This is a genomic window from Goodfellowiella coeruleoviolacea (assembly GCF_024171785.1).
In the GTDB taxonomy this organism is placed as follows: domain Bacteria; phylum Actinomycetota; class Actinomycetes; order Mycobacteriales; family Pseudonocardiaceae; genus Goodfellowiella; species Goodfellowiella coeruleoviolacea.
In genome coordinates this window covers 1-57,671 of the sequence record NZ_JAMTCK010000009.1, presented here as the reverse complement: position 1 = coordinate 57,671, position 57,671 = coordinate 1, and the positions used below count along the sequence as shown (strand labels likewise).

Genomic DNA, 57,671 nt, shown 5'->3' with positions numbered 1-57,671 from the left:
GCCGCGCGCGGCCAGCACGCCGGCCAGCCGGTCGGCACGGGCGACGAGCTGGGCCCTGGTCACCGCGTCCGTCCCGCACACGACCGCGGTGGTGTCCGGGTGTGCCAGCGCCCGTGCGTCGACCAGGTCGACGACGGTGTCCGGTGCGACATCGTCCCGGGTGTCGTTCCACCCCCGGATCAGCTCGCGTTCGGCGTCGGTCAGCACCTCCAGGTCCCGCACCGGCACCGACGGCGACGCGACCACCGCACGCAGCACCCGCGTGAACCGGGCCGCAACGGCTTCGACGAACCCGGCGGGGAAACAACCGCCGCCGTGGTCGAAGCGGAAGGTCAGCCGCTCGCCGGGCAGCACGACCAGGCACAGCGGGTAGTGGTGGGCGTTGCCGCCGGACACGCCGGTGATCACGACGCCGTCCGAGGCACTGGCGGTTGCCGTGTCCACCGGGTAGTTCTCGAACATCACGACCGTGTCGAAGAGCCGGTCCACCCCGCAGGCGCGCTGGATCTCGGCGAGCCCGACGTGCTGGTGCGGTAACAGCTCCGCCTGCTCGGCCTGCAGCCGGGACACGAGCCGCGCGAACGGTTCCGCTCCATCCACACCGGACACCCGGACCGGCGCGGTGTTGATGAACAGGCCGACCATCGACGCCACACCGGGCAGCTCGGGCGGCCTGCCGGACACGGTGCCGCCGAACACCACGTCCGGGCGCCCGAGCAGCCTGCCGAGCACCACGCCCCACACCGCCTGAACCACGGAGTTCAGGGTGACGCCCAGTTCTCGCGCCACGGCGACGACCGAGGCGGTCTCGTCCTCGTCGAGCACCACGACCTGCTCGCCACGAGGGCCGGTCGCGGGCGTGGTGGCCAGCACCGAGCCGGTTCCGGCGTCGGCGAGCGCACGCCGCCAGGCGTCGAGCGCGGCCGCCCGGTCCTGTGTGGACAACCACTCGAGGAACATCCGGTACGGCGCGACGGGTGGCAGCCGCGCGGTCGGGTCCAGGTACAGGTCGAACAGCTCCCGCATCAGGATCGGCATCGACCAGCCGTCCAGCAGGAGGTGGTGGTTGGTGACCACGAACCGGTGTTCGCCGACGCCGGTGGTCAGGAGCGCGAAGCGGATCAGCGGCGGCCGGGCGGTGTCGAAGCCGCGTTCGCGGTCGGCACGCAGCCAGTCGTCCACCTCGGCGGCGGCGAGCGACCGCACGTCCAGTTCGAGGTCGGTGCCCGCCGGGACGACCTGCACGTGCTCGCCGTCGTCGCGGGCCCACACGAAGGCGCGGAGCACGGCGTGCCTGCGCAGCAACGCGATGAGCGCCGACTCCAGCCGTGCCGCGTCGACGGTGCCGCGGAGGCCGAACACGACCTGCACGGTGTAGTCGTTGCCCGGGCCCGCGTCGTAGAGGGTGTGGAACAGCATGCCCTGCTGCAGCGGGGAGAGCGGCAGGACGTCCTCGATCTCCGGCGCGGTCATCGGGCCGCCCCCAGACCGGCACGCAGCCGGTCGAGTTCGCCCGCCCCGAGGGTGACCAGGTGGTCCGGCCGGGCGCCGGGGGCCGTGTCGGCGAGCCGGGACAGCGCGCTGACCCACGACTCGGCCAGTGCGCGGACCTCGTCGGTGGTGAACACGCCCTCGGGCCAGGTCCAGTCCGCCCGCAGCTCGTCGTCGCGGGCCACCACGTTGAGTTCCAGTGCGTGGGACATCACCCGGGTGCCGGCGTGCTTCAGCGCGTCGCTCTCCGGTGCGGCGGACCAGCCCGGCGGTTCGGCGCCGCCCGTGACGAGTCTGCCGAGGTAGTTGAACCGGACCGGCGGCGCGGGCAGGTCGGCCAGCTCGGCGGCGGACTCCGGGTCGAGATGGCGCAGCACGCCGTACCCGATCCCGTTGCCTGGCACCGAGTTCGTCCGCGTCCGCACGGCCGTGACCACCGGCGCGGGGTCGCCGCCGGCGAGCACCGCCGCCGCGCCGGCGAGGTCCAGCCGGACCGGGAAGACGCTGGTGAACCAGCCGACCGTGCGGGACACGTCGGCGCCGGGCACCGCGTCCTCCTCCCGGCCGTGGCCCTCGACGTCCACGACGAGCGCGGTGCCGTCGTGCCGGTGGGCGACGGCCGAGGCGAGCGCGGCGAGCAGCAGGTCCTGCGTGCTCGCCGACCACGCCGCGGCGGCCGGGCCGAGCAGCGCAGCGGACGGCGCGGCGGGCACGGTGACCGACAGCGACCCGGAGTCGGCGGTCGTGTCTCGTGCGGGGTCGGCTGCCCGGCTGCCGAGGGACAACCCGGTCTCGGCGAGCGTGTCCCGCCAGTGCGGCAGCTCGCTGCGCCGGTCCGACTCGGCCAGCGCCCGTGCCCAGTGCCGGAAGGACGTGCCGACCGGGGCGAGGCGGACCTCCGGATCGGCCCACAGTTCGGCGAGGTCACCGAGGAGGATCCGCCACGAGACGCCGTCGACGACGAGGTGGTGCAGGACCATCAGCAGCCTGCCCGGCCGGTCCGGACCGGCGGTGAACGCCACGACCCGGACCATCACCCCCATCTCCGGGTCCAGTTCGGCCCAGGCCTTGCGGGTCTCGGCGACGATCACGTCGGTGAGCGCCGTGTCGGCCATGCCGGTCACGTCGACGCGGCGCACGCAGCGCCGCGCGTCGACCGCACCGGGCGCGCCGATCCGCAGCCCCGCGCCACGCAGCCGCGACCGCAGCACGTCGTGGTGGTCGAGCAGTCGCTGCACGACGGTGACGAGGCGGGCCTCGGCCAGGTCGCCGTCCGTGCGCAGCAGCATCGACTGGCCGACGTGACCGAGCGAGTCCAGGTCGTGCAGCCAGCGCATGACCGGCGTCAGCGGCAGGTCCCCGACCGGCTCCGCTCCCCCGGCCACGGTGGTGTCCACAGTGGACAAGACGGTCGCGATGCCCGCGACCGTCTTGTGCCGGAACACGTCGCGCGGGCCGAACACGAGGCCGGCCGCCCGGGCCCGGCTCACCAGCTGGATGGACAGGATGCTGTCCCCACCGAGCGCGAAGAAGTCGTCGTCGGGACCCACCTCGGGCAGGCGAAGCACCTCGGCCACGAGGTCGCAGAGCACGGTCTCGGCAGCGGTCCTCGGTGCGCCGCCGCTCGCGCGTTCCGGTGCGGGCAGCGCGTTCCGGTCGAGCTTCCCGTTGGCGGTCAACGGGATCTGCTCGATCACCAGCACGGCCGACGGCACCAGGTACGCGGGCAGGATCCCCGCCAGGTGGTCCGACAGCGCGCCGGGATCGGCCTCCCCGGCCGGGACCACGTAGGACACCAGCCGGTCCGCGCGGACCACGGTGACCGCCTGCCGCACCGAGTCGTGCCGGGTCAGCGCCGCGCTCACCTCGCCGGGCTCGACGCGGAACCCGCGCAGCTTCACCTGGTCGTCGGTCCGGCCGAGGAACACGAGCGTGCCGCCGGCGGTCCACCGGACCAGGTCACCGGTGCGGTACATCCGGCCGGGCGTGAACGGGTCCGCGACGAACCGCTCCGCCGTCGCGTCCGGCCGGCCGAGGTAACCGCGGGCCAGGCCGGCTCCGGCGACGTACAGCTCACCGGGGACACCCGGTGGCACCGGGTTCAGCTCGCGGTCGAGCACGTACACCCTGGTGTTCGTGATCGGACCGCCGATGGGCGGCACACCGTCGCCGGACAGCGGGCCGCTCGTGGTCGCGCACACCGTGGTCTCGGTGGGTCCGTAGGCGTTGACGAACCGGCGGCCCGGCGACCAGTCCGCCACCACTGCCGGCGGGCACGCCTCGCCCGCCACCACGAGTGTCGCGAGCGTGGGCAGCGGCCTGCCCGCGTCCGACGCGGCGAGCGCGACCGGCGGCAGGGTCGCGTGCGTGACGCGAGCCCCCGCGATCAGGTCGAGCAGTTGGTCCCCCGGCGCGACCGGTTCGGCGGGCACGACGAGCGTGGCGCCCGTCAGCAACGCCATGCACACCTCCCACACCGACGCGTCGAAGCCGGGCGACGCGAACTGCAGCACCCGGGCGTCCGGTCCGACGGCGAGGCGTTCGCGCTGCGCGTGCACGAGGCTGGCGAGGCCGCCGTGGGTGACGACGACCCCCTTCGGCGTGCCGGTCGAGCCCGACGTGAAGATGAGGTAGGCCGCGTTGGCGGGGGCCGGGCCGGGCAGGTCACCGTGCGCCTGCGTGGTGTGGTCCGGGTGCACGACCGGGATGTCGTGCGCGGGCAGCCGCGCTGCCCGGTCGGTCACCACCACGGCGGGCTGGGCCGCGTCGAGGACGAACGCCAGCCGCCCGGCGGGCAGGTCGATGTCGATCGGGACGTACACCCCGCCCGCCTTGGTCACGGCGAGGAGCGCGACGACCCAGTCCGCCGAGCGCGGCAGGGCGACCGCGACGGCACGCTCCGGCCCCACGCCGCGCTGTCGCAGCACCGCCGCGAGCCGGGTGGCGCGCTCGTCGAGTTCGGCGTAGGTGAGCCGGTCGCCGCCGCATTCGACCGCGACCGCGGCGGGCCGCGCGGCGACCTGCCCGGCGAACAGCGACGGCAGGGTGTCCGCTGGCACATCGGCCTCGGTGTCGTTGTAGCCCACGGTGATCCGTGCGCGTTCGGCGTCGTCGAGCACGCTCACCGCGCGCAGCGGTGCGGCCGGCGCGTCGGCGACCGCGCGCAGCAGCCGCACGTACCGGTCGGCGATCGCCACCACGGTCGCGTGGTCGAACAGGTCGGTGCGGTACTCGAAGAAGCACTCCACGCCGTCGTGGTCCTCCGCGAGGCTCAGCGTGAGGTCGAACTTCGCCACGGCACCGAACCGCGTCTCGTTGGCGATGGCCACACCCGGCAGGCTCACCGCGGCCTGCGGGTTGTTGTGGAACGTGATCATCACCTGGAACAGCGGGTGGTGCGCGGCCGACCGCTCCGGGTTGAGCACCTCGACCAGGTGCTCGAACGGGAGGTCGGCGTTGGCGTGCGCGGCGAGGTCGGTGTCGCGGACGCGGTCGACCAGCTCGGCGAACGTCGGGTCCCCCGACAGGTCGGTGCGCAGCACGACCGTGTTGACGAAGAACCCGACCAGGTCGTCGAGCGCGCCGTCGGTGCGGCCGGCGACGGGTGAGCCGAGCGGGATGTCGGTGCCCGCGCCGAGCTTGCCGAGCAGCGCGGCGAGACCGGCCTGCACGACCATGAACAGCGTCGCCCGCCGCTCGCGGGCCAGGCCGGTGAGGGCCCGGTGCAGGTCGGCGTCCAGCCGGAACGGGACCGTGCCGCCCCCGGAGCTGGCGACCGGGGGCCGTGGCCGGTCGGTCGGCAGCTCCAGCCGGGCCGGCAGCCCGGCGAGCGTGTCCCGCCAATACTCGACCTGTGCGGAGAACGCGCTGTCCGGGTCGTCCTCCGCGCCGAGCACCGCCCGCTGCCAGAGCGTGTAGTCCACGTACCGCACCGGCAGCGGTGTCCACTGTGGAGCGTGTCCGGCCAGGCGGGCGCGGTAGGCGTGGGAGAGGTCTCGGCCGAGCGGCGCCATGGACCAGCCGTCGGCGCCGATGTGGTGGAACACCAGCACCAGCACGTGCTCGTCGGGGCCGGTGGTGAGCAGCGCCGCCCGCAGCGGTGGCTCGGTCGCCAGGTCGAATCCGGCGCCCACCAGGTCGTCGACGACCCGGGGCAGGTCCGCCGCGCCGACCTGGCGGACCAGCAGCTCGACACCCGCGTCCGCCGGGTCGAGCACGACCTGGCGGGGATCGCCGCCGGTCTCGGGGAAGACGGTGCGCAGCGGCTCGTGCCTGGCGACGACGTCGGCCAGCGCCGCTCGCGCGGCCGGCACGTCGACCGGGCCGGTCAGCCGCAGCACCACCGGCATGGTGTAGGTCGCGCTCGATCCTTCCAGGTGCGCGAGGAACCACAGCCCGCGCTGGCCGAACGAGAGGGGTACGACCTCCGGCCGCGCCCGGGGCGTCAACGCGGGTCGGGCGCCGCCCGTGGCGGTCGCCACCGCGCGGAGCAGGCCGGCGGGCGTCGGTTCCTCGAAGATCGCCCGGATCGGCAGGTCGACGTCCAGTGTGGACCGGACCTGGCTGGTGAGCCGGATCGCCAGCAGCGAATGCCCGCCCAGCGCGAAGAAGTCGTCGTCTGGCCCGACCTCCGGGACGCCGAGCAGGTCCGCGAACAGGCCGCGCAGGATCTCCTCGCGCGGGTCCGCGGCGCTCCTCGTCGCGGGCGCGGGCGCCGGCGGTGTCGGCGCCGGCAGCGCGGCGCGGTCGAGCTTTCCGTGTGGGGTCAGCGGAAGCGCGGGCAGCGGGACGATCGCCGACGGCACCAGGTGCTCCGGCAGCGCCGCCGCGAGCACACCGGGCAGGTCGCCGACATCGCCGTCGGCGACCACGTACGCCACCAGGCGCTGGTCGCCGGGCTCGTCCGCACGCACGACGACGGCCGCATCGGTCACGCCGGGACTCCGCAGCAGCACCGAGGTGATCTCCCCCGGCTCGATCCGGTGACCACGCAGCTTGACCTGGTCGTCGGCGCGGCCCGCGTACTGGAGCTGCCCGTCGTCGGTCCACGTCGCGAGGTCGCCGGTGCGGTACATCCGTTCACCCGGGTCACCGAACGGGGCGGCCACGAACCGGGTCGCGGTGAGCGCCGGCCGCCGCCAGTAGCCCCTGGCGAGCGCGACGCCCGCCACGTACAGCTCGCCCGTGACACCGGGTGGCACCGGGCGGAGCCGCTCGTCCAGCACGTACGCCCTGGTGTTGGCGAACGGCCTGCCGACCGGCACCGGACCGCCGGGAAGCACCGACCCCGGTTCGACGCGGAAGTCCGCGCAGTTGACCGTGGCCTCGGTCGGGCCGTACGCGTTGACCACCAGCACGTTCGGGTGGCGGTCCCGCCACTCGCGCAACGCCTCCGCGTGCAGTGCCTCGCCGCCGACGACGAGCGTGCCGGTCGGTGACGCCCCGGCGGGCAGCGCGTTCAGCAGCGGCAGGTGGCTCGGGGTGACCTTCATGAACGTGACGCCGTCGACCGCCTCGTCGAGCGGGGCGATGCGGACCGTCCCGCCCGCGGTCAACGGCGCCCACAGCGCGGTGACCGTGAGGTCGAACGAGAACGACGAGTGCACGAGCGCCGTGCCCGCGATCCCGGGGTAGGCCTCGCGGGTGCGCAGCAGGTACGCGCCGACGGACGAGTGCGGCACCACCACGCCCTTCGGCCTGCCGGTCGATCCGGAGGTGTAGATCACGTACGCGGCGGAGCAGGGCCGCGGTGTCACGCCGGGGTCGGTTCCCGGCAGCTCGGCCGGGTCCTCGACGTGGTCGAGCACCAGCACCGGATCGGCGTCCGCGAGCAGGAACGCGATCCGCTCGGCCGGGTACGCCGGATCCACGGGCAGGTAGGCGGCGCCGGTCTTGGCGACCGCGAGCAACGCGACCACGAGCGCAGCCGAGCGCGGCAGCACGACGGCGACCGTCCGCTCGGGACCCGCGCCGTCCGCGATCAACCGGTGGGCGAGGCGGTTCGCCCGTGCGTCCAGCTCGGCGTAGGTCAGCGACTCCACCCCGTCCGTCACCGCGAGCGCGTCGGGCGTGCGCGCCGCCTGGGCGGTGACGAGCCCCGGCAACGTGGCGTGCTCGCGGGGCGCCGTGGTGGTCCACGCGGTGAGCACCTGCCCGCGTTCGTCGTCGGTCATCAGGTCGACCGCGCCGATGCGGGTCTGCGGTGCGGCGGTGACCGCGTCGAGCAGCCGGACCAGCCAGCAGGCGAGCCGTTCCGCCGCCGCGCGGGTGAACCGGTCCGTGCGGTACTCCAGCGAACCCCGCAGCCCGCCGCCGTCCTCGGTGCAGCGGAACAGCAGGTCGAACTTGGCCGCCGCCAGGCCGACGGGCACGGCGGTCACGGACACGCCCGGCAGGTCGGCCCCGGTCACGGCGTGCTGGTCCACGTTGTTGAACACCAGGCGCACCTGGAACAACGGGTGCACACCGGGCAGTCTGCGCGGGTTCACCGCCTGCACCAGCCGCTCGAACGGGACGTCGGCGTTCGCGTACGCGTCGAGGTCCACGGCCCGGACCCGGGCGAGCAGGTCGGTGAACGACGGGTCACCGCCGGTGTCGGTGCGCAGCACCAGGCTGCTCACGAAGTAGCCGACCAGATCGGCCACGGCGTCGTCGGTCCGCCCGGTCACCGGGACGCCGATCGGGATGTCGGTGCCCGCGCCCGCCCTGGTCAGCACGGCGGCGACGGCGGCGTGCACGACCATGAACGCGCTGGCCGACGCGGAGCGGGCCACCGCACGGATCCGGTCGTACAGCTCGGCGGGCACGGTGAACCCGACCGCGTCACCGTCGCGTGCGGTACCCGGCCGGTCCGCGCCGAGCGGCAACCGATCCGGCAGACCGTCCAGTGTGGACTTCCAGTGCGCCAGACGCCGGCTGATCGCGCTGTCCGGGTCGTCCTCGCTGCCGAGGACCTCGTGCTGCCACAGCGCGTGGTCGGCGTATCCGACGGGCAGCGGCGCGAGGTCCGGGCGCTCCCCCACCACCCGCGCGGCGTACGCGGTGGTGAGGTCGCGGGCGAGCACCGGCATCGACCAGCCGTCGGCGGCGACGTGGTGGACCACGAGCAGCAGGACGTGCTCGGTGTCGCCGAGCGAGAACAGGGTGGCGCGCAGCGGGCACTCGGCCGCCAGGTCGAACCCGTGGTGCACGGCCTCGGCCAGCACGCCGTCGAGCGCGTCCTCGGTGGTGCGCACGCGCGCCAGGTCCGGCCGGTGCGCGCCCAGCACCACCTGGTGCGGTCCCCGCTCGTCCTCAGCGAGCAGCGTCCGCAGTGGTTCGTGCCTGGCCACCAGGTCGGCGAGCGCGGCCTTGAGCGCGGGCACGTCGACGGCGCCGGACAGCCGCAGCGCCACCGGCATGTTGTACGTCGGGTTCGGGCCGTCCAGCCGGTGCAGGAACCACAGCCCGCGCTGCGCGTACGACATGGGCAGCCGGGCGGGCCTCGGCCGGGCGGTCAGCGCGGGCCGGGCGGTGCCGGTCCCCGCCGCGACCGCGGCGGCGAGCGCGGCGGGTGTCGGGGTGTCGAAGACCGCGCGGATCGGCAGGTCGCTGCCCAGTGCGGCGCGGACGCCGCTGACCAGGCGGGTGGCCAGCAGCGAATGCCCGCCCAGCGCGAAGAAGTCGTCGTGCACGCCGACCGAGGGCAGCCCGAGGACGTCGGCGAACAGCTCGCACAGGATCTCCTCGTGCGGCGAGCGCGGCGCGCGACCGGGCGCCGCGGTGTGGCGGGGTGCGGGCAGCGCGGCGCGGTCGACCTTGCCGTTGACGGTCAGTGGCAGCTCGTCGAGCACCACGAACGCCGACGGCACCATGTGCGGGGGCACCAGGCGGCCCAGCTCCGCCCGCAGCGCGGCCGCTTCGACGGGCCGCGCCGCGACCACGTACGCGACCAGCCGCGGGTCGTCCGCCCGGTCGGTGCGCAGCACCACCTCGGCGGCGGTGACGTGATCGACGTCGAGCAGCGCGGCGCGGACCTCGCCCGGTTCGATCCGGAAGCCACGCAGCTGCACCTGGTCGTCGGCGCGGCCGACGTACTCCCACTCGCCGTCCCGGGTCCAGCGGACGACGTCGCCGGTGCGGTACATCCGCCCGCCCGTGAACGGGTCCGCGACGAACCGCTCCGCCGTCAGCCCCGGCCTGCCCGCGTACCCCCGGGCCACCCCGGCCCCGGCGACGTACAGCTCGCCCGCCACACCCGGCGGCACGGGCCGCAGGCGGTCGTCGAGGACGTACCCGCGCCACCCGGCGAGCGGGCGGCCGACGAGGCTGCGGTGCTCGCCGGCGACCTCGTCCAGCCGCCGCAGGGTGACGTGGACGGTGGTCTCGGTGATGCCGTACATGTTGACCAGTTCCGGCGCGGCCGGGTGCCGGTCGCGCCAGTCCACCAGCGAGGACGGGTCGAGTGCCTCGCCGCCGAACACCACGAGCCGCAGCGCGGATGCGGCCGAGCGGCCCGGCTCCGCCGCATCCGCCGCGGCGAGCTGCGTGAACGCCGACGGCGTCTGGCTCAGCACGGTCACCCGTTCCCGGACCAGCAGCGACCACAACTCGACCGGCGAGCGCGTCACGTCCGCCGGGACGACGACCACGCGGCCGCCGGTGCACAGCGCACCCCACAGCTCCCACACCGAGAAGTCGAAGGCGGTCGAGTGGCACAGCGACCACACGTCGTCCGGCCGCAGGTCCAGCTCGGTGCGGGTGGCGTCGAGCAGGCGCACCAGGTTGCCGTGCGGCACCACGACACCCTTCGGCCGGCCGGTCGAGCCCGACGTGAAGACCACGTAGGCGGCGTGCCGCGCGGTGACCGGGCCGCCCCGTTCGTCGTCGCTGAGCGGCGTGCCCGGCGGTGCCGTGGTGTCGATCTCGTCGACCAGCACGACGGGCACGGCCGTTGGCAGCCGCACCGCGAGGTCCGATGTGGACACGGCGAGGGCGGCGCCGGAGTCGGCCAGCACCACGCCGAGGCGTGCACCGGGCCACGCGGGATCGACGGGCACGTACGCCGCACCGGTCCGCAGCACGGCGAGCGCGGCGACGGCGAACGCCTCGGTGCGGGGCAGGGCCAGGACGACCAGGCGCTCCGGTGCCGCGCCGCGCGCGAGGAGCTGCCTGGCGAGCCGGTTGGCGCGCTCGTCCAGCTCGCGGTAGGTCAGCGAGACGTCACCGGCGCGCACGGCGACCGCGTCCGGCGCGCGGTCCACCTGCCGGCGCACCAGGTCCAGCACGGTTTCCCGCGCGGGGTCGACGGTGTGGCCCGCCCACGCACCCGACAGGAGTGCGCGTTCGGTGTCGTCGAGCACCGGCAGGTCCCCGACGCGGGTGGCGGGCTGGGCGGCGACCGCGGCGAGCACACGCACGAACCGCGCGGCCAGCGCGTCGACCGTCTCGCGGTCGAACAACGCCGTGCGGTACTCCAGGTAGCAGTCGAGCCCGCCCGACTGGACCGCGCCGACGCCGAGGGTGAGGTCGAACTTGGCGGTCGTGGCGGCGCCGGTCTCGTCGGTGACCCGCAGACCGGGCAACACGACCGGCGGCTGTTCTTCGTCGTTGACGGTGACCATCACGCAGAACAGCGGCTGCCCGCCCGCGGCGCGGTCCGGGTTGAGCACCTCGACGAGCCGCTCGAACGGCAGGTCGGCGTTGCCGTACGCGGCCAGCGCGGTCTCCCGGACGCGGGCGAGCAGGTCGCGGAACGCCGGGTCGCCGCCGGTGTCGGTGCGCAGGACCACGGTGTTGACGAAGAACCCGACGAGGTCGTCGAGTGCCGGGTCGAGACGGCCGGCGATGGGCGAGCCGAGCGGGATGTCCGTGCCCGCGCCGAGCCGGGTCAGCAACGCGGCGAGCGCGGCCTGCACGACCATGAACAGCGACGCGTCGTGGTCGCGGGCCAGCCGCGTCAGGTCCGCGTGCAGATCGGGGTCGACGTGGAACCGCACGCGGTCGCCGGCGTGGGCGTTCGCGTCCGTGCGCTGGCGGTCGGCTGGCAGGCGCAGCGCGCCCGGCACACCGTCCAAAGTGGACGTCCAGTGCGCCAGCTGCGCCGCCGCCACACTGTCCACGTCGGACTCGTCGCCCAGCAGTTCTCGTTGCCACAGCGCGTAGTCCGCGTACTGCACCGGAAGCGGTGCCCAGTCCGGTGGCACGCCGTCACGCCGTGCGGCGTAGGCACGGGAGAAGTCGCGCGTGAGCGGGCCGATGGACGCGCCGTCGCCCGCGATGTGGTGCAGGACGAGCACGAGCACGTGGTCCTGCTCGCCCAGGCGCAGCAGCGCGGTGCGCAGCGGCGCGTCGGTGGTCACGTCGAAGGGCCGGTGCACGTGTGCCCGGACCGCCTCCGCCAGGTCCCCTTCGGCGCAGGCGCCGACGGTGAGGTCCACGGCGGCCGAGGGGAGGACGTGCTGGCGCGGCACCCCGTGTTCGGCCGGGAACACCGTGCGCAGGCTCTCGTGCCGGGTGACCACGTCGTGGTGGGCGGCGCGGAGCGCGGCCTCGTCGAGGTGTCCGCGCAGCCGCAGCACGAGCGGCATGTGGTACGCGGTGTCGGCGGGCGCGAGCTGGTTGAGGAACCACAGGCGCTGCTGCGCGAACGACAGCGGCACCACCGCGGGGCGTGGACGGGGCGTGAGCGGGGGTCGGGTGCTGCCCGCCGTGCCGACGACCCGCGCCAGACCGGCGATCGTCGGGTGCTCGAACACCGCACGCACCGACAGCTCCACGCCCAGCACCGCGCGGATCCTGGTGACGACCCGGGTGGCGAGCAGCGAATGCCCGCCCAGCTCGAAGAACGAGTCGTCGACGCCGACCGCCCCGACACCGAGGACGTCGGCGAACAGCTCGCAGAGCACCTGTTCCTGCGGGGTGCGCGGGGCGCGGAACCGGGTGTCGGCCGGGTTGTCGTCGTCCGGCAGCGCCTTCCGGTCGAGCTTGCCGTTCGGGGTGAGCGGCAGCTCCGGCAGCACGACGAACGCCGAGGGCACCATGTACGGGGGCAGCGCGGCCGTCGCGTGCGCACGCAGCTCACCGGGGTCCGGCGCCCCCTCGCCGGCCGGGACGACGTACGCCACCAGCCGCGGCTCGCGTTCGTTGGCACGCAGCGCCACGGCAGCGGTCGCCACGGCCGGGTGAGCACCCAGCACCGCCGCGATCTCACCCGGCTCGATGCGGAACCCACGCAGCTTGACCTGGTCGTCGACGCGGCCGACGAACTCGAGCACACCGTCGGTGCCCAGCCGGACCTCGTCACCGGTGCGGTACATCCGTTCGCCGGGCGCACCGAACGGGCAGGCGACGAACGACGCCGCCGTCAGCCCGGCCCGGTTGAGGTAGCCCCGCGCCAGGCCGGGACCCGCGAGGTACAGCTCGCCGGGCACCTCGGGCGGCACCGGGCGCAGGTGCGGGTCGAGCACGTAGGCCCGGGTGTTGAGGACAGGACGGCCGATCGGCGGGACGCCACCGCCGTCGAGGGGGGCGCTCATGGTCGCGCACACGGTCGCCTCGGTCGGACCGTAGGCGTTGATCATGCGGCGGCCGACGGCCCAGCGGGCGGCGACCGGCGGTGGGCACGCCTCGCCCGCCGTCACCAGCGTGACGCCCTCGGGCAGTGTCAGCCCGTCGGGGATCGTGGCCAGGACGGCCGGCGGCAGGGTCACGTGGGTGACGCGGTGCGCGGTCAGCAACGCCACGAGTTCGGCGCCGGTCGGTGGCTGCCCGTCGGACACGACGAGTGTGCCGCCGTTGGCGAGCGCCATGCACAGCTCGGACACGGACGCGTCGAAACCCGGTGAGGCGAACAGGAACACGCGGCTGTCCCGGCCGAGCCCGCATGCCCGCCGTTGCGCCTCGACCATGCTCGCCAACCCGGCGTTGGCGACCACGACCCCCTTGGGCGTGCCGGTGGACCCGGAGGTGAAGATCACGTAGGCCGCGTCGTCCGGTGACGGCGTGCACGGCCTCGGGGTGTCCGATGTGGACCAGTCGGTGAGGACGACGGCGTCGGTCGCGGGCAGGTTCGCGCGTCCACCGGCCGTCGTCACGATCACCTCGGGGCGGGCGTCGGCCAGCAGGTGCCCCAGGCGGCGTTCCGGTTGCGCCAGGTCCAGCGGCACGTACGCGGCGCCGGTCCTGGCCACCGCGAGCACCGCGACGACCAGTTCCGGTGACCGCGGCATCGCGACCCCGACGAACGACCCCGGCCCGACACCGTGGTCCTGCAGCGCGCGGGCCAGCCGACCAGACTCGTCAGCGAGGTCGCGGTAGGTCAGCGTGCGGTCACCGCACACGACCGCGGCCGCGTCCGGTGTCGCCTGAGTCCACCGCGTCACCAGGTCCGCCAGCCCCACCGGCGCCAGGTCGGCCGCGGTGTCGTTCCACTCGTGCAGGACCACCGTCCGTTCGGCGTCGGACAGCACGTCGATCGTGCCGACCGGCGTCGCCGGGTCGGCGATCACCTGGCGCAGCACGCGGGCGAACCGCTCCGCGACACCGTCGACGAACCCCGAGGCGAAGGACTCCAGCCGGTAGTCCCACCGGAACGTCGTCCGCTCCCCCGGCACGACCACCAGGCTCAGCGGGTAGTGGTTGGAACCGTGGCCCGCGAACCCGGTCAGCTCCACCCCAGCCTCGGCCGTCCCCCGGGTCAGCTCCCGCACGTCGAGCGGGTAGTTCTCGAACACCAGCACCGTGTCGAACAGCGGGTCGACGCCGCTTGCGCGCTGGATCTCGGCCAGGCCCACGTGCTGGTGCGCGAGCAGTTCGGCCTGCTCGGCCTGCAACCGCGCGACGAACCGGTCGAACGGCTCCACACCGTCCACACCGGACACGCGGACGGGCACGGTGTTGATGAACATGCCCACCATCGACTCGACGCCGGGCAGCTCGGGCGGACGCCCGGACACCGTGCCGCCGAACACCACCTCGGACCGCCGGAGCAGCCGGCCCAGCACCAGCGCCCACACGGCCTGCACGACCGAGTTCACGGTCACCCCGGTGTCGCGGGCGAGCGCGGCGAGTGCCGAGGAGGCGTCCTCGTCGAGCACGACCGCGCACTCCGCCTGACCGGCCGGCTCACCCCGCGGATCACCGAGGACGGCACCCTCGTGGACGCCGTCGAGAGCGGCCCGCCACGCGGCGAGCCCGGCCTGGTGGTCACGGGTCGTCAACCACTCCAGGTAGTCCCGGTAGCGCGGGGCGGGCGGCAGCGCGTCGGCGCCGCCGAGGTACAGCGCGAACAGCTCCCGCAGGAAGACGGGTCGCGACCAGCCGTCCACGATCACGTGGTGGTTGGTGATGACGAACCGGTGCTCGCCCGCGCCGAGGTCGAGCAGCGCGAACCGGATCAACGGCGGCCGGGCCACGTCGAACCCGCGCTCGCGGTCGGCGCGCAGCCAGTCGTCCACCTCGCCGGGCCTGCCGGACAGGTCGACCTCCGCCAGTTCGACATCCACGTCGACGGGCACGATCTGGACCGTGCCACCGTTGCGGCGCCGACGGAAACCGGCCCGCAGGTTGGGGTAGCGGCGCAGCAGCGCGGCCAGCGCCACCCGGAACCGTCCACTGTGGACCTTTCCGCGCAGGCTGAACACCAGCTGGGCCGTGTAGGCCTCGCCGGTGTCCGCCTCGGCGTGGAACAGCATCCCCTCCTGCAGCGGGGACAACGGCAGAACGTCCTCGATACGTGATTGCTTCATGTCCGTGATCCCCAGTCGGCTTCGAGTTCGTCGAGTTCGTCCTGGCTCAGGTGCACGAGCGGTGCTTCGCCGGGTCGCACGGCGACGGCCTGGTCGGCGATGGCGGTGAGCGCGCGCCGCCATCGCGCGGCGAGCCGGTCGACCGCGTCGGCGGTGAGCGCACCGGTCCGCCAGGTGAGGTCGGCACGCAGGTGCTCGCCGTCGGCGCGCCGCACCGCGGCGACGTCCACCGACACGCCCCTGGGCACCGGGTGGTCGTCGTTGCCGACCGCCCGCACGACCTCCTCCTCCGGCGCGGCCGACCAGCCGTCGACGGTTCCCGCGTCCAGCCTGCCGAGGTAGTTGAACCGCACCTGCGGCGGTGGCATGGCGGCCAGCACCGGTGCCGTGACCGGGTTGAGGTGGCGCAGCAGGCCGTACCCGGCGCCGTTCTCCGGCACCTCGGCCAGCTGCCCGGCGACGGACCGCACGAGCGCGGCCTCGCCTCCCTCGCGGGCCCCCAGGTCGAGCCGGACCGGGAACAGGCTCGTGAACCAGCCGACCGTGCGGGTCAGGTCCGCACCCGGCACGAGGTCGGCGCGGCCGTGGCCCTCCAGTTCGAGCAGCACGGTGTCGCCGGTGCGGCGCACGTCGGCGACGGCGATCGCGAGTGCCGTGAGCAGCACGTCGCGGGCCTGCACCCCGAGCGCGGCCGGGACGCTGGTGAGCAGTGGTTCGGCCAGGTCCGGCGCCAGCTCGACCGTCGTCCGCGCCGCGCTGCCCTCGCCCTGTCCCAGCGGCGCCTCCCGGGTGGCGAGCACGCCGCGCCAGTACGGCAGCTGCGCGGTCCTGGCGGGTTCGGCGGCCGAGGTGGCCAACGCCGTGGCCCACACCCGGAACGGGGTGCCGACGGGGTTGAGCACGTGCCCCGGGTCGTGCCAGCGGGCCGCGAGGTCGGGCAGGAGGATCCGCCACGAGACGCCGTCGACGACGAGGTGGTGGGCGACGACCAGCAGCCTGCCCGGCTCGCGCGGGCCGCGGTCGAACCACACGACCCTGACCACGCGGCCGTCCGCCGGCGCCAGCTCGGCCCACGCGCGCTCCGCGTGCCGCGTGATCAACGCGGGCAGGTCCGCGGTCGGGGCCACCTCCACCCGGCGCACCAGGTCCTCGGCCCGCACCGAGCCCCGAGGTGGCACGGCGAGCGACGTCCCGGACAGGCGGGCACGCAGGACGTCGTGGTGGTCGACGAGCGCCTGCACCGCGGGGACCAGGCCGTCCACGTCGTCGCGTGGTGGAACCACGAGCAGCACCGACTGGCCGACGCGGTCGAGCACGGGCGCGCTGTCGGCGAGCCAGCGCATGATCGGCGTCAGCGGCACCTCGCCGACGGGGTCACCGGTCAGCACGGGTCCGGCGGCGGCGACGGCTGTCGCGGCCGCCAGCGCGGCCGGGGTCTTGTGCAGGAACACGTCCCTCGGGTCGATCGGCACCCCGGCCCGCCGGGCGCGGCCCACCAGGTGGATCGCGACGATGCTGTCGCCGCCCAGGGCGAAGAAGTCGTCGTCAACGCCCACGGCGTCGCGGTCCAGGACGGTGGCGAACAGCTCGCACAGCACGCGTTCGGCGTCGGTGGCGGGCGCGCGGGAGACCGTCGGCGCGACCTCGGGCTCGGGCAGCGCGGCGCGGTCGAGCTTGCCGTGCGCGGTGAGCGGCAGCGCGTCGAGGGGCACGATCGCCGACGGAAGCAGGTGCTCGGGCAGCGTGCGGGCCAGGTCGTCGAGCACCCCGTCGACACCGTCCCCGACGGGCACCGCGTACGCCACGAGCCGGTTCTCGCGCACCACCACGGCTGCCGCCGCCACGGCGGGGTGGCCGGTCAGCGCGGCCTGGACCTCCCCGGGCTCGACGCGGAAACCACGCACCTTCACCTGGTCGTCGACCCGGCCCAGGTACTCCAGCAGCCCGTCGCCGACCCAGCGCACGAGGTCGCCGGTGCGGTACATGCGTCCCCCGAACGGGCACGCGACGAACCGTTCCGCCGTCAGTCCCGGCCGCTGCCAGTACCCGCGGGCGAGCACGTCACCCGCCACGTACAGCTCGCCAGCCACACCGGGTGGCACCGGCCGCAGCCGGGCGTCGAGCACGTACACCCTGCTGTGCGCGAACGGCCTGCCGATCGGCACCGCGCCTGCCGGGGTCGGGTCGCCCGGCGCGAGCCGGAACTCGGTGCAGTTCACCGTGGCCTCGGTGGGACCGTAGGCGTTCACCACGGTGAGGTCGGGGTGCGCGGCGCGGACCGGGGCGAGCGCGGCACCGTGCAGTGCCTCGCCACCGAGCACCAGCGTCCTGGTCGGCGCCCGCTCGACCAGCAGCGGCAGGTGGCTGGGGGTGGCCTTCATGAACGCGGGCGCGGGAACGTCGTCTTCGAGCCCGGCCAGCCGGACCGTGCCGCCCGCGGCCAGCGGCGCCCAGAGCCCGGTGACGGTCAGGTCGAACGCGAGCGACGTCGGCACCCGCGCGAGGTCCGCGACCCCGTCGTAGGCCCTGGCGGCCCGCGCGACGTACGCGCCGACGGCCCCGTGCTCGACCACGACGCCCTTCGGCCGCCCGGTCGAGCCGGACGTGTAGATCATGTAGGCCGCCGAGCGGGGGTTGACCGCGATCCCCGGGCTGTGTCCCGGGCAGTCGCCGGTGTCGACCGGTTCCCGCAGCACGAGCGCCGCGGCGGAGTCCGCGAGCAGGAAGTCGATCCGTTCGGCGGGGTAGGCGGGGTCGACCGGCACGTACGCGGCGCCGGTCTTCAGCACGGCGAGCATCGCCACAACGGCGTCGGCCGACCGCGGCAGCAGCACCGCGACGAACCGCTCGGCTCCCGCGCCGCGCGCCAGCAGCCAGTGCGCGAGCCGGTTCGCACGTTCGTCGAGTTCGCGGTAGGTCACCGTGGTCGTGCCGTCGACCAGGGCGACCGCGTCCGGCCCGGTGGCGGCGGCCCGCTCCACCAGCCGGGGCAACGCCGCGCCGGCGTGCTCGCGCGGGTCGCCGGTGTCGTTCCACCGCACGAGGATCCGGTCCCGCTCGGCCGCGTCGAGCACGTCGACGTCGGCGACGCGAGCGGCCGGTTCGGCGGTCATCGCCGCCAGAACGCGCACGAACCACCTGGTCAGCCGCTCGACGGTGGCGTGGTCGAACACGTCCGTCGCGTACTCGGCGAAGCAGTCGATGCCCGACGGAGCGCCGTCCGGCCCGAACCGCTCGGTCACGTCGAAGCGCAGGTCGAACTTTGCGACGCCGGTGCCGCCGGTCAACGGCCGCACCGCCAGCCCGGGGAAGTCCGCGTGGTCCTGGTGGTTGTTGTCGAACGTCAGCATCACCTGGAACAGCGGGTGCCTGCCCGCCACCCGCTCCGGGTTCAGCGCCTCGACGAGCCGGTCGAACGGCAGGTCCTGGTTGGCGAACGCGGTCAGCGTGCTCGCCCGCACCCGGCGCAGCACCTCGGCGACGTCCGGGTCGCCCGACAGGTCCGTGCGCAGCACCAGCGTGTTGACGAAGAACCCGACGAGGTCCTCCAGCGCCAGGTCGGGACGGCCGGCGGCGGACGCGCCGAGCGCGATGTCGGTGCTGGCGGAGACCTTCGCGAGCAGCACGGCCAGTGCCGCGTGGACGACCATGAACCCGGTGGCACCGGCGCCGCGGGCGAGCGCGGTCACCGCGTGGTGCAGGTCGGCGTCGACGCTGAACGGCACGGTCCCGCCGCGGCCGGACCGCGCCACCGGCCGCGGCCGGTCCAGTGGCAGCGGCAGTTCGTCCACCAGTCCGTCCAGTGTGGAGCGCCAGACGGCGAGCTGCGCGCTGATGCGGCTCGCGGGGTCGTCCTCGGTGCCGAGGACACGCCGCTGCCAGAGCGCGAAGTCGGGGTACTGCACGGGCAGCGGCCGCCAGTCCGGGGGCGTGCCCGCGACTCTGGCGGCGTACGCGGTCGCGAGATCGCGGCGCAGCGGTGGCATCGACCAGCCGTCCGCCGCGATGTGGTGCACGAGCACCAGCAGCACGTGGTCCTGCGGCGCCAGTGCGAACAGCCAGACCCGCAGCGGTGGCTCGGCCGCGAGCGAGAAGCGGTGCCCGATGGCGGTGAGGACCCGGTCGGCCAGCTCGTCCTCGCTGCTGGGGACGACGGTGACCTCCGGCGTGGTCGGCGGCAGCACCACCTGGTGGGTGCCGTGGTCGTCCTCCGGGTAGACGGTGCGCAGCGCCTCGTGGCGGGCGGTCACGTCGGCCAGCGCGGCGGTGAGCGCGGCGCGGTCGAGGTCGCCGCGCAGCCGCAGGACCAGCGGCAGGTTGTAGGTGGCGTCGGTGCCGTCCATCAGGTCGAGGAACCGCAACCGCTCCTGGCCGAACGACAACGGCACCCGGCCGGGTCGCTCGCCCGCCGCGAGCGGTTCGTGCGCGCGGGTGCCCTCGGCGACGGCGGCGGCGAGCCCGGCCACCGTGGGGTGGTCGAACAGCGCCCGGATGGACAGGTCGGCGCCCAGCGCCGCCCGTGCCCGGTTCACCACGCGGGTCGCGAGCAGTGAATGCCCGCCCAGCGCGAAGAAGTCGTCGTGCACGCCGACCGACGGCACGCCGAGCACGTCACTGAACAGTCCACACAGGACTTCCTCGGTCGGGGTGCGCGGCTGCCCCGCTGCCGTGGCTGTCCACTCCGGACGGGGAAGCGCGCCGCGGTCCAGCTTCCCGTTGGCGGTCAACGGGAGCGCGGCCAGCGGGACGAACGCCGCCGGCACCATGTACTCGGGCAGCACGGCCCGCAGCTCCGCCCGCGCGCCGGCGGCGTCGAAGGACTCGTCGGCGACCACGTAGGCCACGAGGCGCTGGTCACCCGGCACGTCCTCGCGCACCACCACCGCCGCCGCCGCGACACCGGCGCACGCGGTCACCGCGGCACGGACCTCCGCGGGCTCGATCCGGTGGCCGCGCAGCTTCACCTGGTCGTCGGTCCGCCCCGCGTACTCCAGCTCACCGTCCGCCGTCCACCGCGCGGCGTCACCCGTGCGGTACATGCGCGTTCCCGGCGGCCCGAACGGGCAGGCCACGAACCGGTCGGCGGTGAGGTCGGGACGGCCGGCGTACCCGAGGGCGACACCGGCGCCCGCGACGTACAGCTCCCCGGTCACCCCGGGCGGCACCGGCCGCAGCCCGGCGTCGAGGACGTAGGTGCGCCACCCCGCCAGCGGCCTGCCGACCGCGGCCGACGGGTCGGTCGCGGCGAGCCGTCGGTGTGTCACGTGCACGGTCGTCTCGGTGATCCCGTACATGTTCACCAGCGCCGGGCCGTCCGGGTGCCGGGCGAACCAGTCGTCGAGCGCCGGCCGGTCCAGTGCCTCGCCGCCGAACACGACGAGCCGCACGGCAAGGTCCGCGGGCGCGTCCGCGTCGGCGCGGGCCAGCTGGGCGAACGCGGACGGGGTCTGGCTGAGCACCGTGACCTGCTCGGCGGCGAGCATCCGCAGCAGGTCGGGTGCGGAGCGGGTGACGTCGCGCGGCACGAACACCACGCGGGCGCCCGTGCTCAGCGCACCCCACAGCTCCCACACGGAGAAGTCGAACCCCACCGAGTGGCACAGCGACCACACGTCGTCGACGCCGAGGCCGAACAGGTCGCGGGTCGCGGCGGGCAGTGCCGCCACCGCGCCGTGCGGCACCACCACGCCCTTGGGCCGTCCGGTCGAACCGGAGGTGAAGATGACGTAGGCGGCGCGGTCCGCGCCGATCGGGCCGCCGCGTTCGTCGTCGCTGACGTCGTCGGCCGGCAGCGCACGGATCCGCGGGTCGCGCACGGAGCACGCGCGGACCCCGAGGTCGACCGCCTCCTCGGCCTCGCCGTCCGCCACGACGAACCGGGCACCGCAGTCCGCGACGACCCGGCGCACGCGCTCGTCCGGCCACTCGACGTCGGCGGGCACGTACGCCGCGCCCGCCTTCAGCACCGCGAGCGCGGCCACGGCGAACGACGCCGACGGCGGCAGCGCGAGCACGACGCGGTGTTCCGGCCACACCCCGGCCCGCAGCAGCAGGCGGGCGAGCCGGTTCGCGCGGGTGTTCAGCTCCCCGTAGGTCAGCTGCTCGCGGCCCGCGACCACGGCGACCTCGTCGCCCCTGACGCGTGACCAGCGCTCCACCGCGACGTGCGGCGGCACGCCGTCGGGCACTGGCTCCTCGCCCGCCCACGCCCCGGTCAGCCGTGCGCGCTCGTCGGGGTCGGTCAGTTCGAGTGCGCCGAGCGGCTGAGCCGGGTTGGCGAGCAGGCCGCGCAGGAAGCGGGCGAACGCCGGGCCGAGCGCCACCCGCGGGTAACGCGCGGCGTTCAGGTCGACGTCGATGCGGAGACCGTCCTGGGTCGGCTGGCCGTAGGTCGTGACGACCAGATCGTCGACCGGGCCGTTGGACAGGTGGTGCACGGTGGCGGTCACCTGGCCGAAGGTGACCGCCTGGTCGGCGGGCAGTGCGTTGGCCTGCGCCAGGTAGAGCGGTTCGCCGTCGCCCAGGTCGGCGCGGAGGTCCTCGATCCGGTAGCGCTGGTGGCGCAGCGCGGTGCGCGTGGCGGCGGTGGCCGCCCGGATGACGTCCTCGCCGCGGCTCGCGGCACCGGTGGGCAACCGGACCGGCAGCACGTTGGTGAACATGCCGGGGGTGCGCCGTGCCTCCGCCGACCACCGGCCCGCCACCGGCACCCCGACCACGGTCTCGTCGGTGCCGGTGAGCTTGGCCGTGAACGCCGCGACGGCCGCGGTCATCACCACCGACGCGGTGGTGCGCAGCCGGAAGGCGAGACCGGCGAGCGTGGTGGCGTCCTCGGGTGACAGCGTGAACGTGTGGCGCTGGACCGCCCCGCCCAGCGTGCCCGCGCCTGCCACGTGGCCGGGCAGCGCGCGGGGCCGGGGCCGGCCCGCCAGCAGCTCCGTCCACACGCGACGGTCCGCGTCACGGGCACCGGACGCACGATAGGCGGCCTCCTCGTCGAGCGCCGACGCCAGCGCACCGAAGCCGTCGCCGTCCGGTGTTCCGTCGACGATCGACGTGTACACCGCGGCGAGCCTGCGGACGAACAGCATGCCGCTGTACCCGTCGATCGCCACGTGATGCGCGCGGTACCAGAAGAAGTGCCGGCCGGGTGCCACCCGGACCAGTGCGTAGCCGAACAACGGGCCCCGCACCGCGTCGACGGTCGTGCCCGGCGTGGACCGCACCCACTGGAGCGCCGCGGCCTCCGGGTCTGGCGCACCCGACACGTCCACGACCGGCAGCGTCGCGGGCGCGACCGCATCGACCGGCAGCACGGTCTGGCGCGGCCCGTCGGCGGTGTCCTCGACGCGGACCCGCAGAGCGTCGGTCTCGGCCAGCACCCGCCGCACGGACCGCTCGAACGCGGCCACGTCCAGCCCGCCCACGAGGTCCAGGTACTGGGCGACGCGGTAGGCGGGGCTCGCCCCCGCGAGTTGCTGCGCGTACCAGATCCCCGTCTGCGCGGCCGACAACGGCAGCACGGTTCCGGTGTTCTTCTCGGCATCGTCGTTTTGCGTGCGCGCCAATGTGACCCCAGCAAGTCAGTGGGAAACAAATATCGCGAACGGGTAGACTCACCGGTCCGCCACACCCGTTCCGGACGTTACACGCGCTGTCTACCCCTACGGCTCTGACCAGGCGATCCCCTACGACATAAGGGGTTTTCCGCGAATTCGGACAGTGGTTGAAACACGGGAAATCCGCGGCTATGGTCGGCTCGCCGGACCCAATTCCGGCATTTACCCGGATCTCGTGGGGGAACACCACATGGAACTCACCACCACCGATCAGTCCGCCCGCATCAAGCGACTCGTGTGCGACATCCTCGAACTGTCGGAGGACGAGGTCACCGACACCAGCCGCTTCGCGGAGGACCACGGCGCCGACTCGCTGCGCGCGATCGAGATCCTCGCGGCCCTGGAAAAGGAGTTCCGGATCGTCATCGACCAGGAGGAGATGGCCAACATGGTCAACCTCCGCGGTGTCGAGGACGTCGTCGTCCGCGCGCTCCGCACCTGACCGCGATGACCCCCTACCGCACGACCGACGACCGGGTGGTGCTGACCGGTCTCGGCGTCGTCTCCAACATCGGCATCGGCGCGTCGGAGTTCGCCGAGGGCCTGCGCGCGGGCCGCAGCGGCGCCGCGCCCATCACCACGTTCGACACCACCGGTTTCGCCCACGCCAACGGCTGCGAGGTCACCGGATTCGACCCCGAGGCGGTGCTCACCCGCGTACCGGTCGACGACCTCGGCCCCGCCACCCGGTTCGCGGTCGCCGCGGCACGGATGGCCGTCGAGGACGCGGGCCTCGACGAGGAACTGCTGCGCGGCCGGCGTGGGCTCGTGTCCGTCGGTACCACCGACGGCGAGTCGCAGGACCTCGACCGGCTGGTGGAGACCGATGTCCGCCTCGGTGCCGGGCACCGGGACACCAGGCTGGCGGAACGCATCCCGGCGGGCCGGCTGTCGTCGTCGGTCGCGGCCGAGTTGGGGCTCACCAACGTCGAGCCGGTCACCATCGGCACCGCGTGCGCGGCGGGCAACTACGCGATCGGTCACGGCTACGACGCGCTGCGGGCGGGTGAGGTCGAGTTCGCGATCTGCGGTGGCGCGGACGCGGTGTGCCGCAAGACGTTCACCGGTTTCTACCGGCTCGGCACCATCGCACCCGACCACTGCAGGCCGTTCGACCGCAACCGCAGGGGCATCCTCACCGGCGAGGGCTCCGGCATGGTCGTGATGGAGACGCTCACGTCCGCACTGGACCGCGGCGCGCCCATCTACGCTGAGGTGCTCGGCTACGGCCTCAACTGCGACGCCCACCACCCGGTGGCACCGGACCGCGCGAGCGTGGCCCGCTGCATCCGGCTCGCACTCGACGACGCGGGTGTGGCACCGGCCGAGGTCGACCTGATCTCCGCGCACGGCACCGGCACCAAGGCCAACGACGTGACCGAGGCCAGGGCGATCCACGACGTCTACGGCGGCGAGCCGCCACGCGTGGTGTCGCTCAAGTCGATGCTCGGTCACACGATGGGTGCGGCGAGCGCACTCGCCGCGATCGCCTGCGCGCTCGCCATCACCCACGAGTTCATCCCGCCGACCATCAACCACGTCGAGACCGACCCGGACTGCCGGATCGACTGCGTGCCCAACCAGTCGGTGCGCGCGGACCTCCGGATCGTGCAGAACAACGGGCTGGCGTTCGGCGGCAACAACGCCGTCCTGATCCTGGGCAGGTGCCCCCGATGAGCACTCCGGTGATCACCGCCTGGTCGGCGGTCTCGGCGTTCGGCATCGGGCGCGCGGCGTTCGACACCGGCCTCGCCGCTCCCGTCGGCGGTGTGGCCGGGAACGCGGACACCCGCGAGGTGCCCGGCTTCGACATCCGCGACGTGCTGGGGCCCAGGGGCACCAGGTCGATGGACCGGCTCACGGGTCTCACGCTCGCGGCGGTCGCCGAACTCGTCGGCGAGCACGCGGCGGTAGCGGAGGGCACCGACACCGCGCTCGTCCTCGGCACCACGACCGGCAGCGCGCAGAGCGCGATGGCGTTCACCCGCTCGTCACTGGAAGCCGAGCGGCCGTTCTACGTCGACCCGGCGGTGGTGCCGAACGGTGTCATGAACCGCGCCGCGGGACAGGCCGCGATCCGGCACCGGCTGATCGGTCCCAACACGACGATCGCGGGTGGACGGGTCGCCGCGCTGCAGGCACTGCAGTACGCGGGGAGGCTGCTGGGCGCGGGCCGTGCCGGCACCGTGCTCGCGGGTGGCGTCGAGGAGCTGACCCCGGCCCGACTGTGGCTGGAACGCAACAGCGCGCAGGGCAGGCACGGCGTGATCGGCGAGGGCGGCGCGTTCTTCGCGGTCACCACGGACGCGCGGCACGCGCTGGCCGACGTCCTCGCCGTGCGCTCGCTCGCGCTGGCCGGGGACGACCAGGAGAAGGCGATGCGCCGGTGCGTCACCGCCGCGCTGGCACGGGCGGGCGTGCCAGCGGCCGAGGTGTGGGCCGTCGCACCCGGGAACTCCACCGTCGAACTCTTCGACGACGCGGTCGTCATCGCCCCCGAGGACCGGTTGGGCGAAACGGGTGCGGCGTCGGGTGCGCTGCAGCTCGCCGCGGTGCTGAGCACGGCGGCACGCACCCCGGGCGCGGCCGGCCGGATCGCGGTGATCGCGTCGGTGGAACACGGCGCGGTTGTGGCGTGCGCGGTGCTGCGGCTGCGGGGCCGCTCGTGACCAGCGTGGTGACCGCGGCCGTCCTCCCCCGGCCCGTCGGCGACCGGGCGGCCCGCGCGGAGATCGCGCTGTCCCCGGACGAGCCCGCGTTCGCCGGTCACTTCCCGGACTTCCCGGTGTTGCCGGGTGTCTGCCTGATCGAGATCGCCCGGCGTGCCGCCGACCGCTGCCTGCCGGACCTCGGCTGCGCCGAGGTGACGTCCGCCCGGTTCACCGGCGCGGTCCGGCCCGGCGACACGCTCCGCGTCGACCTGAAGTGGACCGGCGACGGGCCTGCCGACTGCACCGTGACCGTGCGCGCCGGCGCGGACCGGGTCGCCACGGTCCGGCTGCGCTACACCGCCGAGGCGCGGCCGTGAGCGAGGACATCACCGCACTGCTGCCGCACCGACCGCCCATGCTGCTGGTCGACCGGGTCGTCGCACGCGGGCCCGGCCGGCTCGTGGCCGAACGGACCGTGACACCCGGCGACCCGTGGCTGCGCGCCGGCGGGTTCCCCGATGCGCTGCTGCTGGAGTCGTGGCTGCAGGCCGCGGCGCTGCTGTTCGGGACGGGCGGCGCGGGACTGCCGGTGGTCGGCGCGGTGACCGGGGTGCGCGTGCTCCGCGCGGTCGGCGCCGAGGACGTGCTGCGGCACGAGGTCCGCGTGCTGGCGCGGACCGACGACACCGCGGTGTTCGACGGCGAAACCACGACGAAGGGGCAACCGGTGCTGGCGGTCGAGCGGGCGGTCGTGGCCCGCCGCCCCGCCAGCGCGGTGCGACGAAACGGGGGGCAGGGATGACAGGGCAGAACGGCGTGGCACTGGTCAGCGGCGGGTCGCGCGGTATCGGCCGGGCCGTGGTGCGCGGGCTCGCCGCGGCCGGCTGGGACGTCGCGTTCTGCTACCGCTCCGACGTGGCCGCGGCCGAGAAGGTCGCCGCCGAGGTGCGCGAGCTGGGCAGGCGGGTGCTCGCGGAACAGGCCGACGTGACCGACGGCGCCGGTGTCGCGGCGTGGGTCCGCAGGACCGAACACGAGCTGGGCCCGGTCTCGGTGGCCGTGACGGCGGCGGGCATCACGCGTGACGGTCCACTGGTGCGGATGCGCGCCGAGGACTGGCACGACGTGGTCGACACCAACCTCACCGGCGCCTACCACGTCTGCCGTCCCGTCGCGTTCGGGATGATGAAGCGGCGGGCCGGGTCGATCATCACGATCTCGTCGGTCGCCGGGGTCCGCGGCCACGCCATGCAGACCAACTACTCCGCCGCGAAGGCGGGACTCGTCGGCTTCTCGCTCGCGCTGGCCAAGGAGACCGGGCGGCACGGCGTGCGGGTCAACGTGGTGGCGCCCGGGTTCATCGAGACCGACATGGTGGCCGCGCTCGGCGAACGCGCGGCCGAGGACGCGCTGGCGGTCATCCCGCTCAACCGCTTCGGCAGGCCGGAGGAGGTCGCGGACCTGGTCACCTACCTGGCCTCGGACCGGGCCGGCTACGTCACCGGTGCCGTGTTCGCCATCGACGGCGGCATCTCCCTGTGAGCACGGGTGAACGCTGGGACGCGGTCGTCGTCGGCGCGGGTGTCGGCGGGCTGGTGTGCGCAGGCTACCTCGCCGTCACCGGGCACCGCGTGCTCGTGCTGGAACACCACGACGTGGCGGGCGGCAACAGCCACGTGTTCCGCAGGCGCCGCGCCTACGAGTTCGACGTCGGCGTGCACTACCTCGGCGACTGCGGCCCGGACGGCCTGCTGACCGCGGTCCTCGCCGGGCTCGGCCTGGCCGGGCGCGTCCGGTTCCGCGAGCTGGACCCCGACGGGTTCGACGAGATCCGGGTGCCGGGCGCGCACGTCCGGGTCCCCGCCGACTGGCGGTCCTACCGCGACCGCCTCGCCGCCGTGCTCCCCGGAGAGCTGCCCGGTCTGGACACGTTCCTCGACGTCGCGCGGGCGGTGGCGACCGCCCAACGCGCGATGCTGCTCGCCCCCGACCCGGCCGGACTCCGCGCCGAGGCGGGCACTGTGCTGGCGTGGAGCCGTCGCACGCTGACCGACCTGTTCGACCACTGTGGACTGTCCGCGCGGGCGCGGACGTTGCTCGCGGCGCAGTCGCCCAACTACGGGCTCCCGCCGAACCGGACCCCGGTCACCGCGCACGCCACGGTGATCGACCACTACCTGCGCGGCGCCTACTACCCCGTCGGCGGCGGGCAGGAGATCGCCGCCGCGCTCGTCGAGGCCATCGAGGCGCACGGCGGCGCGGTCCGCACCCGCAGCCGGGTGCGGCGGATCCTCGTCGAGGGCGGCGCGGTCACCGGCGTGGCCCTGGCGGACGGCCGCACCGTCCACACCGGACTGGTCGTGTCGAACGCGGACTACGTGCGCACCGTGCTCGAACTCGTCGGCCCGGAGCACTTCGCGCCGGGCATCGTGAACCGGGCGCGGACCGCGACGCCCGCGCTGCCGCTGGTGTCGGTGTACGTCGCGCTCGACCGCGAGCTGGACCGCGCCGACGCGGCCAACCTGTGGTGGTACCCGCACGACGACATCGAGCGCGCCTTCCGCCGCCTCGACCTCGGCGACCTCGACGAGATCCCCTACCTGCTCGCGTCGTTCGGCTCGCTCAAGGAGCCCCGCGCCTGCCCACCGGGACACGCGAACTTCCAGCTGATGACCACGTGGCCGGCCGACCGCGAGCTGTGGGGCGCGGCCGGGGCCCGCTACCGGCGGGATCCCGCCTACCGCAGGGCGAAGGCACGCGTCACCGACGCGGTGCTGGCCGCCGCCGAGGCCGCGCTCGGCCCGTTCCGCGCGCACCTGACGCACGTCGAGACGGCGACGCCGCTGACCCAGGAGCGGTACACGCTCTCCACCGGTGGCACGCCGTTCGGTCTCGCGCACTGGGGCACCCCGTCCGACCGGCCCGGTGTGCGCACCGGCATCGGCGGTCTCTACGTCGCTGGCCAGAGCACCAAGCAGGGCAACGGGATAACCGGTGTCGCGGTCAGCGGGATCACCGCGGCCTCGGCCATCACCGGCAGGCCGCTGCTCGCCGAGGTGCACGGCGGTGCGGTCCTCGGCGATCCCGGTCGGCTGCCCGCCAGGACCGCCGACTGGGACGCGCTCGCCGTCTCGCGCGGCCGGGAACGTCGAGGCGCGCGCGGTCTGGCCCGCCTGGACTCCGTCAGCTCGTCGGGCTCTGCCGTATCTCGATCGTGACGCCCGCCCGGGCGCGCGTGTCGAAGTAGGTGAAGCCGCTCCCGTCCGGCCGCCGTCCGGTCATCCACGGCCGAACGCCGAGGCCGGCGGCGGCCGCCGTCCCCTCGGCGAGGTCGTCGACCACGAACCCGAGGTGGAACACGCCTTCGCCGTGCGTGTCGAGGAACTGCTGCTGCGGCGAGTCGCCGTCACCCGGCTCGACGAGCTGGTACTGGATGCCGCCGACGTCGGCGTACTTGTACTTCAGGCCGAGGAAACCGTCGCGGCTCGGCACGTCCAGCTCGGTGTACTGGGTGAGCGGCGGGTAGTCCTGCCACGGCCCGATGCCGACCGAGGTGTAGAACTCGACCGCGCGGTCGATGTCGGCCACGACCACGCAGATGTGGTGCAGCCGCTGGAAAGGTGAGTTCATCCGACGAGCCTGCCTGTCTGCTCCTGGCCGGCGACGAGCAGCTGGCGCGGCAGCTCCCTGCGTCGGCGGATCGATAACTTGCGGTAGGACCGCGTGAGGTGTTGCTCGACCGTGCTGACGGTGATGGACAGCGCCTCCGCGATCTCCTTGTTGCTCCACCCGTCCGCGGCCATCGCGCTCACGCGCCGCTCGGCCTCGGTCAGGCTGGTGAGCCTGGCCTGCCCCTCGGCGGGCGCGGTGCCGCCGGTCCAGCGCCGGGGCGCGCGCTTCACGGGTGCCTTCGCCCGCCACTCCCGCGTCAGCTCCACGATCCTGCGGGTGACCGCGACGGCGCGCTTCGCGTCGCCGCGGCGGGCGAAGAACGTGCCGAGGTCGGTGAGCGCGTCGGTCAGCTCCAGTCTCGCGTCCACTCTGGACAGCACGTCCACGGCCTGTTCGAGCAGTGCCTGGCGGCGCCCGGCCTGGTGTATCGACGCCAACAGCCGCAGGGACAGCCCGCGCCCTCGGGACGGCGAGTCGCCGAGCAGCCGGAGGTCCTCCTCCAGCAGCCTGCGCGCCTCGCCCTGGTCGCCGAGCCCGAGCCAGGCGCGGGCGGCGCCGAAACGCCACGACACGAGGCCGGGCGTGGCGATCTCCCACGCCGCGATCAGCTCGCCGCACTGCGTGAATCGCTCGAGTGCCGAGCGGTACTGCCGTGCTGCCAGGTGGTACTCGCCGCACGCGGTGAGGTAGACCAGGCCGTAGACCGACTCGAACATCGAGGCGGGCACGGGCTGCCCGACGAGCGCCCGTGCGTCGGCGTGCCTGCCCTGCGCGGTTGCGGCGAACAACGCGGTGGCGAGCGGGATGCCGATTCCGGCGCCCCACACCCGTGCCGGCACGCCGGACAACGCGGCCCTCGCGTGCGCCTCGGCCTCGGCGTAGTCGCCGCTCTGCAGGGCGACGATCCCCCGCATGCCGTCGAGCACCGCCTGCCACGCCGGCGCGTGCCTGCCCTCGATCTCCCGCATGACGTGCTCGGACCACGACACGGCCTGGTCGGTGCGTTCCGCGGCGACCAGCGTGACCACCGCAGCGGTGAGCCTGGGCAACGTGCCCTCGTTCACCGGGGTGGCCGCCAGGAGCGCCTCCGCCGCGTCCGCCGCCTCCTCGTCCCGCACCCAGCGGACCCGGCCGAAGGTCAACAGCGGGCACGACGACGCGGTCAGCCCCACCGGCGGCTGCTCGGCGTCAACCTCAAGGTCCGGCAGCCTGGCCCGCAGCCGCTGGTGCACCGCCGGGAATCCGGCCGACATCATCGACACGGCCTCGGCGAACGCCGACCTGGTCGCCGCGTCGAACGTGTCGGCGCGCTCGTGCAGTGCGGTGAACGCCTGCTCGGCCTCTGCGACGTCGCCGTGCCACAACAGGTTCTCCGCCACCGCGACGGCGCGGTGGTCGGTCAGCTGTCCCTCGATCACCAGCTCCGCCAGCCCGTGCAGGCGTCGCACGGCCCCGATCGGGTTGACCCGCCACTCCACCGCGGAGAGCGCGAGCGCGGCCTCGGCCTCCTCCATCTGGTCGGCGGGTTGCCGGTGCACCAGGTACAGGTAGGCGGTCGCGTCCTCGGCCTGTCCCGCGAGCAGCGCCTGCTCGGCGGCGTCCGCGAGCACCCGGCCCGCGAACGGCTCGTCGGTCACCCCGCAGACGAGCAGGTGCCCGGCGACCTCGCGGGTGGGCGCGCCGGTCTCGAACAGCAGGCGGGCGGCTGCCCGGTGCAGCCCGATCAGCTCGTCGCGGTCGGTCCCGGCGAGCACGGCCGCGCGGGCCGCCGGGTGCCGGAAACGCAGCCAGGACAACAGGCCCGCCTGGCCCAGCCAGTCGGCGACAGCCTCGACGGTGGCGATGTCGGTCCTGGTGAGCCGGGCGGCGAGCAGCGCGGTCGCGGTGTCGCCGAGCACGGCCAGGGCGGTGACCACCTTCCTGGCCAGCTCGCCGCCCGCGCGCAGGCAACTCCGGTACGCGCGCTGGAAGTTCTCTCCCGGTACGACGCGGCGCGGCACGGCGCCGGCGGCGCCGCCGGTGCCGCCGGGGTCGCCGCCGTCGTCTCCCCGGTCGCGCAGGTCGGTGATCAGCGCGAACAGCAGCAGCGGGTTGCCGCCGGTGATCCGCACCGCCTGCTCGGTCAGCGCCGTGGCCGACCGCCCGACGTCCTCGGCGAGCACGTCCTGCACCCCGTCCGCCGACAGCGGGCGCAGGGTGAACCGCCGCACCCGCTGGTGGCGGGCCAGGTAGTCGTGCAGTTCGGTGCCCGTGCCCGGCACCCCGGCGGTCTCGGTGAACGCGAACGTGACCGGAAGGCCGGCGGACGCGCGGATGAAGTGCAGCATGAACTGGACGGCCTCGGCGTCCATGTGCTGGATGTCGTCGACGCAGACGACCAGGTGCGACTCCTGCGCCACCTCGGTGAGCACGCGGGAGGCCCGGTGCAGCACGCGGGCGTTGAACCGCGGCGCCGCCGCGCTCACGTACCGGGTGAGTTCGTCGGCGCTGCCGGGTCTTCTCGGCTGCGGTACCAGTCCACCGACGAGCTGGTCGACGACGCCGGACGACACCTCAGGACCGGCCGGGAACGCGACAGCCGTGAGCACCACGGCACCGCGCGAGCGCGCGATCTCGGCGAAGCGGGTCAGCACCGCGGTCTTCCCGGTGCCGACCGCGCCGCCCACCAGCACAACGTTCGCCTCGCGCTCGTTCCGCGTCGAGTTCACCAAAAACCGGACATGATCCAATACGGCATCGCGTTCCGTGAGCAGCACTTGGGTACCCCCCATGAGAACTGATTCCCCACACGTAACGACACCATACTAAACATGACGAGGGAAGCGAGAGCCTTCAAACTCCGCCATTCGTGTGACTCGCGACCAGCGACGATCACTGTCCGTAGCGCATATTGCCAACAAATATCCACTTCCGGGTAACTCATCGCATGGACATTCGCGCGGCCCGCAAAGGCCGGAGAACGGATACCGCGGTCCCGCTTTTCCGCTACCGGAATACCGGAACCAAAGAATTCTCGGACGCATTTCCCCGATGCCGGATCACCAGCTCGGGCCGCATCCGGGCAAACGGCAACGGCTGGCCGCCACCCCGCCACGGGCCGCCGGACAAGACGGATCCGGTACACTCCGCGAAATTCGCCCACCTGCTGCCGTCCCCGGCATTCGCTCGCCATGTCCGAGTTCACCGAGCTGATACCGAACGCGACACCGACCCGTCAGCTCGTCAGCACGGCCTTCATCACCTCCCCCGAGGCGACCGAGGACATGGCGGTCGCCGCCGCGGCGAGCGGGTACGTGGTGACGAGCGCACCGAGGTCGAACCTGCCGGTCAGGACGGGTAGGAGCCGGACGTACTCGACCAGGTGGGCCCCGGAGAACGCCCACGACCCGACCACGTCGAGCTGGCGGTACACGATCTGGTGCGGGTTGATCGTGGTGTCGCCCGCGTCCGTGTACTGCCCCACCACCAGGTAGGACCCGCCTCGGCGGGCCAGCCGCATCCCCTGCGCTATCGCCGACGGCACCCCGGTGCACTCGATGACCAGATCCGCGCCCCGGCCCCCGGTCAGCTCGACGACCTGGTTGAGCACGCAGTCGGGGTCCCTGGCCTCGACGATGTTGACGTGCTCGTCGCCGATGCCGGACCGGGCCGCCAGGCTCAGCCGGCTCGCCGGGCCGCCGACCAGGATCACCCGCGCCGCGCCCGCGAGCTGCGCGAGCGCGGCCGCGGCGAGGCCGACCGGGCCGCTGCCCTGCACCACGACCACCTCACCGAGGCGGACCGGGCGGCGGTCGAGCAGCGCGTGCACCATCGTCGGGCCCGCGCACGCCAGCGACATGGCCGCCACCGGGTCGACCCGCTCCGGCAGCCGCACGATCGTGCTCCCCGGCCGCAGGCAGATGTGCGTGGCCCAGGAGCCGAACAACGACGGCGGTGTCGTCGTCGGCCGGTTCACCCCGCACGTCTGCCGGTTCTCGCACAGCGTCGGCTCGCGGTACTGCCGGCACGGCACGCACCGCCCGCACGCGATCGACGACGCCCACATCACCACGTCGCCGACGGCGAGCGGGCCGCCGCCCGCCTCCGCGTCGGCACCGGGCCCCAGCTCGGCGACGACCCCGAGCCCCTCGTGGCCCAGCACCAGCGGGGTCGGGATGTCCAGGTGCCCCTGGCACAGGTGCAGGTCGGTGCCGCAGATCCCGCTGTACCGGCAGGCGATCACGGTGTCGCCCTCCCCCGCCACCGGGATGTCGAACTCGCGCAGCGCGAGCGGCGCGTCGAACCGCTCCAGGACGACCGCCTGCGCGCCCCCGCCCACCGCGCCAGTCACCGGGACACCCCGGTCACCACGTCCGTGGGCCGCAGCGGTGTGGTGTCGCGGCCGACGAGGTAGTCCGGCCGCGGGTTCGGCGTCATCGGCAGGTTGCGCGTGTCGTTGTAGGTGACGATCAGCAGCCTGCGCGGGTACGGCGACATGTTCGGCGCGGAGCCGTGCACGATCTCCGGGTGGAAGAACACCACGGACCCCGCGCGTGCCTTGACGCTGTGCAGGCCGCGCTCGGCCACCACGCCGGCCAGCTGGTCCGGGCGCAGCGAGATGTCGTCCGGGTCGAGGTGCTGCTCGGAGCGGTGCTGGTCGGACCGGTGCTCCCGCAGCTCACCCAACGTGTGCGAACCGGGGACGACGATCAGCGGGCCGTTGAACTCGGTGCTGTCGTCGAGCAGCACCGCGACGTTCACCAGCCGCGGTGCCGGCAGCAGGTCGGCGAGCTGCCAGGCGAGGAAGTCCTGGTGCCAGCCCCACTTGTCGCCGCCGAACGCCGGCTTGGCGTTGATCTTCAGCTGGTAGACGTAGACCTGGTCGGACAGCAGCGCGTGCACCGGACCCAGCAGCCGCGGGGTGCGGACGAGGTCGGCGAACTCCCGCTGCCGGTGGTGCGACGCGTAGATCGCGCGCACGCGGTCGGAGTCGTCCTCTAGGACGCGCTGCGGGCCGGGCACCCGCGCGTCGGCGTCGAACGCCGCGCACAGGTCCGCGACCTCCGCGGCGCTGAACAGGTTCTCCACCACCAGGAAACCGTCCCGCTGGTACCGGGACACCTGGTCCGTGCTCAGTTGCATGATCCTTCTCCCCTTGTCAGGCGGTTCTGCCGACCGCGCTGTGCACGACGTGGCCATCAGCCGGGCGCGATGCCCGCGACCGGCGCAGATCAAGGCTGACGAACACCCGTTGCAGCCACCGGTCCCGCCCGTCGTAGCGCGCGCGGAACGCGGTCCTGCCGTGCAGGCACAGCCGGTTGTCCACGATGGCGAGGTCGCCTGGCCGTAGGACGAGCGTCCTGGCCACCGCTGCCAGGCTCGCCCCGAGCGCGGCCATCGCCTCTCGTGCGTCGTCGTCGATCGCTTCCGTGCTGGTGAAGTCGACCCGCACGTCCGGGTCCTCCGGGTTGCCCCGGAAGATGCCCTCCGGGCCCGGAATGTCGTCGACGAGCCCGAACGACCCGGGCGGCGACGTGAAGTACTTCGGTTCGTGCAGCGCCATCCGCACGTCGGCGGGCAGCAGCCGCGCGGCGAGGCGCGCCGACGCCACCTTCAGCCCGGCCACGTTGTCGTGGTCGTTGCGCAGGCACGCCAGCCCGACGTAGTCCGGCCGGTTGGCGTGGAAGGCGTTCTCGATGTGCATGGTCAGCTCGGTCGAGCCCGCGTTGCCCTGGAACTCCTCCATCCCCGGGACCGGCACCACGTCCTGCACCAGCGCGCCGGACTTCTCCTCCCGGAACGCGTACAGCTCGCCGAGTTGCGAGGCGATCATGGTGATCGCCGCAGCGGGCACCGTCGGGTGCCGCTGCACGGAGCCCGGCACCGTCGGGGTCGGCGGCAGCCGGTCCGGGTCCACCGGCAGACCGCGGACGAGCAACACCGCTTCGTCACCCGGGTCCCGGCGGAACCGTGCCAGCCGCCTGCGCAACCGCAGCGGCAGCGCGGCGGAGGCGTCTCTCGCGGCTTCCACCCAGGCGCGTGAGTCGAGTTCCTCCGGTCCCGTCGCGCACAACCGCGCCGCGAGCACCTCCAGTTCCCGTTGTTCCTCACCGGTCAGTTCGAGCACCGCGTCCTGATCGCTCAGGTCCGGCGGGCTCGTCCCGGCCGCGTCCGTGTTGACCGACACGTGTCCTGCTCCCTCCAGTCCGTTTCGTGTTGCCGCTCTTCGGCCCGCGAGCACCGGGGCACCCGCCGCGGTGGCCGGGTCGGAACCCCGTTCGAGAATCCGGTTGTGCTCGTCGACGAACACGACCGACGGCACCACCGACGCGGCCTGTTCGTCGGGCACGAGCCCGTACCCGATGACGATCATGAGATCGCCCGCGTGCACGAGGCGGGCGGCGGCGCCGTTGACCTTGACCACGCGCGAGCCGGGCTCGCCCTCGATCACGTAGGTCTCGAACCGGGCGCCGTTGTTGATGTTCACCACGTGCACCAGCTCGTGCGGCAACAGGTTGGCCGCGGTCATCAATTCGGGGTCGAGCGTCAGGGACCCCACGTAGTTGAGGTCGGCCTGGGTCACCGTGGCGCGGTGGATCTTCGACTTGAGCAGCGTGCGGAACAACCTCACTCCTCGTTCTCCATGCCCGCACCGGGGTTGTCCAGCTCGCCGAGCCGGCGGGCGAGCACCGCGCCGACGGCGGCCACCGCGGCGCGGCCGGTCATCATCTCCCCGTGCCGGGCGTCGACGTCGTGGCGCTCGACCGCGCCGGTGACGTGCGCCCGCCACGCGTGCGGGTCGCGTGGACTGTCCGGTGTGGACTCCTCGCGCACCGCCTTGAACAGCACCAGGTCCCCGTCGAACACCCGCGGGGTGAACGCGCGCATCAGCAACACGTTGTTGACGTAGGTGTCCTTGATCGCGAGCAGCTCCGCGTCGTCGAGGGTGCTCATGCCGTTGCCCTCGGCCAGCAACAGCTCCCGGAACCCGGCCAGCGGGAACTTTCCGCCGTCCTCGGCGAGCCCGGCCCGGTCCAGCAGCCGGGCCAGCACGTCCGAGCCGTCGGTGACCGGGACGTGCCTGGTGGGCGGGTAGGCGTCGACGAGTGCCAGCAGCTCGACCTCGTCACCGCCGTCCCGCAGCGCGGTCGCAGTCGCGTGTGCGACCTGACCGCCGAACGACCAGCCGAGCAACCGGTAGGGACCGTCCGGCTGCACCTCCTTCACCAGGTCGCGGAACCGGGCCGCCATCTCCTCGATCGAGGCGGGTGCCTGGCCGGCCACCACCTGCAGGCCGTAGAGCGGCACGTCCGCGCCGATGTGGTTGAGCAGGCCCGCGTAGCACCAGCTCACCCCCGCCGCGGGCGGCGCGCAGAACAGCGGCCGTCTGCCGCCCCGCACCCGCAACGGCAGCAGCGGGGCGAACGTGGCGTCGGTGCGGTCCTCGGCGATCAGCTCGGCCATGCCGGCGACGGTCGGCGCCTCGAACACCACACGCACCCCGACCCGCACGCCGATCGCGGAGCTGATCCGCTCGACGAGCCTGGTCGCGGCGAACGAGTGCCCGCCGAGTTCGAAGAAGTCCTCGTTGACGCCGACCGACGGCAGGCCGAGCACCTCGGCGAACAGTCCACACAGGACCTCCTCGTACGGGCCGCTCGGCGGCCGCGCCGCCGGGTCCGCGTCGCGGTCCGGCACGGGCAGCGCGGCGACGTCGAGCTTCCCGTTGGCGGTCAGCGGCAGCGCGGGCAGCCGAACGACGACGGCGGGGACCATGTGGTCCGGCAGCAGCCCGGCGACGTGCTTGCGCAGCAACGCCGGCTCGACCTCCTCCGCGGTGACCACGTAGGCCACCAGCCGGGTGCCGCCCGGCCGGTCGGTGCGCGCGGTGACCGCGGCGCGGGTGACCGCGGGATGCGTGGTGAGCGCCGCCTCGACCTCGCCGGGTTCGATCCGGAACCCGCGCAGCTTCACCTGGCGGTCGACGCGGCCGAGGTAGTGCAGCTCGCCCGCCCGGTCGCGCCGCACCAGGTCACCGGTGCGGTACAGCCGTTCTCCCGGCGCGCCGAACGGGTTCGCCACGAACCGTTCCGCGGTCAGGCCCGGCCGGTCGAGGTAGCCGCGCGCGAGCCCGGCACCCGCGAGGTACAGCTCGCCGGGCACACCGGGCGGCACCGGCCGCAGCACCGCGTCGAGCAGGTACCCGGAGGTGTTGGCGATCGGCACGCCGATGGCCGGGGTGTCCGGCCAGTCCGCCACGTCCCGGGGCAGCGCGGTGCTCGTGGCGAGGTGGGTCTCGGTCGGGCCGTAGTGGTTGACGAGCACGCGCGGGCGGGCGGCGAAGAACTCCCGCACGTGCCGCGACAGCGTGAGCGCCTCGCCCGCCTGCGCGACGTGCGTCAGCGCGGCGAGGTCGATGCCGTGCGCGGTCGCGGCCTCGCACACGGCGTCGATCACCAGGTTCGGCGCGAACAGCTCGGTGATCCGGTGGTCCGCCAGCCATTCCGCGAGCGCGCGCGCGTCCCGCCGGACGTCCTCGGGGACGATCACCAGCGTCTTGCCGAACAGCAGCGCGGACAGGATCTCCTGTGTGGACACGTCGAAGCTGACGGCGGTGAACTGCGCGGTTCGGGCGCCGGGGCCGGCCAGCTCGCGGCTCTGCCAGGGCAGCAGGTTCGCCATGCCGGTGCCGGGCATCACCACGCCCTTGGGCCGGCCGGTCGACCCGGACGTGTAGATCACGTACGCCGGGTGCGCCGCGGTCAGCGACGCCGTGCGTTCGGCGTCGTCCACCGCGTGGTCCCGCACGCCGTCGGTGAGCCCCGGTTCGTCGAGCAGCACGACCTCGGCGGCCACCGGCGGCAGCGCGGTCGCGGTCGCGGTGTCGGTCAGCACGAGCGCGGGCCGCGCGTCGGCGAGCATGAACGCGATCCGCTCGGCCGGGTAGCCGGGGTCGACGGGCAGGTAGGCGGCACCCGCCTTCGCGACCGCCACCATCGCCTCGACGAACCGCGCCGAGCGGGGCAGCGCGATCGCCACCACGGTCTCGGGACCGGCGCGGCGGCCGATCAACAGCCGCGCCAGCCGGTTGGCGGCCGCGTCGAGTTCGGCGTACGTCACGACCGCCGGCCCGTCCTCGACCGCGGGTGCGTCCGGGGTGCGGCGCACCTGGGCGGCGAACAGGCCGGCGAGCGGCTCGTCGGGCACACCGGCGGCGTCGCGCCAGTCCGCGGTCAGCGCGGCCCGTTCGGCCGCGTCGAGCAGGTCGAACGAGCCGAGCCTGCGCCCGGGCGCGTCCACGGCCTGCCGCAGCAGCCGGTCGAGGCGGGTGATCAGCCCCTCGACGGTCGCCCGGTCGAACAGCTCGGTGCTGTACTCGAAGGCGGCGCTCAGCCCGGCGGGTGAGCCGTCCGGGTGGTACCGGTCCTGCGCGAACAGCAGCAGGTCGAACCGGGACACCCCGGTGCTGGTGCGGTAGCCGCTCACGGTGAGTTCGCGGATCCGGTGCCGCTCGGCGACCGGGCCGTGCTCGGTGGCGTTGTTGAACGCCAGCATGACCTGGAACAGCGGGTTGCGCGCGGTGGAGCGGACCGGGTTGAGCACCTCGACCAGCCGCTCGAACGGCACGTCCTGGTTGGCGTAGGCCGCGAGGTTGGTCTCCCGCACCCGGCCGAGCAGGTCGGCGAACGTCGGGTCGCCGGACAGGTCGGTGCGCAGCACGAGCGTGTTGACGAAGAACCCGACGAGATTGTCGAGCGCGTCGTCGGTGCGGCCCGCGATCGGGGTGCCGATGGGGATGTCCTCCCCCGCGCCCATCCCGGACAGCAGCGCGGCGAACGCCGCCTGCACGACCATGAACAGGCTCACCCGGTGGTCGCGCGCCAGGTCGGCCAGGCGGGCGTGCAGGTCGGCGGGCACCTCGAAGTTGACCTGGTCACCGAGGAACGAGGTGACGCGTGGCCGTGGCCGGTCGGCGGGCAGCGTGATCTGCTCCGGCAGCCCGGCCAGCGCGGTCGTCCAGTGCGCCAGCTGGCGGGAGATCGCGCTGTCCCGGTCGTCCTCGCCGCCGAGCACCTCGCGTTGCCACAGCGTGTAGTCCGCGTACTGCACGGGCAGTGGCGGCAGGTCGGGCGCGGCGCCGTCGCGGCGGGCGGCGTAGGCGCGGACCAGGTCGTCGGCCAGCGGCTTGCGCGACCACGCGTCGCCCGCGATGTGGTGGACGACCAGCAGCAGCACGTGCTCGTCCGGCCCGACCCGGTGCAGCCACGCCCGCAGCGGCACCTCGGTGGTGAGGTCGAACCCGCGGTTCGCCTGCTCCCCCAGCACGCGGTCCAGGTCGGCGGCCGGGGTGTCGGTCACCACCAGCCCCGCGCCGCCGGCGGTGATCACCTGGTGCGGACCGTCCTCGTCCGAGGGGAAGACCGTGCGGAGCGTCTCGTGCCGGGCGACGAGATCGTCGACCGCGGCGGCCAGCGCGGCCACGTCGAGCGGGCCGGTGAGCCGCAGCGCGGTCGGGATGTTGTAGGTCGCGGTCGGCCCTTCCAGCCGGTTGAGGAACCACAGCCGCTGCTGGGCGAACGACAGCGGCAGCCGCTCCGGCCGGGGCCGCGCGGTGACGCGGGGCCTAGTGCTGTCCGCCAGCCGCCGCGCGAGCCCCGCCGGCGTGGGTGACTCGAACAGGTCGCGGATGCGCAGCTCGGCGCCGAGCACCGAACGCACCCTGCTCACCAGCCGCGTCGCGAGCAGGGAATGCCCGCCCAGCACGAAGAAGTCGTCGTCGACGCCGACCTGCGGGCGCCGCAGCACCTCGGCGAACAGCCCGCGGATGATCTCCTCCTGCGGGCTGCGCGGCTGGCGGCCCGCCGCCACCGCCTCGTGCTCGGGTTCCGGCAGCGCGGCGCGGTCGACCTTGCCGTTGGGGGTCAACGGGAACTCGGCCAGCGGCACGACCGCGCTCGGCACCATGTACGCGGGCAGGGACGCCGCCGCGTGGGCTCGGACGTCGTCCGGGTCGGGCGCGGCACCGACCACGTAGGCGACGATCCGCTTGTCGTCACGCTGGTCCTCGCGCACCACCACCAGCGCGCGGACCACGTCGGGGTGCTCGGCGAGCACCGCCTCGATCTCACCCAGCTCGATCCGGTAGCCACGCACCTTCACCTGGCCGTCCACCCGGCCGACGAACTCCAGCGCGCCGTCGGGCAGTCGGCGGAGCTGGTCGCCGGTGCGGTACATCCGCTCCCCCGGCGCGCCGAACGGGTCGGCGACGAACCGCTCCGCGGTGAGCCCGGCGCGGTTCAGGTAGCCGCGGGCCAGGCCGGTGCCGCAGATGTACGCCTCGCCCGCGATCCCCACGGGCACCGGTCGCAGGAACGGGTCCAGCAGGACGATCCGCGTGTTCCAGAACGGGAAGCCGACCGGCAGCGCGCCGTCCGGCACGGGCTCGCCCGGCGCGACGCGGTGCTGCACGGAGTTCACCGTCGCCTCGGTGGCGCCGTAGACGTTGAACACCTCCGCGTCCGGGCAGCGGCGCCGGAACTGCCTGAGCGCCGAGCCGAGCAGCAGCTCACCGCCGAGCATGAGCGTGCCGGTCGGCAACGCGTCGTCGGCCACGGCGTCGAGGACGCCGAGGACGCTGGGCGTGCCCTTGAGGAACGTGGGGCGCCTCGGCACGGCCTCGCCGGTCGTCAGCTCGGCGAGCTGGGCACAGCCCCCGCTCACCAGCGCCGTGTAGAGCCCGGTGACGGTGAGGTCGAAGGAGATGGGCGAGTGCACGAGCGTGGTGCCCGAGGCGCTCGGGTAGGCGTCGCGGGCCCACTGCAGGTAGGCGCCGAGCGACCGGTGCTCGATCACCACCCCCTTGGGTCTTCCGGTCGAGCCGGACGTGTAGATGACGTAGGCGGGCGCGGACCCGAACCTCGGCCCTGCGCAGTCCACATCGGACAGGTCGTGCTCGGCGTTGTCACCGGCGGGGTCGGTGTCGACCAGCACCCTCGGCACATCGTCGGGGAGGCCGTCGGCCAGCGCGGTGGTGGTGAGCGTCAGGCACGGCCGCGCGTCGGCGAACACGAACGCGATCCGCTCGGCCGGGTGGTCTGGTTCGATCGGCAGGTACGCGGCACCCGCCTTGAGCACGGCGAACAGCGCGACGACCAGGTCCACCGAGCGCGGCACGGCCACGGCGACGAGCCGCTCCGGACCCGCGCCGAGCCCGACGAGGTGCCTGGCCAGCCGGTTGGCGCGGGCGTTGAGGTCGGCGTAGGTGAGCGCGGTCGTCCCGTGTGCGACCGCGGGCGCGGCCCCGGCGCGGCGCACCTGGTCCTCGAACAGTTCGACGACCGACCGCTCCGGCACGTCGCGTGCGGTCTCGTTGCCGAACCGGACGGCGAGGTCCGTCTCCTCGGCGGTGCGCACCCCGACTCGGCCGACCGGGGTCTCCGGCGCGTCGACGACCACGCGCAGCACACGCACCACCCGGTCGAGCACCGCGCGGGCGGCGGTCGCGTCGAACAGGTCCGGCCGGTAGTCGAGCCGGAACCGCAGCGCCTGCCCGGGCAGCGACGCGACGAGGTCGAGCGGGTAGTGGGTGCCCTCCCGGTTGCGCACCCCGTTGACCCGGACCGGCCGGTGGGGCGCCGGGGTGCCGGAGCCGCCGCCGTCGAGCGGGTAGTTCTCGAAGACCATCTTCGTGTCGAACAGCTCGCCGTGGCCCGCGATCCCCTGCACCTCGGTGAGCCCGAGGTGGTGGCAGGACAGCAGCGCGGCCTGTTCCCGCTGGGTGCGGGCGAGCATGTGCACGAGCGGTTCGGAGGCACGCAGCCGCACGCGTGCGGGCACGGTGTTGATGAACAGCCCGACCATGGTCTCCACGCCGGGCAGCTCCGGCGGCCGGCCGGACACGGTCACGCCGAACACCACGTCGTCGCGCCCGGTCAGCGCGGACAGCACCAGCGCCCACGCGCCCTGGACGAGGGTGTTGACGGTCAGCCCGCGCCGCCGCGCCGCCGCGACCAGGGCCGCGGTGTCCTCTTCGGACAGTGCCGTGAGCACGTTCTCCGGTTCCACCGACGAACGCGTCGCCGGTGCCACCCTGGTCGGCCCGGACAGACCGCTGAGCGCGTCCCGCCACGCCGCCCGCGCCCGTTCGCGGTCCTGGCCCTTCAGCCACACGAGGAAGTCGCGGAACGGACGCGGCCTCGGCAGCGCGTCACCCCGGCCGCCGTACAGCTCCAGCAGCTCACGCACCAGCACCGGCCGCGACCAGCCGTCGAACAGGATGTGGTGGTTGGTCATGACGAAGTGGCAGCGGTCGGCGGCCACCTTGATCACGGTGAACCGCAGCAGCGGTGGCCGGGCCAGGTCGAAACGGCGGCGCCGGTCGGCGTCGAGCAGCCGTGCCACCTCCTCGGCGCGTTCCGCGTCGGGCAGGCCGGAGACGTCGAACTCGGCCCAGTCGAGGGGCACCTCGCGCGGGATCAGCTGCACCGGCTGGTCGAGCCCGTCGTGCCGGAACGAGGCACGCAGATTCGGGTGGCGGCGCACCAGTTCCCCGGCGGCCGCCCGCAGCGCGGCGAGGTCGAGCTGACCCTCGAGGTCGAAGGCCATCTGCGAGTTGTAGACGTCCAGCGCCGAGGTGTCGTACAGGTGGTGGAACAGCAGTCCTTCCTGCAACGGGGACAGCGGCAGCACGTCCTGCAGCCGGGACCGGGTGGTCATGAGTTCCTCCAGTCGCCTTCGAGGCGGTCGATCGCGTCCTGGCTCAGGGACAGCAGCGGCAGGTCCGACGGGGTGAAGCCACCCGCGTCGGTCTCGTCGACGTGGGTGACGAGTGCGCGCAGGACGCGGAACCAGCCATCGGCCAGCTCCCGCACGTCCTCTTCGGACAGCAGCGCGCCGGCCCAGCCCCAGTTGGCCCGCAGCACCGGGGGGCCGCCGGGTTCGTTGTGCGCCACCGCGTTCAGCTCCACGGCGTGGGCGAGCGGCATCGCCGGGTCCTGGCCGCCGCCGGTGCCCGCGCCCGGCACGATCGCCCAGTCGGCGGTGCTGTGCGTCGTGCCGGTGGTGAACCGGCCGAGGTAGTTGAACGCCAGCTGCGGCTGGGGCAGGACCGCGAGCACGGGCGCGGTCTCCGGGTCGAGGTAGCGCAGCAGGCCGTACCCGATGCCCTTGTCCGGGACCGCCCGCAGCTGCTCCTTGATCCGCTTGACCAGCGCGCCCGCGGCCGGGCCGCCGCGCAGGACCGCTGCGGTGTCCACGGCGCCGGGGTCGAGGCGGACCGGGTGGATCGCGGTGAACCAGCCGACGGTCCGGGACAGGTCGCCGCCGCCGACGGCGTGTTCCTCGCGGCCGTGGCCTTCGAGGTCGACCAGCACGCTGGTGTCCCGTGCGGCCCACCGGTCCCTGGCCCACGTGCCGGCGGCGAACGAGAACGCGCTCAGCAGCACGTCGTTGACCTCCGCGTGGAACGCGGCGGGCACCTCGGTCAGCAACGCGTTGGTGACGTCGGCGGGCAGCGACAGCGACAGCCCGCGCCGGGTGGCGACGGTGTCGCGCTCCCGGGACAGGGGCCTGCCGCCGAACGGCGGTTCGGCCGAGCGGAGCGTGCCGGTCCAGAAGTCCAGCTCCGGCCTGCGGGTGGCCGCGTGCTCGGTGAGCCTGCGCGCCCAGCCGCGCAACGAGGTCGCGACGGGCGCCAGGTCCGGCGTGTCCGCCTCGAACGCCTCGGCGAGGTCACCGGAGAGGATGCGCCAGGACACGCCGTCCACGGCGAGGTGGTGCACGATCAGCAGCAGGCGGCCGGGGACGGCGGCGCCGCCGTCGAACCAGACGGCCCGGACCATCCGCCGGTCCCCCGGTTCGAGGGCACGCCGGGCCTGCTCCACCTCGGCCGCCAGGTCGGCGTCGGCCGGAACCCGGCGCAGGCAGTCGGTGGCGGGCACCGAGCCCGGTGCGCCGACGTCGAGTGCCCACCTGCCCGTGTCGGTGGTCAGCCGCAGCCGCAGCGCGTCGTGCCGGTCGAGCACCGCCTGCAGCGCCCGGACCAGCCGCTGCTTCTCGGCGCCGGCGGGCACCTGGAGCACCACCGACTGGGTGAAGGTGCCGATCGGGCCGCCGCGTTCGGCGAGCCAGTGCACGATCGGGGTCAGCGGCACCGGGCCGACTCCGTCATCGGCCTCGGTCTGCGCCGCGGCGACCGTGCCCACCAGGGTGGCGAGCCCGGCGACGGTCTGGTGCTCGAACACGTCCCGAGGCGACACGGTGAGACCGCGCCTGCGGGCCCGGCTCGCCAGCTGGATCGCGAGGATGCTGTCGCCGCCGAGGTCGAAGAACCGGTCGTCCACACCGACCCCGTCGACGCCGAGCACATCGGCGAACAGCTCACCGAGCAGTTCCTCGACCGGGGTGCGCGGTGCCTGCGACGACACCGCGTGCTCCGGCGCGGGCAGCGCCTTCTGGTCGAGCTTGCCGTTGCCGGTCAACGGGATCGCGTCGACGACGACCACCGTGGTGGGCACCGCGTAGTCGGGCAGCACGGACGCCAGCGCGGCCCGCACCTCCTCCGGTCGCGGCGCGTCGCCCGCCGGTACGACGTACCCGACGAGCCGCCGGTCACCCGGCCGGTCCTCGCGCACCGCGGCGGCCGCGTTCGCGATCCCCGGCACGCCGCGCAGCGCGGCCTCGACCTCGCCGAGTTCGATCCGGTAGCCGCGGACCTTGACCTGGTCGTCCACGCGGCCCGCGAACTCGAGCACGCCGTCGGCGCGCCACCGGCCGAGGTCGCCGGAGCGGTACATGCGCTCGCCGGGCGCCCCGTGCGGGTCCGCCACGAACCGGGCGGCGGACAGTGCCGGGTTGTGCACGTAGCCGCGGGCCAGCTGCGCGCCCGCGATGTACAGCTCGCCGACCACACCCGGCGGCACCGGCCGCAACGCGGCGTCCAGCACGTACATGCGGGTGTTGCGCATGGGCACGCCGAGCGCGAGCACGCCGTCCGGCAGCGCGCCCGCGCTCTCGCGGTCCGCGGTGAGCGTGGTGCAGCCGACCGTCGTCTCCGTGGGGCCGTACTCGTTGCGCACCCTGGTCCCCGGGTGCTCGGCGAGGAAGGCCCGCACCGCGCTGCCGAGCAGCGACTCGCCACCCAGCACGAGGTCACCGGTCGGCACGAGCCGTTCCGGCAGCTGTCCGACGAGCGCGAGGTGGCTCGGGGTGGCCTTGAGGAACGTGGCCCGCAGGTTGAGCGGCGGCGCGGCGAGCCCGTTGTCGACGACGTCCACCAGATCCGCGAGCCAGACCGTGCCGCCCACCATCAGCGGCGCGAACAGGCCGGTGACGGTCAGGTCGAACGACAGCGACGAGTGCAGCACCGCGGTGCCCGCGACGCTCGGGTACGTCTGCACGCTCGCGGCCAGGTAGTTGACGACAGCGCGGTGCGCGACGGCGACACCCTTCGGCCGCCCGGTCGACCCGGACGTGTAGATCACGTACGCCACCGCGTCGGGCGACAGCGCGGCCGTGCGGTCGGCGTCGGTCAGGTTCCCGTCGGCGTGCTGGCCGTCGGTGAGCGCGAGCCGCGGCACGTCGGCATCCGGAACGGACACCCCCGGGCCGGCCACGAGCACCGACGGCCGCGAGTCGGCCAGCAGGTAGGCGATCCGGTCGGCCGGGTGGTCGGGGTCGACCGGCACGTACCCGGCTCCGGACTTGAGCACGGCCAGCACCGCGACGACCATGTCCACCGACCGCGGCAGCGCGAGCGCGACCAGCCGCTCCGGCCCGACACCCCGGCGCACCAGTTCCCTGGCGAACCGGTTGGCCCGCACGTTGAGGTCGCGGTAGGACACCACGTCCTGGCCGTGCACGACGGCGGCGGCGTCCGGGTGCCGCGCGGCGCTCTCCTCGAACCAGTCGACGAGCGAACCGGGCCGGATCCGGGCCGCGGTGTCGTTCCACCCGTGGAGCACGCGGGCGCGTTCCTCCGCGTCGATCACCTCGACCGCGCCGACCCGGGTGTCCGCGTCCTCGGCGACCGCGGCCAGCACCCGCAGCAACCGCGCCACCAGCTGCTCGGCGGTCGCCCGGTCGAACAGGTCGGCGCTGAACTCCAGCGACCCCGCGATGCCCGCGGGGGCACCGCTGTCGCCGCGCCGCTCACCGAACGCGAACGCCAGGTCGAACTTGGCGCCGCCACCCGGCACGGGCTCCAGCCGGACGGGCATCCCGGCCAGCTCCGCCGCGTCGGCCATCGCCTGCCGGTCGGTGTTGTGCCAGGTCAGCATGATCTGGAAGAGCGGGTGCCTGGACATGGACCGCGCCGGGTTCAGCTCCTCCACCAGCCGCTCGAACGGCAGGTCCTGGTTGGCGTACGCGGCGAGGTCGGTCTCGCGGACGCGCTCGACCAGTTCGGCGAACGTGGGGTCGCCCGCCAGGTCGTTGCGCAGCACCACGGTGTTGACGAAGAACCCGACGAGGTCCTCCACGGCGGTGTCGGCGCGGCCGGCGATCGCGGTGCCGACCGGGATGTCGGTGCCCGCACCGAGGCGGTGCAGCAGCACGGCGATGCCTGCCTGCACGACCATGAACAGGCTCGCCCGCCGGGCGCCAGCCAGATCGGCGAGCGCGGCGTGCACCTCGGCGGGCACCGCGAAGGTCACGGTGCCGCCGCGGTGCGTCGACGTCGACGGCCGCGGCCGGTCGGCGGGCAGGGGCAGCTCCTCCGGCATCCCGGCGAGCGCGGTCCGCCAGTGGACCAGCTGCCTCGCCAGCTCGCCATCCTCGTCGTCCTCCGCGCCGAGCACCTCGCGCTGCCACAGGCTGTAGTCCGCGTACTGCACCGGCAGCGGCGCCCAGCCAGGCGCCTCGCCCCGGGCGCGTGCCGCGTACGCCTCGGCGAGGTCGCGGACGAGCAGCGGCATCGACCAGGCGTCGGTGGCGATGTGGTGGGACAGCAGCAGCAGGACCTGTTCGTCACCGTCCAGTTCGAACAGCCACGCCCGCAGCGGGGGTTCCTCCGCGAGGTCGAACACGTGCCGCGTCGCCCGGTGCAGGTCACCGGGCAGCGCGCTCTCGGTGGTGCGGACGACCTCAAGCGGGGGGCCGGTGACCGGCAGCACGATCTGCACCGGCCCGTCGGGGTCGGTCGCGAAGACCGTCCGCAGTGGCTCGTGCCGTTCGGCGAGGTCACGCAGTGCCGCACGGAGCGCGGTCGGGTCGACCTCCCCGGTGACGCGCAGCGCGACGGGCGCGTTGTAGTTCGGTTGCCCGCCCTCGAGTTCGTGGAGGAACCACAGCCGCCGCTGCGCGTACGAGACCGGTACCCGCTCGGGCCGGCCACGCGCGACGAGGGCGGGACGGCGCTCGCCGCGCCGGGTCAGCTCGGCGACCAGCTCGGCGACGGTCGGCGCGGCGAACACGGTCCGCACGGCCAGTTCGACGCCGAAGGTGCCGCGGATCCGGTTCACCAGCCTGGTCACGAGCAGCGAGTGGCCGCCGAGGTCGAAGAACGACTCGTCGATGCCGACGGCGGGCACGCCGAGCACGTCGGCGAACAGCCCGCAGACGATCTCCTCCTCCGGCGAGCGCGGCGCCCTGGTGGTCGTCGCACCGGCCCGGTCGGCGGGTGCGGGCAGGGCACGCTCGTCGAGCTTCCCGTTGGCGGACAGGGGAAGCCGGTCCAGCCGGACGAACACGGCGGGCACCATGTAGTCGGGCAGGACGGCGGCGAGGTGCTTGCGCAGGGCGGCCTGGTCGAGCACGTCCGCGACCACGTAGGCCACCAGCCGCTGGTCTCCCGCGCGGTCCTCGCGCACGGTCACCGCGCACCGGCTGACGGCCGGGTGTCCGGCCAACACGGTGGTGATCTCGTCCAGCTCGACGCGGAACCCGCGCAGCTTCACCTGCCGGTCGGCGCGGCCCACGTACTCGACGACGCCGTCGGCACGCAGGCGCGCGAGGTCACCGGTGCGGTACATCCGCTCCCCCGGCGCGCCGAACGGGTCGGCGACGAACCGTTCGGCGGTGAGCCCGGCACGGCCGACGTAGCAGCGGGCGAGCTGGACACCGGAGAGGTGCAGTTCGCCGGTCACCCCCGGTGGCACCGGGTTGAGGTGCCGGTCCAGCACGTGGACGGCGGTGTTCCAGACGGGTGTGCCGATCGGGACCGACGTCGCGCCCGGCCGGTAGGACCAGGACGTCACATCGACCGCGGCCTCGGTGGGGCCGTAGAGGTTCTCCGGCCCGACCGGGAGCACGGCCGCGGCGCGGGCCGCGAGGTCGGCTGGCAGCGCCTCACCGCTGCAGATCACGTGCCGCAGCGACGTGCAGGCCGCGGCGGCGGGTTCGTCGAGGAACTCCCGCAGCATCGACGGTACGAAGTGGACGGTGGTGATCGCCTCGGCGCGGATGATCCCGGCGAGGTAGGCCGGGTCGCGGTGGCCGTCTGGCCGGGCGAGGACCAGCCGCGCGCCCGTGATCAGCGGCAGGAACAGCTCCCACACGGACACGTCGAAGCCGGTCGACGTCTTCTGCAGCACGCGGTCGGCGCCGGTGATCTCGTACCGGTCCCGCATCCACAGCAGCCGGTTGACGATGGCCCGGTGCGTGACCGCGGTGCCCTTCGGCGTGCCGGTGGACCCGGACGTGTAGATCACGTACGCGGGGTTGTCCGGGTGGCAGGGCGTGCCCGCGACGGGGGCGGCGGGATCGGTGCCCTCGTCGAGCAGGATCGCGCCGGTGCCGACCAGGTCGGCGAACGCGGTCGTGGTGACCACCGCGGACGGCCGGGCGTCGTCGAGGACGAACCGGACCCGTTCGCGCGGGTGGTCGACGTCGATCGGCAGGTAGGCCGCGCCGGTCTTGAGCACGGCCACCAGCGCGACGGCGAGGTCGAGGCCGCGCGGCAGCGCGATCGCGACCACCCGCTCCGGCCCGGCGCCCCTGGTGACCAGCCGCGCGGCGAGGCTGCCCGCCGCCGCGTCCAGCTCCGCGAAGGTGAGTTCCCCGTCGGCGCACGACACCGCGACGTGGTCCGGTGTGCTGGCGATCTGGGCTTCGACCAACTCCAGCAGGGTCACCTCGGGCACCGGGTGCGTGGTGGCGCGCCTGGCCGAGGCGAGCGCGTCGCGTTCCGCCGCCGACAGGACGTCGACCTGCCCGACGGGGCGGTCGGGTGCCTCGGCGACGGTCTCGAACACCCGCACCAGCCGTTCGGCGATGGCCTGCGCGGTGGTGCGGTCGAACAGGTCGACGCTGTAGCCGAGCGCACCGCGCAACCCGTCGGCGCCCTCGTGGAACGCGAACGACAGGTCGAACCGCGCGACGCCGGTGTGGACGTCCTGCGCGACGGTGTCCGGACCGGTGGTGACCCGCCCGCTGGTGCCGTCGCCGCCGTGCCAGGTGAGCATGGTCTGGAACAGCGGGTGGCGGGCCATCGAGCGGGTCGGGTTGAGCACCTCCACCAGCCGCTCGAACGGCACGTCCTGGTTGGCGTAGGCGGCGAGGTCGGTGGCACGCACCCGCGCGAGCAGCTCGGTGAACGTCGGGTCGCCGGACAGGTCGGCCCGCAGCACGAGCGTGTTGACGAACAGGCCGACCACGTCGGTCAGCGACTCGTCGACACGCCCGGCGACCGGGGTGCCGACGGGGATGTCGGTGCCCGCGCCGAGCCGGTGCAGCAGGGTGGCGAGTGCCGCGTGGACGACCATGAACATGCTCGCCCCGGCCGCACGCGCGATCGCGTGCAGGCGCCGCCGCACCGGTTCCGCCACGGTGAACGCCACGAAGTCGCCTCGGTGGGTCGCCACGGCCGGCCGCGGCCGGTCGGTGGGCAGGTCGAGCTGGTCGGGCAGCCCGTCCAGGGTGGACACCCAGTTCCTGAGCTGTGCGCCGAACGGGCTGTCGGGGTCGTCCGCCGCGCCGAGCACGTCCCGTTGCCAGAGCGTGTAGTCCGCGTACTGGACGGGCAGCGGCGCCCACCGCGGGGCGAGCCCGTTCCGCCGGGCCGCGTAGGCGGTGGCGAGGTCGCGGGCGAGCGGGCGCAGCGACCAGCCGTCGGCGACGATGTGGTGCAGGACCAGCAGCATCACCTGCTCGTCGCCCGGCAGCTCGACCAGGTGCGCCCGCAGCGGCGGCTCGGCGGTCAGGTCGAAGCCCTGCCGCGCGGCCGCACGCAGCCGCTCGTCCAGGTCCTCCGCCGTGCCGGTGGCGGTCGTCAGGACCGGCCGGAATTCCGGGAGCACGCGCTGGAACGGGCCGTCCGCGTCCTCGCCGAAGACCGTGCGCAGTGCCTCGTGGCGGTCGACCACGTCGGCGAGCGCCGCGGTGAGCGCGTCGACGTCCAGGTCGCCGGTCAGCCGCACGGCGACCGGGATGTTGTAGCCGGGGCTGCGCTCGTCGAGCCTGCTGAGGAACCACAGCCTGCGCTGGGCGTACGAGACCGGGATGCGGTCCGGCCTCGGCCCCGGGGTGATCGCGGCGCGGTGCGGCGCCGCGGCGACCCGTTCGGCCGTGGCGGCCGGGGTGGGTGCCTCGAACAACTCGCGCACGGTCAGGTCGGCGCCGAGCACCGCGCGGATCCGGTTGACCAGCCGGGTGGCGAGCAGTGAGTGCCCGCCGAGTGCGAAGAAGTCGTCGAGCACTCCGACGGCGTCCCGGTCGAGCACGTCCGCGAACAGCTCGCACAGGACCTCCTCCTGCGGCGTGTGGGGCGGGCGGCCGGTCTGCCCGGTGTCGGCGGGCGCGGGCAGCGCGCGGCGGTCGAGCTTGCCGCTGGGGGTGGTCGGCAGCGCGGGCAGGACGGTGAACACCGACGGGACGAGCTGCGGGGGCAGGGTGTCGCGCAGTGCCGTCCGCAGCACCCCTACGTCCATTGTGGACCCGTCGGTGACGAGGTAGGCGACCAGTCGCCGGGTGCCGCTCGGGTCGGCGTGTGCCGCGACCGCGCACTGGCGCACGCCGGGGTGCGCCGCGATCGCCGCCTCGACCTCACCGGGTTCGACGCGGACGCCGAGGACCTTGACCTGGTCGTCGCCTCGGCCGAGGTAGTCGAGGTGTCCGTCGCGGTGCCACCGGGCCAGGTCACCGGTCCGGTACAGCCGCGCCCCTGGCGTGAAGGGGTTGGCGACGAACCGTTCCGCGGTCAGGCCGGGGCGGCCGAGGTAGCCGCGGGCGAGGCAGTCACCCGCGATGTACAGCTCACCCGCGACACCCGGCGCCACCGGCGCAAGCCGTTCGTCGAGCACGTAGACCGCGGCGTTGGTCACGGGTGTGCCGATGGGTGCGCGCGCGGGCCAGTCGGTGACGTCGGCTGGCAGCGTGTGCGCGGTCACCACGTGCGTCTCGGCGGGGCCGTAGTGGTTGTGCAGCACGCGGTCCGGCACGGCGGCGAAGAAGGCACGCACGTGCTCGCCGAGCACCAGCGCCTCTCCCGCCTGCGCGACGTCCCGCAGTGCGGGGAGGTCCTCGCCCGCGTCGGCTGCCGCCGAGACCACGGCGTCGACCACCACGTTCGGCGCGTACAGCTCGGCGATCTCGTGCTCGGCGAGCCAGCGCACGAGCGCGGCCGGGTCGCGGCGGACGTCCTCCGGGCACACGACGAGGGTCTTGCCGTGCGCGAGTGCCGCGAGGATCTCCTGCACGGACACGTCGAAGCTGACCGCGGTGTACTGCACGACCCGGGAGCCGCCGGGGATCGCTCCCGCGTGCCAGTGCACGAGATTGGCGAGGGCCCCGGCCGGCATGGCGACGCCCTTCGGTCTGCCGGTGGAGCCGGACGTGTAGATCAGGTACGCCGGGTTCGCCGGGTGCGGTGCCGAGGGGAGTTCGTCGTCGCGGAGGTCGGTGTCGTCGATCCCGGCGAGCAGGCCGGGCTCGTCGAGCGACACCCTCGGGTGGGTGCCGGCCAGCACGTCCCCGGTGGTCACGACGAGCAGGGGGCGCGCGTCGGCGAGCATGTACCCGATCCGCTCCCGCGGGTACTCCAGGTCGACGGGCAGGTAGGCGGCACCGGTTTTGAGGACCGCCAGGAGTGCGACGACCAGGTCCGCGGAGCGGGGCAGCGCGACCGCGACCACCCGCTCGGGGCCGGCGCCGTGTCCGACGAGGACGCGGGCGAGCCGGTTGGCCCGCGCGTTCAGCTCGGCGTAGGTCAGTGCCTGACCGTCCGCCTCGACGGCGACCGCACCGCTCGCCACGTGCCGCTCGACGAGCCGGGGCAGGGACAGCGCGGGCCGGTCGGCCGCGGTGTCGTTGACGGTCGTCAGCAGGCGGGTGCGTTCGCCGGCGGTGAGCACGTCGACGTCGTCGATCGCGGTGCTTGGCCGGTCGACCACCGCGGTCAGCACCCGCACGAACCGGTCCGCGATCGCCTGCGCGGTGTCCCGGTCGAACAGGTCGGCGCTGTACTCGAGCACGCCGGACAGGCCGACCCGGGACCGGTCGGCCGAGCCGTGGTCGACGAGGCCGAACAGCAGGTCGAAGCGGGCGATCGAGCTGCCGGGCGGCTGCCAGGTGACGGCGAGCCCTGGCAACCCGGAGACGGCTTCCGCCGCGGCGCCTCGGTCGTGGTTGTTCCACGTGAGCATCACCTGGAACAGCGGGTGCCTGGCCAGGGACCTCGGCGGGTTGAGCACCTCGACGAGCCGCTCGAACGGCACGTCCTGGTGTTCGTGCGCCGCGAGGTCGCCGGCCCGGACGCGGTCGAGCAGCTCGGCGAACGTCGGGTTGCCGGACAGGTCGGTGCGCAGCACGAGCGTGTTGACGAAGAACCCGACGAGGTCGTCGAGTGCGCTGTCGGTGCGGCCCGCGACCGGCGAACCGATCGGGATGTCCGTGCCCGCGCCCAGCCGGGCGAGGAGCACGGCCACCGCGGCCCGCACGACCATGAAGGTGCTGACGTGGTGCGCCCTCGCGACCTCCCGCACCCGGGTGCTGACGTCGTCGGGGATGGTGAGTTCGACGCGACCGCCGCGGTGCGAGGCGCGGGCGGGGCGGGGGCGGTCGGCGGGCAGCCGCAGTTCGTCCGGCAGGTCCGCCAGCCGGTCGGTCCAGTAGGCCAGCTGTGCGGCGATGGCACTGTCCGGATCGGACTCGGCGCCGAGGGTTTCCTGTTGCCAGAGCGTGTAGTCCGCGTACTGGACGGGCAGCGGCGGCCACGCCGGGGCGGTGCCCGCGACGCGGGCGGTGTAGGCGGTGGTGAGGTCGCGGGCGAGCAGCGGCATGGACCAGCCGTCGCAGGCGATGTGGTGGACGAGCACCAGCAGCACGTGCTCGTCGGCGCCGAGGTCGAACAGCCAGACCCGCACGGGCGGCCGGGTGAGGTCGAACGGGTGCGCCACCGCGGTGCGCAGGCGGGCGGCGAGGTCGTCCTCGCCGTCGACGGGCACGACCCGCAGTTCGGGGGCCGCGTCGGGCACCACGACCTGGTGCGGGCCGTCGGCGTCCTCGGCGAAGACGGTCCGCAGGCTCTCGTGCCTGGCGACGAGGTCGGCGAGGGCGTGCGTGAGCGCCGTGCGGTCGAGCGTTCCGCGCAGCCGCAACGAGATCGGCGTATTGTAGGTGGCGGACCGCTCGAACCGGTTGAGGAACCACAGCCTGCGCTGGCCGAAGGAGACCGGGATCCGGTCGGGCCTGGGTCGGGCGGTGAGCGCGGTACCGCTGCCGCTGCCGGTGCCCGTGGCGGCGGCGAGCGCGGCCGCGGTCGGTGTCTCGAACACCTGGCGGATGCCGAGCCGGACACCGAGGACGGCTTTGATCCGGCTGAGCAGGCGGATGGCGAGCAGGGAGTGCCCGCCGAGGTCGAAGAAGTCGTCGTCGGGGCCGACCTCGGCCAGGCCGAGCACGTCGGCGAACAGCCCGCGCAGGATGTCCTCGCGCGGGCCGCGGGCCCGGTGCGCCACCGCGTCCTCGGCCGGGTCCGCCTCGGGCGCGGGCAGCGCGCGGCGGTCGAGCTTGCCGTGGGCGGTGAGCGGCAGCGCGGGCAGCACGATGATCGCGGCCGGGACCATGTACTCGGGCAGGGTGGCGGCGAGCGTGGCCCGCAGCGCGCCGGTGTCCACGGCGGCGCCGGTGACGTACGCGGTGAGCCGCTGGTCGCCGGGCCGGTCCTCGCGGAGGACGACGGCGGCGGACGTGACCGTGTCGTCGGCGCGGAGGGCGGCCTCGATCTCACCGGGCTCGACGCGGTGGCCGCGGATCTTGACCTGGTCGTCGGCGCGGCCCACGTACTCCAGCTCGCCCCGTGCCCGCCACCGGGCGAGGTCGCCGGTGCGGTACATCCGCGCCCCGGCACCGAACGGACTCGCGACGAACCGCTCCGCGGTGCGGCCCGGCCGGTTGAGGTAGCCGCGCGCCAGTGCGGCGCCGGCGACGTAGAGTTCCCCGGCGACCCCGACAGGGGCAGGCCGCAGGGCGGAGTCCAGGACGTAGACCTGGGTGTTCCAGAACGGCGTGCCAATCGGCACCGGCCCGTCGTCAACCCGCGCGGGAAGCCGGAAGTCGGTGCAGTTGACCGTCGCCTCGGTCGGCCCGTAGGCGTTGATCACCTCGACCTCCGGGAACCGCTCGCGCCAGGACCGAAGCGCCTCTCCCCGCAGCGCCTCACCTCCGATGATCAGCGTCCGCGACGGTGACGACTCGTCCGGCAACGCCTCCAACAGCGGCAGATGGCTCGGGGTGACCTTCATGAACGTCGGCCTGACCGTGCTGTCCGCCAAGCGGCCGATGGCGATCGTCCCGCCCGCCACCAACGGCGACCACAACGCCGTCACCGTCAGGTCGAAGGAGAACGACGTGTGCACGAGCGACAGCCCGGACACCGCCGGATACTCGGCCTTGGCTCGCGTCACGTACGCGGCGAGCGACCGGTGCTCGACCACCACACCCTTCGGCGTCCCCGTCGAACCCGACGTGTAGATCACATACGCGGGCGAGCGCGGATCGATGGCCACGTCGAGGTTCTCCGCAGGCCCGTCGACGGTCACGGCGGCCGGGTCGTCGACGACGGTCACCGGCTTCGCGTCGGCCAGCACCGCGGCGATCCGGTCGGCCGGGTACGCCGGATCGACGGGCAGGTAGGCCGCACCGGCCTTCAACACCCCCAGCATCGCCACGACCAGCTCGACCGAAGCCGGCAGCACCAGCCCGACGAGGTCACCGGACGCGACGCCGGACGCCGCCAACGATCGCGCGAACCGGTTCGCCCGCGCGTTCAGCTCCGCGTACGACAACGACTCGACCGCCGGTGCGTCCGGTTGCCTGGCGACGACGTCCTCGAACTGCCGCACCAGCGACGCGCCCTCGACCGGGCGGCCGGTGTCGTTCCACGTGCTGGTGACCCGGGTGCGTTCGGCGGGCCCGACCGGGTCGATGCCGCTGACCCGGGTGTCCGGTGTGGACACCGCGACCGCGAGCACGGTGGTGAGCTGTTCGGTGATGGCCGCCGCGGTCTCGGGGTCGAACAGGTCCGCGCTGAACTCGAGTGCGCCGCGGATCCCGGCCGGGCTGCCGTTGTCGCCCCGTCGTTCGAGGAACCGGAACAGCAGGTCGAACTTGGCGGCGTTCGCACCGACCGGTGCCGGGCCGACCACGAGGCCCGGGATGGCGTCGAGTGCCTCGACGGCCTCCTGCTGGTCGATGTTGTTGAACACGAGGCGCACCTGGAACAGCGGGTGTCTGCCGGGCACGCGTTTCGGGTTGAGCAGTTCGACGAGCCGTTCGAACGGGATGTCCTGGTGGTCGTAGGCGGCGAGGTCGGTTTCCCGGACGCGGTCGAGCAGTTCGGCGAACGTGGGGTCGCCGGACAGGTCGGTGCGCAGCACGAGCGTGTTGAGGAAGAACCCGACGAGGTCGGTGACGGCGTCGTCGGTGCGACCCGCGATCGGAATGCCGACGGGGATGTCCTCACCCGCGCCGAGCGCGGACAGCAGCACGGCGACGGCGGCCTGCACGACCATGAACGGGCTGACGTTGCGCTTGCGGGCCAGCTCGACGAGCGCGGCGTGCAGGCCGGCGGGGATCTCGAAGTCGGCGGCGCCGCCCGCGTTGCTCGGCCGGGCGGGCCGCGGCCGGTCGGTGGGCAGACGCACCTCCTCCGGCAGGCCCGCCAGCGTGGCGCGCCAGTAGTCCAGTTGCGCGGAGATGGCACTGTCCGGATCGGACTCCGAACCGAGGACCTCCTGCTGCCACAGCGTGTAGTCGGCGTACTGCACCGGGGGCGCGGCCCAGTCGGGTGCGGCACCGGCGGCACGGGCGGCGTAGGCGGCGGTGAGGTCGCGGGCGAGCAGCGGCATGGACCAGCCGTCGCAGGCGATGTGGTGGACGAGCACCAGCAGCACGTGTTCGTCGGGGGCGAGCGCGTACAGCCAGGCGCGGATCGGCGGGTCCGCGGTCAGGTCGAACTCGTGGCCGACGGCCGCGCGGAGTTCGGCCGCGAGCGCGGTCTCGTCGTCGACGGGCACGACCCGCAGTTCGGGGGTCGCCTCGGGCAGCACGACCTGGTGGGGCCCGTCGGCGTCCTCGGCGAAGACGGTCCGCAGGCTTTCGTGCCTGGCGACCACGTCGCCGAGGGCCGCACGCAGCGCGTCGCGGTCCAGCGCGCCGGTGAGCCGCAGTGAGACCGGCATGTTGTAGGTGGTGGTGGTTTCCTCCAGCCTGCTGAGGAACCAGAGGCCGCGCTGCGCGTAGGACAGCGGCAGCCGGTCGGGTCGCGGGCGTGGCCGCACGCCCGCGCGGCCGGGACCGGTGGTGTCGAGCAGCCGGGACAGGCGGTTGACGGTGGGCGCGTCGAACACGGCCCGCAGCGGCAGTTCGACGCCGAGCGCGGCGCGGATCCGGGTGGCGAGCCTGGTGGCGAGGAGCGAGTGGCCACCGAGGTGGAAGAAGTCGTCGTCGATGCCGATCTCGGGGACGCCGAGCACGTCGGCGAACAGCTCGCACAACACTTCCTCGCGCGCGGTGCGCGGGGCACGGGACGATGTGGTGGTCCGCTCGGGTGCTGGCAGGGCCTTGCGGTCGAGTTTGCCGTGCGGGGTCAACGGGATCCGCGGCAGGACGACGATCGCGGCGGGAACCATGTGCTCGGGCAGAGTGGCGGCGAGGGTGTTACGCAACACGTCCGGCTCAGCGGCACCGACGACATAGCCGACGAGCCGGCCGTCCCGGACGACCACCACCGCGGCGTCCACATGCGCCAGAAGCGCGGCCTCGACCTCCCCGAGTTCGACCCGATGACCACGAACCTTGACCTGATCATCAACCCGACCGACATACTCAAGCTGCCCATCAGCACGCCACCGCACCAGATCACCCGTGCGATACATCCGCACCCCGACACCGAACGGACACGCCACAAAACGCTCCGCCGTCAACCCCGGCCGACGCAGATACCCCCGAGCCAACACCACACCCGACACGTACAACTCCCCGACCACCCCGACAGGAACAGGCCGCAACCCCGAATCGAGCACAAAGACCTGCGTGTTCCAGAACGGCCGACCAATCGGCACCGGACCATCACCAACGCTGACAGGCAAGCGGAAATC

17 protein-coding genes and 1 pseudogene (1 of these 18 running past the window's edge) are annotated in these 57,671 nt (G+C 74.1%); 7 read left to right on the top strand and 11 right to left on the bottom strand.

The window, feature by feature from the left end:
- The 3 genes in view from LX83_RS19930 to LX83_RS19920 are tightly spaced (each overlapping or abutting the next) and all read right to left on the bottom strand, a layout consistent with a single transcriptional unit that may run on beyond the window.
- A protein-coding gene (locus tag LX83_RS19930) for an amino acid adenylation domain-containing protein (RefSeq protein ID WP_253773600.1) crosses the window boundary here: on the bottom strand, positions 1–1,473 show its start. 2,244 nt of this gene lie to the left of the window's left edge; 1,473 of the gene's 3,717 nt are visible here — the first part of the coding sequence; it begins with the start codon at positions 1,471–1,473; its stop codon lies off the left edge, out of view.
- Entirely contained in the window at positions 1,470–15,218 is a 13,749-nt protein-coding gene (locus tag LX83_RS19925; protein WP_253773598.1) for a non-ribosomal peptide synthetase, read from the bottom strand. Before LX83_RS19925 ends, LX83_RS19930 begins: the two co-directional genes overlap by 4 nt.
- On the bottom strand, positions 15,215–22,786 hold the full coding sequence (locus LX83_RS19920) for a non-ribosomal peptide synthetase (protein WP_253773596.1): 7,572 nt from the start codon (positions 22,784–22,786) through the stop codon (positions 15,215–15,217). Before LX83_RS19920 ends, LX83_RS19925 begins: the two co-directional genes overlap by 4 nt.
- A gap of 241 nt (positions 22,787–23,027) precedes the next feature.
- Here LX83_RS19920 and LX83_RS19915 point away from each other — a divergent pair, with 241 nt between their 5' ends.
- Genes LX83_RS19915 through LX83_RS19885 form a run of 7 tightly spaced genes read left to right on the top strand, consistent with a single transcriptional unit; the run spans position 23,028 to position 28,706 of the window.
- Complete coding sequence (locus tag LX83_RS19915; RefSeq protein WP_253773594.1) at positions 23,028–23,279, top strand: acyl carrier protein; 252 nt, start codon at positions 23,028–23,030, stop codon at positions 23,277–23,279.
- A gap of 5 nt (positions 23,280–23,284) precedes the next feature.
- On the top strand, positions 23,285–24,514 hold the full coding sequence (locus LX83_RS19910; protein WP_253773592.1) for a beta-ketoacyl-[acyl-carrier-protein] synthase family protein: 1,230 nt from the start codon (positions 23,285–23,287) through the stop codon (positions 24,512–24,514).
- Positions 24,511–25,506, top strand: a complete 996-nt coding sequence (locus LX83_RS19905) for a beta-ketoacyl synthase N-terminal-like domain-containing protein (protein WP_253773590.1) — start codon at positions 24,511–24,513, stop codon at positions 25,504–25,506. The genes LX83_RS19910 and LX83_RS19905 overlap by 4 nt, the downstream gene beginning before the upstream one ends.
- Positions 25,503–25,865 carry a 3-hydroxyacyl-ACP dehydratase FabZ family protein gene (locus LX83_RS19900; protein WP_253773588.1) on the top strand — a complete coding sequence of 121 codons (363 nt, stop codon included), beginning with the start codon at positions 25,503–25,505 and terminating at the stop codon, positions 25,863–25,865. The genes LX83_RS19905 and LX83_RS19900 overlap by 4 nt, the downstream gene beginning before the upstream one ends.
- The gene (locus LX83_RS19895; protein WP_253773586.1) at positions 25,862–26,290 is read left to right on the top strand and encodes a 3-hydroxyacyl-ACP dehydratase FabZ family protein; all 429 of its coding nucleotides are present in this window, start codon (positions 25,862–25,864) and stop codon (positions 26,288–26,290) included. The genes LX83_RS19900 and LX83_RS19895 overlap by 4 nt, the downstream gene beginning before the upstream one ends.
- Complete coding sequence (gene fabG / locus LX83_RS19890; protein ID WP_253773584.1) at positions 26,287–27,030, top strand: 3-oxoacyl-ACP reductase FabG; 744 nt, start codon at positions 26,287–26,289, stop codon at positions 27,028–27,030. Before LX83_RS19895 ends, fabG begins: the two co-directional genes overlap by 4 nt.
- Positions 27,027–28,706 (top strand): phytoene desaturase family protein, encoded by a 1,680-nt coding sequence (locus LX83_RS19885; RefSeq protein WP_253773582.1) that lies wholly within the window; start codon positions 27,027–27,029, stop codon positions 28,704–28,706. The genes fabG and LX83_RS19885 overlap by 4 nt, the downstream gene beginning before the upstream one ends.
- On the opposite strand, the gene LX83_RS19880 is transcribed toward LX83_RS19885, so the two are convergent.
- The 8 genes and pseudogenes from LX83_RS19880 to LX83_RS19850 form a co-directional block, all read right to left on the bottom strand.
- Positions 28,672–29,118, bottom strand: coding sequence for a VOC family protein (locus LX83_RS19880; protein ID WP_253773580.1), 447 nt, complete (start codon positions 29,116–29,118; stop codon positions 28,672–28,674). The genes LX83_RS19885 and LX83_RS19880 overlap by 35 nt on opposite strands.
- Positions 29,115–31,931, bottom strand: coding sequence for a helix-turn-helix transcriptional regulator (locus tag LX83_RS19875; RefSeq protein WP_301328580.1), 2,817 nt, complete (start codon positions 31,929–31,931; stop codon positions 29,115–29,117). Before LX83_RS19875 ends, LX83_RS19880 begins: the two co-directional genes overlap by 4 nt.
- A 443-nt stretch (positions 31,932–32,374) precedes the next feature.
- The gene (locus LX83_RS19870; RefSeq protein WP_253773576.1) at positions 32,375–33,490 is read right to left on the bottom strand and encodes a zinc-binding dehydrogenase; all 1,116 of its coding nucleotides are present in this window, start codon (positions 33,488–33,490) and stop codon (positions 32,375–32,377) included.
- Positions 33,487–34,281 carry a phytanoyl-CoA dioxygenase family protein gene (locus LX83_RS19865; protein WP_253773573.1) on the bottom strand — a complete coding sequence of 265 codons (795 nt, stop codon included), beginning with the start codon at positions 34,279–34,281 and terminating at the stop codon, positions 33,487–33,489. The genes LX83_RS19870 and LX83_RS19865 overlap by 4 nt, the downstream gene beginning before the upstream one ends.
- Positions 34,282–34,297: 16 nt before the next feature.
- Positions 34,298–35,326, bottom strand: coding sequence for a TauD/TfdA family dioxygenase (locus LX83_RS38725; protein WP_407649636.1), 1,029 nt, complete (start codon positions 35,324–35,326; stop codon positions 34,298–34,300).
- A 6-nt stretch (positions 35,327–35,332) separates the two neighbouring features.
- Positions 35,333–35,764 (bottom strand): annotated as a pseudogene (gene panD / locus LX83_RS37900) (aspartate 1-decarboxylase); the annotation flags it as partial.
- 2 nt (positions 35,765–35,766) lie between these two features.
- A complete protein-coding gene (locus LX83_RS19855; protein ID WP_253773569.1) occupies positions 35,767–42,855 on the bottom strand; it encodes a non-ribosomal peptide synthetase in 7,089 nt (2,362 codons plus the stop codon).
- On the bottom strand, positions 42,852–57,671 hold a 14,820-nt coding region (locus LX83_RS19850; RefSeq protein WP_407649625.1), incomplete at its 5' end, for an amino acid adenylation domain-containing protein. The genes LX83_RS19855 and LX83_RS19850, both read right to left, overlap by 4 nt.

What these genes read in the sequence shown, in the direction of transcription:
- LX83_RS19925 (WP_253773598.1), bottom strand. Translation starts at nt 15,218, where the DNA reads ATGAAGCAATCACGTATCGAGGACGTTCTGCCGTTGTCCCCGCTGCAG.
- LX83_RS19915 (WP_253773594.1), top strand. Translation starts at nt 23,028, where the DNA reads ATGGAACTCACCACCACCGATCAGTCCGCCCGCATCAAGCGACTCGTG.
- LX83_RS19910 (WP_253773592.1), top strand. Translation starts at nt 23,285, where the DNA reads ATGACCCCCTACCGCACGACCGACGACCGGGTGGTGCTGACCGGTCTC.
- LX83_RS19905 (WP_253773590.1), top strand. Translation starts at nt 24,511, where the DNA reads ATGAGCACTCCGGTGATCACCGCCTGGTCGGCGGTCTCGGCGTTCGGC.
- fabG (WP_253773584.1), top strand. Translation starts at nt 26,287, where the DNA reads ATGACAGGGCAGAACGGCGTGGCACTGGTCAGCGGCGGGTCGCGCGGT.
- LX83_RS19880 (WP_253773580.1), bottom strand. Translation starts at nt 29,118, where the DNA reads ATGAACTCACCTTTCCAGCGGCTGCACCACATCTGCGTGGTCGTGGCC.
- LX83_RS19875 (WP_301328580.1), bottom strand. Translation starts at nt 31,931, where the DNA reads ATGGGGGGTACCCAAGTGCTGCTCACGGAACGCGATGCCGTATTGGAT.
- LX83_RS19865 (WP_253773573.1), bottom strand. Translation starts at nt 34,281, where the DNA reads ATGCAACTGAGCACGGACCAGGTGTCCCGGTACCAGCGGGACGGTTTC.
- LX83_RS19855 (WP_253773569.1), bottom strand. Translation starts at nt 42,855, where the DNA reads ATGACCACCCGGTCCCGGCTGCAGGACGTGCTGCCGCTGTCCCCGTTG.